Below are 57,671 nucleotides of genomic sequence, written 5' to 3' on the forward strand. Positions count from 1 at the left end.
TGGGAAAACAAGACCAAATTATCCAGAATTTGCCGTAACATATCTGCATCTTCCTTTATACTGTCCTGTGATTGTTGTTGCATCTGAGCAGCCATAGTCTGGGCCTGCCGTTTCATCATTTCGGCGGCCTTCTGTTGTTTTTTTTGGGCAGCGGGAATATCCTGATCATTTAACTGCTCACTGGCACCCTCTTGCTCCTCTTTAATTTGTTTACTGTCATCGGGATCAAATTCCAAATCCATAGGATCCTTCAAGCCTTCGTTTTCCTTTTCTAATTCTTTCAACTCTTTTTCCCATTCCTGGTACTCTTTGTTGAGCTTGTCCTGATCCTGGACCGAATTTTCTCCTTGCTGCTTCTTGGCTTGCTCCTCTTGACGTTCGGCGATCTCTGCCAGCTTCCTACCCAATTGCTCGTATTTCTGATTGACGTAATAACGTTTGGTCAACTCAAGTAACTGTTCCAGATTACGCTGCTGCTGCTTAGAATTCTTTTGGGATTCCTCCATTTTTTCCTTCAACTCTTCTGGATCCAGCTTATCCTGATATTCTTGTAGTTGTTTTAACAACTCCTCATTTCTTTTAATTTCCTCCGCACTTTTCTCCATACGATCTTCCAAGGCTTTCTTGTCAGGATCGTCTTGCTCACTGGACTTTTCAAAATTATCCTTCATGCGTTCCAACTCTTGGCGCATGCGTTGTTCCTGCTTTTGTTGCTTTTTTAAGGCTTGTTGTAATTTCCTTCTGTCATTAAAACTGCGTTCCTTCTTTTCCAACTGTTCTTGGGAAAGCTCCTCTAATTCTTTTTGCTGCATGTTCTGCTCCTTCAGCGCCTTTTCTAAATTTGAAACAGACTCTTTTTGCCGGGTCAACTGCTGATTTTCTTGCTCATCTTGAGAGGCTTTACGGAAACTAAATGATTGAGATTTGACAGATTTATAATTATTGACAGCATCATTATCAATAACTTCAAAATAAAAAGCATAACTTTTACCAGGTTCAAGCGGTAAATTCCCAGGGAAAGTGAACATAAATTCATCAAATGTTCCACGATTTCTACCTAAATCAACAGTTTGACGAGATGTTGGGTCTTCCGAAAGATAATATACCAATTGTACCGCTCTAATTCCGTAATCATCAGCCACTTGACCTTTAAAATACATGGTCTCAGGGTCCAAACTGTCCCGTTTCATCTGCACATCCAATTCTGGATATTCATCCTTGACAACATCCAATTTAAAATTTAATTCTTCATAGGCAGACACGCGGTCATTGGATGTAGTAATGCTATACCTCAAGGGATTCATGATCGCTTTCGCGAAAGCGAACCTATCTCCCTGTTTTGTAAAATCTTCCACCTTTTGATCAAAAGACAGCTGCAACTTTGTGGTAGCTTGTGTATCAATGTTCCAGGTTACCAAAGTGCCTTGAGGAACAACCGCGTTACCTGTACTAGTGATTACCTCGTCCGGTTTCCCTGTATGCTGTGGGTAATCCATGACCAATTCAAAGGCCTTGATCATCGGGATGTCGTCCACATTTAATCGATATGATTTACTGGTCACTTCATTGGCTGAGAGGAAAAAGTCTATTGAAGCATTGGGTTTTTGAAACACAAAACTGAATCTATCAGGAGCTTCTTGTGTCAAAAAATAAGTCTGATCATCAAAATGAATGCTTACAGATTCTGGCAAAACTCTCCCCTTTACCTCAAGATTCAATTTAAAATCTCTCCGTTGCAAAGTATTCAAATCAGCATTGAGTAAATGAAAAGAAAAAGGCGCTGGTGGGATGTATTCGTTATTGAAATCGGCGACGCGTTTGGCACTATCTGTAATTACGGCGTTATTTCCTGTGATGAACAACACTGCGATGATGGCGATAGGTATACCGAGATACGGTAAATATTTCTTGTTTTTTCGATAATCAATGGCCATTGAAAATGGTATCGGCTTTAGCGACTCGCTTTTTTGATTGATGCTGGCCCAGGTCAATTCATCATCTCCCCCATTGCGGTGTAATTGCAATACATTGACCAATTTATCAGATACTTCAGGGAAGTGAGTTCCTATCATTGCACTGGCATCTCTGAAATTGATTCCTGAAAATAATTTCAACAGACGAGCCAATGGAATACCAATGAATTTGATTAACAGAAAAAGTTCCATGACTATGAACAGAACAAAGAGAATGGTCCTACCAGTAGGATTAAGCCATAAAAAATGTTCAATGACTGCGGTAAACAATAGATACAACAATCCTAAGCCAATAAATAATATCACACCCTTCAACAACTGATTGCGATAATATTTACTGATAAATTTTTTGAGCTTAAGCTCTATAATCTCAAAGTTTGTCATGGCTCTAATAGTCGTCTATCTATGGTAAATATAACGGATTACCAATAGTTTATTTCAAATGCAGATTTTCCACCACTTTCATTTCCTTTCAATGACTGTTAAATGTGAATAACGATGGAAAATAAGAGCATTATGTTAAGATATTATTAACATTTACGACAACTATGTATATTTGACAATTACAAATCGCGTAAAGATGAATGACCTAAAATATTTAAGCGCCTATTTGGTACCGGTTTTATGTGTCATAGGCATTTCCAAGATGGACTATTGGCTGTATTTGACTCCAGTTGCCATCTTTATATTTGTCCCAATAGTAGAGCTTTGGATGCCTTCACTAACCAAAAATCTAAGTGAGGAAGAACGAGAGAGTAAAGTAAAAAATAAGTTTTTTGATGTCCTCCTGTGGCTTAACCTTCCTATAATCGCCGGAATACTGTACTATGGATTCTACACCTATTCAAACACGGCATTTGAAACTTATGAAACAATCGGCCTGATTGCCTCATTGGGTATTTTAGTGGGGAGCAACGGTATCAATGTAGCTCATGAACTAGGCCATCGGCAGGACAGCTGGGAGCGATTTCTAGGGAAAGCATTATTGCTGCCCAGTTTATACATGCATTTTTATATCGAGCATAACTACCACCACCATTTAAAAGCCGCTACTCCAGAGGATCCAGCAACGGCTAGATATAATGAGAACTTATATGCTTTTTGGTTCAGGTCTGTTTTCCAGCAGTACTGTAGTGCTTGGCGTATACAGATGAAGTTGAATAAGGCAGCCAATAGATCATTCTTTTCCGTCAACAATGATATGCTTTGGTTTACTGTAATCAAAATCACCTATTTAATGGTTATTGGTTTGGTATTCAATTGGTGGACGGCAGCGCTGGCAGTGGGGATCGCTGTACTCGGCTTCAGTTTGTTAGAAATCATCAACTATCTGGAACATTACGGTTTGCTCCGTGCGATGAAAAAATCTGGTAGGTATGAAGTGGTTCGGGAAAGGCACAGCTGGAATTCGAATCATGCGTTGGGACGTATTATGCTATATGAATTGACCCGACACAGTGATCACCACTATCGAGCGAGTAAAAAGTATCAAGTATTGGATTATCACGATATCTCACCACAATTACCTTACGGTTATCCTACCATGATGGTTATCGCCCTTGTGCCTCCTCTGTGGTTCAAGGTGGTGAACAAACATGTGCCTAAAGAGATGATAGAGTTGGCGTCTTCCTGAAATTCTTGATAAGGCTGCACAGCTTCCATGCTTTCAAGTGTGGGCATCTTGTTATCTTTGCCGCATCATTTTAAACCCAGAATTATGAGTGATCAGGTGCGCGTAAGATTTGCTCCCAGTCCTACAGGACCTCTACATATTGGTGGTGTGAGAACAGCGCTCTTCAATTATCTATTTGCCAAGCAACATCAGGGTACATTTATCTTACGGATTGAAGATACAGACCAGAATCGCTACGTACCTGGGGCTGAAGATTATATCATAGAAGCGCTCAATTGGTGTGGAATTCCCTATGATGAAGGACCTGGAAAAGAAGCTGAATGTGGACCATATCGCCAAAGTGAGCGTAAATCAATGTATAGAAAATATGCAGAGCAACTGATTGCCTCAGGTTCAGCTTACTATGCCTTTGATACCGCCGAAGAATTGGCCGAGGCCAGAGCAAAAGCAGAAGCCGACAAGCAAAACTTTATCTACAATCACCACAACCGCAAGGAATTTAAAAACTCGTTGAGCCTTACTGAAGAAGATGTTCAGCAAAGATTGGATAGCGGTGAGCCATATGTGGTAAGATTCAAACCTGAGCTGAAAAAGCTTTATATGTATGATGAAATCCGCGAAGGAATTGAGATCGACACCAGTTTGATGGACGACAAGGTACTGTTTAAAAGTGATGGGATGCCTACCTATCACCTGGCTAACGTGGTGGATGATCACGATATGCGCATTACCCATGTGATCCGAGGAGAAGAATGGTTACCCAGTATGGCGTTACATGTTTTGTTGTATGAAAGTTTTGGATGGCAGGCCCCAAAATTTGCCCACCTACCGCTGATTTTGAAACCCACTGGAAAGGGAAAATTAAGCAAGCGCGATGGAGACAAAATGGGCTTCTCTGTCTTCCCTCTGGAATGGAAGGATCCAAAAACAGGCGAAATTTCTCGAGGCTTCAGGGAAGATGGATTTCTTCCAGAAGCGATGGTTAATATCTTGGCTTTCTTGGGTTGGAATCCTGGTACAGAGCAGGAGATTTTCGGGTTGGATGAGCTGGTAAAAGCCTTTGGTTTGGATAAAGTTAATAGCTCTGGAGCTAAATATGATCCAGAAAAAGCAGAATGGTTCCAACAGCAATGGTTTGTTCAGCAGGATGATGCTGTTATAGGAGCCGCTTTCGCGAAAGCGATGCAAAAGAAAGGCATGGAGTACGGATCACAGGATTATGTGAATATGGTTGTAGGCATGGTCAAGGAACGTGCAGTCTTTGTGGAGGACTTGTTTGAATTGGCTGGATTTTTCTTTGTATCACCCAGCAGCTATGACGAGAAGAACGTACAAAAGGCCTGGAAACAGGATACCCCAGAGATCATGGGAAAAGTCGCAGAGATCATTGCGCAGACAGAAGATGAAAGCGCAGCAGGTCTCAGCAATGCGGTGAAAGGATGGATCAAGGAGCAGGAAATGGGATTTGGAAAGGTGATGATGCCCCTGCGATTAGCACTTGTAGGTAGCTTGATGGGACCGGATGTTTTTGAAATTGCGGCTATGATTGGGAAAAACGAATCCGTCCAACGTATCCAAAATGCCATCCATGAACTAAGCTAACAAAGCTGAAGGTTCTGATAAAAAAATGCGGCTGAGTAACTTCAGCCGCATTTTTTATCTGGTAATCATTGTTCAACAGAAAGTCAGGTTTTAAAAATAAAATCTTAAACCAGCACTGATGTAGCTGAAATTTCCTTCAAGATCCTCTCCCCCAACATTGGTACCAGTAAGGGCATTGAAAAATGCGTAATGATAATGTGCAGTGAGTCGGATGTTCCTGGTACCACCAGAAAATCCAATGACACCATTGAGATTTATCGGACTGGTATTCTGAAATTCTTCCATGGTGACTGGTTGTGCCGCCGTTCCTATCACCGCTTCATCATATCTATCTTCCTTGACTTTGAGTTCGCCATTAAGCATCAAAGCAGGTCCAGCCTCAATAGAAAAATAATCACTTTGGGCCACTTTCCAAGCGAGTAGAAATTTGATTTCTACCCCAAGCATATTCATATCAATTTGATCTCCTGTGGGTTGCTCCTGTACAGAGAATTGTTGATTAAAAATGCCCAGACTGTAAATCAAATCAAAATCATCCCTAAAATCTCCTCGGGTTTCAAAATTTAGTGACCAGCCTGTTTCACCCTGAACATCTACATCTGGACTACTGAATTGAAAAAAGGTGGCATCAGCGCCCAGCCCCAGACGGTTGTTATAAGTGGTTTTTCTGACAGGTACCGAATTACCAGCGTCTAGTGATGCGGTGAAAGGATGAGTAATATCCGTCACCAAAAATTCGTGATTGGATGGCCGCTCAATCGGAGCCTGCTCGCTAGATAAAATATGTTGAGCAATAGCTTGGGAGACACCTAGAATGGTCAAAATACAGATAAAATAAGTTTTCATAGGGATTGTAACAAAGAACACAAACATACTACTAATCCATTGTATCTTTAGATCAAAGATTTAAAACAAACACTAACCTTATAAAAATCAACAACATGGGACTAGGACCTTTTATATTACCTGTCTTACTCGTCATAGGTTTTTTCCTATTGCTGGGTGCCTTTTTTACAGTTAAACAACAAAGTGCGGCTATAATCGAGCGATTTGGGAAATTTACGAGCTTAAGACATTCAGGACTTCAAATGAAAATTCCTATTATCGACCGAGTGGCCGGAAGGGTCAATCTGAGGATTCAACAGCTGGATGTGATCGTTGAGACCAAAACAAAAGATGACGTATTTGTACGACTTAAAATATCCGTGCAATTTCAAGTCAGAAGAGAAAAGGTATATGATGCCTTTTATAAACTTGAAAATCCTCACGATCAGATTACTTCCTACGTGTTTGATGTAGTTCGCGCAGAGGTTCCAAAAATGAAACTGGATTATGTTTTTGAAAGAAAGGATGACATCGCTATCGCAGTAAAGTCAGAGTTAAATGATGCCATGATGGATTACGGATACGACATCATTAAGACCCTTGTAACAGACATTGACCCTGATATACAGGTTAAGGCTGCAATGAACCGAATTAATGCCTCAGAACGTGAAAAAACAGCTGCTGAGTATGAAGCTGAAGCCGAACGTATAAAAATCGTTGCCAAAGCACGTGCTGAAGCCGAATCAAAGCGTTTACAAGGACAAGGTATTGCAGACCAACGCAGGGAAATTGCAAGAGGTTTGGAAGAAAGTGTGGATGTATTGAACAACGTAGGTATCAATTCGCAAGAAGCGAGTGCACTCATCGTGGTCACCCAGCATTATGATACTTTACAGTCCATCGGTGAAGAAACCAATAGCAACTTGATCCTGCTGCCTAATTCACCACAAGCAGGAAGTGACATGCTCAACAACATGATCGCTAGTTTTACTGCTAGCGCGCATATAGGTGAACAAATGAAGAAAGCCAACGCTGGAAAAGATAAAGAAAATGAACAGAAAACTTCTAGACCTAGAAGGGGTAACAATTCAGATTCAGAACTGGAGCAGTAATTAATGTTTTAGAAAAGCAAAAGCCAGGCATGTTGATTACATGCCTGGCTTTTTTATAAATGATAAACTCTTATTTTCTTCCTTTCAATCCTACCAACTTATTCACCACTTTCAGCACAACAGCTTTCTTGGCGATCGAACTTACAACATTGGTTAAAATAGAAACAGCGGAAAAACTTTCCTTGACCTCATTGAGGTTAAGTTTCATAGTTTCCTGTTGAATTTGCTGTTGCAATTTCAAATACTTTAAGTCCCTATCAATTTGGTCAAAACTATTGTAAACTCTCATATTCTTCTATTGTAATATCTTCGTTGGCGTTGAAAAATTGCTTACTGGCTTTGGTAAGAAAATATTTTTCCAAAGATCCTTTTAAAAATAAGGTTAGGATAAACATGAGCACTAAATAAACCGCTCCCATGATTAAGTAACCAAGAGCTAGATCGTCCAATGCTTGTCCTAAATAGATGGCCGCAGCCACACTTAGAAAGAGTAAAGCAATCAATAAAAAGAAAGATAGTATCAGCTTATAACTTCCTGATACCACCCCTTTCATCGCCTTTTTAAAAAGATCGAGTTTGTGATAACTAATCGACGACTCAATGTACTCCTGAGTCGCCGTAGTAAATTCATTAAAATTTTCTGTGATTGATTTTCCCAAACCTCAGCTTATGCTTTTACAGTTGTCTTAGCGGCGGCTTTTTTAACTGCTCCATTCACCGTTTGAGGTTTCTGCAATTTCGCATTTTGGGTACGTAACTGCTCCAATTTATTTTCTAAAGCTACGATAGCATCATCTGCTTTATAGCTTGCACTGGATAATGCAGTTTCTATACGATCACCTACTGTTCCTCTTAACTCAGTAGCACGACTTGAAAGATTTGAAGTCAATTCGTTGGCCTTGGTAGATACCTGAGCATAAGTTTCCCTAGCTTTTTTATCAATATCTTTTTGGGCTTTCTTGGCCTGTTTTTTCAATTTTTTTCTGGTTATCTCTCCACTATCAGGAGCATATAACATTCCTGCGGCAACTCCAATAGCTGCTCCTGCAGCAAGAGCGATGAGTGCATTTGATGACTTAGACATAGTTGTAAATTTTTTATTGTTATTTTGCTTGATACAAATATATCTTGAAAGTCAAGGGATTGTAGTTAATAGGGCGTTAAGCTTACATTTTTCCTTATTAAAAATGTCATAATTACCGCTATTTCATCTTAAAATAAGTTAAAGTAAAAGATATTTACCAACGATTTATTAAAATAACAATCGATTTTTCCGTTTCGTAAATCGGTGTTTATCCTACTTTACCAGAGAATTATTGGTCTAGTTTGGCCCAGGTGTCTCGGAGTGTTACCGTACGATTGAACACCATTTTCTCCTCAGTTGAATCAGGATCCACACAGAAATATCCTTTACGTTGGAACTGAACGGTCTCCCCAACTGGAATTTGTCTCATCGCAGGTTCAGCCATTGCCGTAATAACCGATAGTGAATCTGGATTAATAAATTCCATAAAATCCTTTTCCTTATCCGTGTCCGGAGATGGAACAGAAAATAATCGATCGTACAATCTAACCTCCACTGGTAATGCGTGGACAGCACTCACCCAGTGTAAAGTGCCTTTCACCCTTCTCATACTTGCTTCAGTACCACTGCCACTTTTGGAATCAGGGTCATAGGTGGCATGAATTTCTGTAATATTTCCATCATCATCTTTAACACAAGAGGTTCCTTTGATTATGTAGGCATTTTTAAGGCGAACTTCCTTACCGATGGTTAATCGGAAATATTTTTTATTGGCCGACTCCTTAAAGTCTTCTCTTTCAATCCACAATTCCTTTGAAAATGGTACTTCTCTGTAACCCCTAGATTCATCCTCTTGGCTGTTTTCGGCCTGGAGCATTTCTTCCTGTCCATCAGGATAATTAGTAATGATTAATTTGATAGGATCTAACACACACATTACCCGGTTAGCTACCTTATTTAGATCATCGCGCAAATGAAATTCCAAGTGGTTCATGTCCACTAAATTATCCCGCTTTGCGATTCCGATGGAGTCAGCAAAATTCTTGATGGCGTTTGCTGTATAACCACGACGTCTTAATCCAGATATCGTCGTCATCCTAGGATCGTCCCATCCTGAAACAACCCCTTGATCAACCAATTTCTGTAATTTTCGTTTACTGGTGACGGTGTGAGAAACATTACGTCTCGCAAATTCACGTTGTTTAGGGCGAACTTTTTTATCCTCGACTACTTGATCGAGGAACCAATCGTAGAGTTCGCGGTGAGGTAAAAATTCCAGTGTACAAAAAGAATGAGATATCTGTTCGATATAATCACTCTCTCCGTGCGTCCAGTCGTACATCGGATATATTTTCCAGTCTGTGCCGGTACGGTGGTGGCTGCGATTCACTACCCTATACATGATGGGATCACGCATCAACATGTTATTAGATTGCATATCAATCTTGGCCCGTAATACATGCTCAGACTCACCATATTCACCATTCTTCATTCCTTCAAATAGTTGCAGGTTTTCTTCCACACTTCTATTCCTGTAAGGACCATCAACACCAGGTTCAGTAGGTGTTCCTTTTTGGGCGGCAATTTCCTCGCTAGATTGGGAATCTACATAAGCTTTTCCGTTCTTAATCAATTGAACTGCCCAATCGTACAGTTGTTGAAAATAATCTGAAGCAAAGCAAAGCTGATCCCATTCATAACCCAACCATTCCACATCTCGTTGGATCGCCTCAACATATTTGGCTTCCTCCTTGGCAGGATTGGTATCATCAAATCTCAAATTAACCGGCTTGTTATATTTTTCTCCGAGCCCAAAGTTTAAACAAATGGCACTGGCATGGCCGATGTGTAAGAAACCATTGGGTTCAGGTGGAAATCTAAACCTTAATAAGTCCTCTGACAGCCCCTGCTGCAAGTCTTCCTCGATGATATCTTCTATAAAATTGTTGGCGCGTTTTTCCTCACTCATTGCTATGCTTTTAACACCTACAAATCTAAGGTATATTTTACTCGCAAACATGAAGGCTCTATCTTTGTCCCATGCATCAAATACTACTTGAAAATGTACGTGTGGTCACCAACCACGGCTGCCTTAGGGAAGAAGAACTTATTGGCAGCGAATACCGTGTAGACCTAAGTGTTACTACAGATCTTACGAAAAGCGCACAAACTGATGAATTATCGGATACTGTAGATTATGTTTCCCTCAATCGCATCATTGTGGAGGAAATGGCTGTGCGTTCTAAGCTACTCGAACAAGTAGCACAACGAATTTTAGATCGGATATTTTCGGAAGAACCTATGGTTCAACGGGCACAGGTAAAAGTAGCCAAAATCAATCCTCCTATAGGCGGCGACGTTGAAAAGGTAATTGTCTTGATGGCTCAAGATCGTTGAGTCCATACATAGAGTTTTAGCTTAAATTCTTCCGGAAGAATAGGAAACGTAAGGAATTTTGTTATTTTTGCCCTCCCGATAGGGTACCATGGCCGAGTGGCTAGGCATGGGTCTGCAAAACCTAGTACAGCGGTTCGAATCCGCTTGGTACCTCTCAATCATCCCCAATCTGTATGGATTGGGGATTTTTTATGGGGTTTGGGGAATTTCCTTTGATCTATCTACCCCTTCTGTATCGGATTTCACCTTTTCGTTGAACTCTTCTAATCCTTCTAGATCTGGATCGATGGGTTCTACATTTTCAGGGATGATGTGCAATTGGTTTTCTAAATTTTCTGATGCGCTGGGAAAAGTACCCTTAAATACCAATACTATTCCACAAATACCAATGATGATAGCAATAATACGCTTGAGCCAAAATATCCTAAAAGGCGTGAGGTATCGATTCAAACTTTTGGCTGCAACGATTTTAATCAAATCAATCAGAAAATAAATTGCTAATACAGCAATGAAAAAATTACGTATACGAGCTGGATCGTTGTCCAAAGTAGGCCCAATACTGACGATCATTAGTAACCAAAACAATAATACACCTATATTGATGAAATTGAGAAAAAATCCTTTCATCAAAAGTTTGAGGTAATTGTTTTTTTGCGGAATAATTTCTGAGGTATTGATCTCTTTCAGGTAGGATTTCTTTGTTTTGATAAAGGAAATCACACCGTACAAACATAGAATTGCTCCACCAAAAATAAACAAGGCAGGGTCGTCTTTTAACTTATCCAATAAGGCGCTGGTAGCAAAATACCCAATGAGAATAAAGCAAAGATCTGCAATAATTACTCCCAAATCCAGCGATACAGCTGCCCTGAACCCTTTGATTACACTGGTTTCCAGAAGAGCAAAAAATACCGCTCCGGGCATAAATGCAAGTAAGAATCCAAGTGGGATAGCACTGATGATGTCGTCTAGCATGAACTACGTAGTTGTCGCTCAAAGGTAGCAAAACGGCATAGCTTATCAAATTGGAGAAAAACCACCTTCTTTATCGCCTATCCTGGCGTAGTTTACTAGGGATTTAACTAGTAAAGCATTTGAATAATTACCAAAAATTAGTTTGAAAATGAACAAAGAATAGAAACTTTCGCGTTGAGCGCTATTCTACTCGTGAATATGGATATCTCCACCCAGAATACTCTTTTTAGACACCTTTTTTGGGTGACCATATACATCCACTTCTCCACCAGCTCTAACATAAACATCTACTTCATCAGAGGCAAAGACTTCAACCTCTCCTCCAGCCTGTACCTTTACCTTGGTATAATCGGTTTTGAGATTTTGATTTTCCACAATACCGCCGGTGTTAGCAACAATTACCTGACTTTCTGATACACCCGATAGCTCTACTATCCCACCAGTAACCGCTCTGACCTGTAAATTTTTAACCGCCATTCCCGCTGTTACTCTGGCACCTTCCTGCACCCTAACTTCTAATCGATCCTGTTCAAAGAGTTCGTTAGATAGTATCACCGCACCCTCGTTGCCATCAATGGTTTTTAATGATTTGTAATACACGTGAACAAAAGTTTCTTCACCGTCAAAGATCTTATCGGATTTCATGCGGATTTTAAGCAATTCATTTTTCTGGACAAATTCTACATCTTCTGCATCCTGGCCCGTAATGACAATTTTGGATTCATCGGATTTAACCAGATTGACCGTAATTAGATCAAATACTTTGATGGTGTCGAAATCAGCTACATTAATTTCACGTGGATTTTGAGCAGGAAGTAATTGGAAAAAAGCCAAAAACACAAGAGAGAGAATAAGTTTCATAAGTATGGTTTAGGTAAGGATGCACTGAAATTTAAATTGTTACAGTTGAGTCAAAAAGCCATAGATCAAAATAGCCAACATGAGAAGCGCCCAAGTGTATGATACAACTTGGGCGCTCCTACTAACCAACCAAAAAACTTTATGAAAATTATTAAATAACCTTCACCTATGTAGTCATAGAGGTCCTTTCATCCTTACAAATCAGCTTCATACTTACCGGAATAACTTAGAGTTTTCAATAAGTTATAAAGTACTCTTCCTGTTGCATTGAATACTTAAAAATGAAATCAATAGAAAATCCCGGGTCGTCCAAAAGACTTCCCGGAATTTTCACTAACCAACCAAAAAACTTTATGAAAATTACTCTCATAACCTTCATTAATAATGTTTCAAATGCCGTGCCAAACTATTATGCATGCATAATAAAATAGAAGAATCCCGTCATCTAGGGAAAGACACGGGATTCTTACAAACCAACCAAAAAAACTCACTTTACTGCTTTTTCCATCCCGAAGAAAGCAATTACTTTATGAAAAATGTAATGAGTAGTACTACCCTTTTACAGCACAAATATCTTGCACTATCCGAACTACAGTAAAAAGGATTGGAAATATTTTAAATTTATCGGTAAACATCATATTAATTCGATGAATAACAATTTTTAAAGGTATTAAATGCTAATCTTCTCGAATAAAGTCAAATTCTAACCGGCTATCTGTATTAGAAATACTTGCCTTCAAGGTGTCACCAGATTTGAAATAATTAATATGAGTGGGGAACTCATTATCTAGATTCACAGCGGTAAATTCTTGATGACTACTTTCTATAATTTCAAAAACAGTAGGGGTTTCATTAACGCCCTTTACCTCCAGATACATCTGACCAGATTTGTAAGAATTGATCAACATTTCTTCGTAAAAAACGGTATCTCCATGATGGAGTGTCCATCCATAGCCTTGTAATTTTCCGTCTATTGTTGGATACCATCGCTCATACGTCTCCTGGTCAGGTTGATCCCCGACCCGCTGATACCTTCCCAACATCCAGGAATATGTATCTAAGGGTTCGGAAGATTCTTTACAGGACATACAACCGATCAACAGCAAAGTGATAAAAATTAACCGCATTTCAACGTCTTTTGAGCTTCCATGTATCAATATAATGAGCCGAGTTGGTATGGATTTCTAGCTGCAAAAATGGCATTCGGAGGTTTTCCGTGAAGAATTATTGTTTGTATTAACTTTCTACTTCTTCTCTACTCCCCACCATCCAGAAATCAAGGTGCTTTTTAACCAGATCAGCATTTTTTACCTTAACGTATACCTCGTCTCCCAGCGTATAGGTATTCTTGGTCCTGCGACCTACAACTGCAAATTCCTCTTCTACATACTCATAGCTATCGTCATCCAGATCGCCGAGCCTGACCATACCTTCACATTTATTGGATATGATTTCTACGTAAATACCCCAATCAGTTACGCCCGATATCACGCCCAGGAATTCCTCATCAGCATGATCCTTCATGTATTTGACTTGCATATACTTAATGGAATCCCTTTCGGCCTTTGTGGCCAAAATTTCCATATTGGTACTGTGAACGCATTTTTCTTCGTACAGCTTTTCATCCACACTTTTACCACCATCCAGGTAATGCTGTAACAAGCGATGCACCATCACGTCAGGATATCGCCTGATCGGACTGGTAAAGTGAGAGTAGTAGTCAAAGGCAAGGCCATAATGACCAATATTCTGTGTGGAATATTCTGCTTTGGACATGGTACGGATCGCCAGTGTATCTACCATATTTTGCTCTTTGGCTCCTTTTACCTTTTCCAAGAGCTTATTCAAGGAATGCGTGATGGTTTTACGATCCCGTAAATCTAGTTTGTGACCAAATTTAGTCACAATATTCGCTAATGCGCCAAGCTTTTCATCATTCGGCTCATCGTGAATCCTGTAAACAAAAGTTCGTTTAGGTTGTTTTTTACCGATAAAGGCAGCCACTTTACGATTGGCCAACAACATAAATTCCTCGATTAATTTATTGGCATCTTGTGAGGTTTTAAAATAGACTCCTGTGGGTTCTGCATTTTCATTTAAATGAAATTTGACCTCAGTTTTGTCAAAACTCAGCGCACCAGATTGCATGCGATTGGCACGCATCTTTTTGGCCAATCGGTCCAGGGTAAGGGTTGCCTCAACTATAGGTTCTTGTATTTGGGTTTGCTTTCGCGAAAGCGATATTTCAGCAGGGATGATTCCTTTTCCAGTTTCAATAATGTGTTGGGCTTCTTCATAGGCAAAACGCTGATCGGAATGGATGATGGTACGCCCAAACCATTCTTTGTGGATTTTACACTGTTCATCCATCTCAAAAATTGCTGAAAAACAGAGCTTGTCTTCATGCGGATTTAAGGAACATACACCATTGGATAGTACCTCGGGTAGCATAGGTACCACGCGATCCACTAAATAAACCGAGGTAGCACGGTCATACGCCTCGTGCTCTAACACACTGTCTGGCTTCACGTAGTGGGAAACATCAGCAATATGGATTCCTATTTCATACTTTCCATTGTCCAGCGGTTGGAAGGATAAGGCATCGTCAAAATCCTTAGCATCAGCTGGATCTATCGTATAAGTCAAGGTCTCCCGCATATCCCGACGTTTAGAAATTTCTTCTGCAGAGATGCTTGTATCCAGCTTTTGGGCATGGTTTTCTACATCTTCCGGAAATTCATAAGGTAGACCGTATTGCGCAAGAATAGCGTGAATTTCAGTATTGTGCTCGCCTGGATCGCCCAGGATATCTTTGACCCTCCCATTGGGAGAGTCCTGTTTTTCATTCCATGCCACAAACTCGACAAGCACCACTTGACCGTCCTTGGCTCCATTGATTTCACGTCCAGGAATAAAAAAATCAGTTTGAACTTTAGGATCAGTTACTTTGACAAAGGCAAATTTTTCATGTACCTCGATTTCCCCTACAAATTCGGTTTTCGATCTTTTAAGCACTCGGGTGATCTCACCTTCAGGCTGCTGTCCCCTGCGACGATGATACACGTAAACTTCTACCTCGTCACCATTGAGGGCTTGTCCTAACGATCTCCTAGGGATCATTATATCTTCTTCCAGTTCTTCTGTGATGACATAACCGGTTCCCCTAGAACTAACATCGATGATTCCAGTATAGTAATCGATGGCCTTAATGATTTTGAACTTGCCTCGATCGACTTCTTCAATTTTGCCTTTTGACTTGAGCTGGTGAAGTTTTTTTATGACTTGGTTGCGGCCGCTTGCATCGGTGATACTTAGTTTGGCGCAAATTTGCTTGTAATTATAACTATTATTCGGTTCTTGCTTTATGGCATTGAGTACCGACTGACTCAAATTCTGAAACTTTGTTTTTGAGTTTCTCTTTTTCTTTTTCTTCATATTGTGTACAAAGTTATGCTTTTAAAAGTTCATCCAATCAAAAGCCACTTAAAACCAATAAAATAACTTTCCAATAATCTTGAGTTAACATTATTTTAAGAAAGTTTATTATCTTTGTAACTGAGAATTACATCAAAGGTATTTCTCAAAAGAATGATGCGTTTTAAAAAGCCCTTACTTACTACCTATATATTTACTGGTATTCTTATCGCTGGACTGATCACGCTAATTATTCTGACTGCCAAGGCCCTGGATTCTGACGCCCATCGGTTACCCTATGAAACTTCCTCCAGCGCTACAACCATTTTCGGTCCTCAAACCCTTTAGTATTCTCTATTTTTCTAATTTTTTGCGGGTTCAATTTGTAAAAATTGCGTTCGTAGCCACTTTAGATGTTTTCAACATTTATATACAATAGATATTTTCTTTTTAAATTTTTAAATAAAAAATGATGATGATGATGTAGTGTGAATAGCGGTATAACTTTTCAGGTTTTTTTTTGCTTATGATTAACCTTTCAAGTTATCGCCACTTATTCACATGTTATAGAATTGTTAAGATATTGTTTTCTAGTTCGATGCAGATATAGGTCCATAGTTTTACACACCTGTTGACAATTCAATTGCTCAAATAAATGTCAATAAACAATAAAAATTCTGCTGTTGAATTCTGCAATAATTGGTCTGAAAACTCGCTAGAAAATCCTGTAGTTATATTTTGGATTTGACAATTAAAAATGGATATGGACTATTCCGTTCAATTTTGCAAACAAATTTTTTCCTTTGATATCAACAGGTTCTAAAATGTTTATGAATCGTGTAAAAGCGGGCTTGTTGATAACTGCTCAAGCGTATGTATTAGCTTAAATTTGTGGTATAAATATCTAGGTAATGAACATCTCTATAGGTAACGACCATGCAGGTCCAGATTATAAGAAAGCTATTGTCAAAATGCTGACGCAGCGCGGTCATCAAGTCACCAATCACGGTACGGATGATTTTGACAGTGTAGATTATCCTGATTTTGCTCATGCAGTAGGAAAAGATGTGGATCAAGCTAAAGCAGACCTTGGGGTATTGATTTGTGGAAGTGCACAAGGGGTTTCTATGACGGCCAACAAATATCAGAGTGTACGTGCTGCCGTATGTTGGACCAAGGAAATTGCTGGGTTATCTCGTGAACACAACAATGCCAATGTCATTTGTATTCCTGCCAGATTTACTTCCATACCTCAGGCAGTAGCACTGGTAGAAGCCTTTCTGGATACCGAATTTGCCGGTGGCCGCCACGATAGACGTGTCAACAAGATAGCCTGTTCCTAACAATTCCAGTGATGGATCTTTCCAAACGTCAGGCTTATTTTGATTTAGCCAAGGAATTGGTAGGTCGTTATCCACATTTAAAATTTGATGATCACTGTTATTGGCGTATTGCCTTGGACAACACCCTGAATAACAAATGGAAAAATGTGATTCCGCCTCCAGCCTATCGCAATTTGACCGAGGAACAACTGGATTACACCCTTCATTTGTTGCGTAGTTATCTTCAGGATGAGCAATTATTGCTGGAACACAATAAGAATTCATTAGCATACCGCCAGGACAATTGAATGTATCTTAGTGGCCAGAATGTGAAAGTAAAACCCACTAAAAGGGACGCTTTCACGAAAATAAATCCATGAAAAAAGAGGCCTCTATTATCATTCACCAACTGCGTACCGCCGTGCATCCACAGAAAAAACTCATGGAAATCTGGCGGGAATTGGAAGAATTTGAGGAAGATGAGCGAGAGGCCACACTCGATGCTTTGGATACCAGACGTCAGGAACTGATGGCCGAAGGTGATGAAGAATTTGGTGAAATGTTGGAAAAAATCATCACGGATATCAGGGTAGGTGTAAAACCGCCACGACCCAAAAATGTTCCCAAACGTTTCTAAGACTTTTCTAGACCAACAGCAAGGCTGCAGATGAACCATGGCTCTATCATTGAGTATCTATTTTAAATCCCTGAGTTAGCACTCACAACGTATGAAAATACAAACCAAAACCTTTGACGAATTAAGTACAGACCTGCTTTACGCGCTGTTGCGACTGCGGGCCGAAGTATTTGTGGTTGAACAGGATTGTGTTTATCAAGACATAGATAATAAGGACCAAAAAGCCATTCATATTTTAGGTTTCGAGGATTCGGATCTAGTAGCCTACACTAGATTTTTTGCACCAGGGATCTACTTTGAGCAGGCCAGTATTGGCAGAGTGGTGGTGAGAACGCAACATCGTGGTAAATCCTACGGGAAGGAAATAATGGAAGCCAGTATCGCTTTCGCGAAAGCGAATTCATACAACTCAATCAAGATTTCAGCCCAATGTTATTTGGACAACTTCTATAAAGAGCTTGGTTTTATAGACACTGGAGAGCGTTATCTGGAAGATGGTATTCCGCACCAGGCCATGACCATGGAGTTGACCTAATGACTCTGAAGATAGGTAGCGTTTTATTCTTTTTGAATTAAAGATTAGCACCTATTTACCAAGTACTTATCCAGTATGGAATTTCTGAAATCAAAAAACTACCACTTATACTGGTGATGAATGTTACCCAAAAGATTCTATGCGTTCGATAGATACGTCGGGCATGAACCCAGGGATAGAGAAAAATAAAAATGGGCAACACTAAAAGCATCCAACCATAGCTGTGCCATAATAATTGACTTAGTTTGCTAAGATCGGCCAAGATCAACGACGACCCCATTTTAAGTATAACAAAGGGAATCAATGCCAATACAAATAAGGCTTGATAATATACTTTCCATAATTCAAAACGCCTGATCTTGGCTGTGTGAAGTGTACCGGTCATCCAGCAAAGGAAACAAAAAACAAATCCGATGCTGGTGGAAAACAAGGCCATCAAAAATCTGCTTCTGAATTCTGAATTTAAACTAAAATCCTGGGTTGATCTGATGTAAAGAGGTTGAAGTTCATAAAACAATTCCAGCATTAACGGAACCGAGCACCTAATTAAAATAGTGAGCACAATACCTAAAAAAATACCCCACCAAAATCTGCCTGGCCCAATTTCATTGATGTTAAGTGTAGGCTTAGAAAAGAAAATAATGCGAGATTCTCTATTCATTCAGTTATTTTCTGTAACTCTGTTTCTGCGACCGAACAATCCTTATCCAAGGTTTCCATCTCCAGTGTAATGTGTTCAAATGCATATCCTTGAAGTATGTAAATAATCTTTTGCTTGATTTCTGCCAGCTCTGTCAGCGAACTTACACCTGTTACTCTGACATGGCTACTGAATACATGATGTTCACCATCTTGGGACCATAAATGCGTATGATGTAGGGAATCTACCTGAGCCAACGCGAGAATCTTGGTTTTGATGAGCTCTAGATCCACATCAGCAGGAACGCCTTGTAAAAACAAAAAACTCGTCTCGCGCAATCGCTTAAATACGTTATATAAAATGTATAATGTAATAACCAGGGAGAGGGCTGGATCCAAGTATAGATTGTCATAAAAATATAGGATAACAGCTACCACGAGTACGACGGCCCAACCCAACACATCTTCAATCAAGTGCCATGAGATGACCCGTTCATTCATGGATTTTCCCTTACTTAGTTTCCAAGCCGCAAATCCGTTGACGGCAACTCCCACGAGGGCAAAAAGAATCATTCCCTGGGCATCGCTGCTTTCTGGATGCAAGATTCTCATTATAGCCTCATAGATTACATAAGCCGAACCTAGTACCAGCACCAAACTATTAATCATCGCGCCCATCAGGGAAAAACGTCTGTACCCAAATGAATACCGCTTATCCGCCTGTTGTTGTGACTTGTGTTGTAAATACCAGCTCGTACCTAGAGAAAGGGAATCTCCCAGATCATGGACTGCATCAGAGATGATAGCAACGCTATTCACATAATACCCACCGATAAATTCCAATATGGTAAATCCCAAATTAAGAAAAAAAACCAGCTTTAAATTACTGGAGGCCTTGTGATGGTGATCGTGTGGCATGATAGAAAGGTAGGAAGATATCTCTATTTATTAAGCAAGGTGAACTTATTTTTTTCTTTCGCGAAAGCGGAATCAATAAGCGTGTTTTTGTCTGATAAAGCTTCAGGACTTGCTTTCCTGCCTGTTCTCAGTGCTTCAAAAACTGCTGCTTTTAATGATCATCATTGTGTCCATGGCCGTGATGACTAGTATTGCCAAAAGGTTTCCAGATAACATCTGCGCTTAGGATAAATCCATCTGAGGCGCATAGATCTCATCAAAAACCGGCGGTCTTGGCGTATCAATGTTCACCGTGAGAGAAAATACGCATGATCGCTTTTTTACTGTAAATATTTCCCGCCAACCTGTAAACCGTTTCTGTAGGAATGGCAACGACTCCTTCTTTGTTTAGGGTGTCAACTGCCTTTTCTATGTTTGTCCAAATGGGCGTCATAAGTGTAGACGAAATATGCTATAAATATTGCTTTCTAATAGGGAATCAACGATAGTATTTCTTCTTGAGCCAAAAAGACACTCTCACCAGTAATATCAAGGCAGGAACTTCCACTAATGGCCCTATAACCCCAGTAAATGCCTGACCTGAATTCAATCCAAACACGGCAATGGCTACCGCGATGGCCAGTTCAAAGTTATTTCCTGCTGCCGTAAAGGCGATGGCGGCATTTTCACTATAGGTTGCGCCTCGATATTTACTGATAAAAAACCCAATTAAAAACATTACTATAAAGTAGATCAACAGCGGTACGGCGTTCAACAGCACGTCATAAGGGATCTCTACGATCAGCTCCCCTTTAAGAGAAAACATCAACACAATCGTCAATAACAGCGCAATCAGCGTCAAGGGAGAAATGGAAGGAATAAATACCTGTTCATACCATTGCTTACTTTTAAGCCGCACTAAAATCAAACGACTGAGAATACCCAGTAAGAAAGGTATGCCTAAATAAATCGCGACACTCTCTGCGATGGTGGCAATGGAAATGTTCACGATGGCACCATCAATGCCAAAATAAGGCGGTAATATCGTAATGAACAGCCAGGCATAAAAGGAATAGGCAAAGACCTGAAAAACACTATTGAGTGCCACCAGTCCCGCGCCGTATTCTGGAGATCCGTCAGCAAGGTCATTCCATACTAGTACCATGGCGATACAGCGAGCAAGTCCTATTAAAATAAGCCCAACCATATACGCTGGGTGATCCTGTAAAAAGATCAATGCCAGAGCAAACATCAACACTGGACCGATGATCCAATTGAGCAGCAGGGAAATGCTCAGGATCTTGGTGTTTTTAAAGACTTTGGGCAATAGTTTATAGTCGGCCTTGGCCAAAGGCGGATACATCATTAAAATCAATCCAATGGCAATCGGGATATTAGTCGTTCCTGAATTCATGGTATTGATCACCTCAGAAATTGATGGATATACATATCCCAAAGCGACACCTATGGCCATGGCCAGAAATATCCAAAGGGTCAAATTACGGTCGAGGAAGCCGAGTTTCTTTTTCATTGGATTTGAGAAAAAACATAATAGAGTTCCGCAGCAATTTCCAGACTTCTAGAGAAATATACTTCCTCTTGCTCTGGGCTGCCATCCGAAGATTTAGGATCTTGGTAGGGTAGTGCAATCCGACGCAAAGCACCTGGAATAAACGGGCAATCATTATCGGCACTAGAACAGGTCAGTATTGCCGCAAAATCCTGGGTAGGATTGAACAGGTGATCATATTTTTTTGAAAACCCTATGATGGATGGGGAGGCCTGATCAAATCGTATGCTGTGGATAGGATTTTTCCCATTACTCAAAGTTTCCATTCTGAAGCCGGCAGCGACTAAAGCTTCTGCAGCAGCCGGGAAAAGCGCCGTGGCTTCGGTTCCACCAGAATAGCAAAATAGGTTGGACAGCTTAAAGTAAGCAGCCATTGTTTGCGCCCATACCTGGGACAAATGACTGCGTCTGGAATTATGCGTACAAATAAAGATCAAGTTGATTATTTGAGAATGATCTTTGCGATCCTGAACAAAATCACGCAATTGGTTGAGGTTTTGCTTTCGCGAAAGCGGTATTTCTACCTCCTTTAAATCTCTGATCGTGTTTTCAATGTGGTCAAACATGAGTATCGTCTTTTAGCAGCAGCCTGATCCCGGAGCGCAGGAATTTTCTTGGGACAGTTGGGACAGCCTGATTTTTGGTTTTTGCGGAGAGATCCCACAAGCTTCTTTGGCTAGACAATCTGTGGCTGTGCTTACCAAATGAAAATTCGTCCCATCATGTTCAAGCAGATATTTTCCGATGGTATGGGACTGATATTCTACTTCAATCTGTGCATTAGGTAGGCCTAAGGTTGTCTCTGCCATGCTGATAATTGATAGCAATTTTTGTGGAGATAGGCGATGGTCGGTATCATCATCTGTCCAGAGTTGGAAGTTGATCTTGGTTTCCAGGCGCTCAGTCCCTCCACAATCCACAAAGTGACGCAGTATCTTGCCTACTTCAGTCACATGAAAATGAGCGGGAACTTGTTGACCGTTTTCCAGTTGGAACTGCAACACGTCTGTCTTGGACAGCAAGTCTTTGAGGGTGGATAAATTCATGGCTTATATTGTAATATTACGATTATTGAAACTAAATTTTTTTAACAGCAGTCGTTTAAAATAGCAGCATCGAGGTTGAGGAAAGGGGAAAGCAAGTCTTTCATTACAGACCAATTTTTTTGGTCGATACAGTAACAAACACTTGTGCCCTCGACACTGCCTTTTATAAGTCCAGCAGATTTAAGTTCTTTTAAATGTTGTGAAATGGTAGGTTGCGCTAGCCCAACGACATCAACAATATCACCGCAGACGCAAGATCGGCGAGCAAATAAATACTGAATAATGGCGATGCGCGCAGGATGGGCCAAGGCTTTGGTCATTCTGGCCATATGGTTTTGTGCAGGGGTAAATATTTCTGACTTGGTCGCTCCCATCTTATTGATTGTGAAAATACAATGAAGTAATGAAAGCACCAAAAACTTTTATCCCTCTGGATCGATTTTTGTGATATACAACTCAACTCGTCGATCCAGTTTATCTATCCCTCCCAAGGGTTTGGTGCGCCCAAAACCTTTGTATTTCATGCGTTTGTACCACACGCCGCGTTTTCTCAGAATGTTGAATATAGCTTTGGCGCGATCATGGGACAGGTTTGATTTACGGGTGTCTCGATTGTAGGCATCTTTGTAAACCGGATTGATACAACACACATGACCATGGATTTCAAAATGGATATCCTCTCGGGCGACCAGGATTTCGGCAACCCTTTCCAGTAAAGGTTGGGATTCTTCCAGAACAGTAGAGCGCCCTTTGTAGAAAAGGATGTTTTCCAAACGTATTATTTCGCCTTTTTTCAAGTTCTTTTTAAGCAAACTTTTAAAGGGTTCCTGCGTGTTGTCAAAGGGTGGATCTAGATTGGTGGGTATATCTAGGTATTCTTCTTCTATTTCCTCTTCTACTGGGTTTATTTTTTCTTCTTCCATCGAAGTAGACGTCGGGATTGCCTCCTGAGATTCGGACTGTTGAATAACGGTTTCAATCACCTTTTTTTCATAGGTCTTGATTTCCTCTTGTTCTTTTTCGGTGAGTTCATTTTTGCTGAGCTTGGCGATCTCAATGCGGTCGGCGATATTCTTTTTGAGAGAGAACACAATATCCACCCTGCGATTTTGGGCTCGCTCATCTTCTACGGTTAGTTCTTCCGAACCTTCCTCCAAAGCGATTTCCCCTTTTCCTTCGATAGTTTTTTTGATGTGGTCGGTGGTGATGCGATGTTCTTGGAGCCATTCGGAAACAGTTTCCACCCTGCGATTGGACAGATCCATATTATACTCATAGGAGCCTCTATCGTCACAATAACCATAAATCTGCACGTCCAACAGAGGTTTATACAACAGATCATCAAAAAATGCATTGAGCTGCTTGCCCTCGCTAAAAGAAAATTGATCCTTGTCCAGATCAAAATACACCGTGTGCGATTCAGTGAGTTGCGCCTGGCAGAGACAGCCGAAAAATAATATGACCAGTAGGAGTTTGTGCATTATTTCAATATACGTTGGTACTGGCTTTCATCTTCCAAAACTTCAATTGCTGCCTTGATTTCTGGATTGTTTTTAATCTGATAGTTATAGAGACCTTCCCGGTAAAAATACCTTTTGACAATCTCATCGGTAAGCAGGCTTTTTATTTCTGGCTTTTTATCCATAATTTCCTTTCTCTTGGCCTGCTGGATAATTTTGATCATGGCGTCATAAGAAGTTTTGATATCGTCATCCAATTCCTCATTGCGTGCGGTTTGGTATGCTTTCGCGAAAGCGGACTCTGTTACAGTTTCAAACTGGAAACCTCTTGCTTCTACCCAATTCACGAAGTCTTGGAAATCTTCATCGGTAAACTGGATTTTATATAAATCTTCATACTGATGCTTGTAATAGTATTCGGTCGCATAGTCAAAAATCGAATTCTCTTTGAGTAGGGCTGTGGTAATAGGGGAGTAGGCAGCAGTTTCAATATTGATGTCTGGTTCAATACCACCACCATCATAGACTGTACGACCGCTGTTCACTGTTTTATAGGCTTTATAATCTTCTTGTTTGGTTCTCACTGCATCACCATTTTCATCCCGATTCCAATAGTCCAGCGCCTGAATACATCGGCCTGCAGGCGTGTAATATCTAGAGATGGTGATTTTTACCTGGGTACCATAAGAAAGCGGTTTGGGTCTTTGCACCAAACCTTTACCAAAACTTCTTGCACCTACAATCACGCCCCTGTCATAATCTTGAATACTACCGCTCACAATCTCACTGGCACTAGCACTGCGCCCGTTGATCAAAATTGCAAGAGGCATTCCCTCAAATTCTTCATTGCGTTTAGTCAGGTAGGTTTTGTTATACTTATCGATATGGGATTGGGTGCTGGTAATCAATTTACCCCTGGGAACGAATAGGTTGGACACATTGACTGCCTCGCTTAATAAACCACCTGGATTCCCACGCAAGTCTAGGATGATTTTTTTGGCACCCTTTTCCTTTAGATCTTCAATTGCCGCTTTGGTTTCCTTGGATGCCTTTTCATTAAATTTTGAAAGGACCACATAACCTATTTCTGGTGTGGCCATTTCGTAAAATGGAACTGCCTGTACATCTACACCTGCTCTTTTAAGTGTGGCAGAATTGGTTTTACCCTGTCGTTTGTAAACCACCGTCAATTCTGAACCTTCAGAACCTTTGAGCAAATCTCCTGCATTGTCATCATAATCAGAGATCATGACATTGTCGATTTGTATAATTTCATCCCCAGCTTTAAGACCAGCTTTATCTGCCGGGTAATCCTTCCATGGTTCAACGATGATAATTTTGTCATCCCGAGAACTTACTTGCGCACCAATTCCAGTATAAGAGCCTCGACGGTTAATTTTTGATTCTTCTACCTCCTGTTCAGTCCAGTAGACTGTATATGGATCCAATTCCTCCAGCATACCCTCAATGGCTTTATCCATCAAATCGGCTGGATTAGTGTCATCCACATAATTCATATTGATTTGTTTATACATTTCTGTAAAAATCTCGATCTGTTTGGCGATCTCAAAAAAATCATTTTGAAAACTGGCCGTAGATAAGAGCAAACCTGCGGCAATAATGGGCAACAAAATCTGCCTTTTGATATTTATACTGGAATGTTTTGAACTCATTTGTGTAAAAATCTGGGAATTAAATATAGACTAAAACGATGTAAGCGCCATATTCTTGTCTTAGAAGCTGTTTTTCAAGTGTTTTGAATAAATCTTTAATAGGTTTTATGTAGAAGGATATCTTTTATTGAGCTCCTTGATCAACCCAGCTACCAAACTTATACAATGCTTAAAATCTGGTATTTTACCGGACTGATAAATGAATAAAAACTCTAAAGGTGTTTCAGTTTGGAGCTGGTGTTGTTGTAGGCGATAACTCTCCCTGAGTAGGCGTTTGACACGATTGCGGTCTGTGGCCTTTTTAAAATAACGCTTAGAAACACTCACACCCATTTGATGGGAATTGCACCTTTCCCCCATGTGGAAAACACAACGTACGGCTCCCTTACGTATGGATTGGCCGTCCGTAAAGAGACGTTCAATAGCTTTTCTACTCTTGAGTTTCTTGTTTTTCCCCAATGAAAATTTCATGGGTGCAAAGATAGGGAAGCCATATATGGTAAAGTAAAAAACCGATAGCGGAAAGTCATCGTTTTTGGGTGTAGTGACTGCTTTTCAATCCTTGGAACATGTAGATCGGACCAGTCCAACAGGCACCTGGATTTTATGTCCAGTGATATCGCTGGCTCTCCTCGATAAATAACTTTGTCTTTTTGATTGAAAGTAATCATGCTTAACCAGTTCGTTGAATAGGCTTTTATAGCTTTATTTATGTCTAAAGTAATTCTCTTGTGGGGGTAGCGATGCTGCAGGTGCCATTCTATTTGTTTTGAAAACCTCTGTATGCTTCGTTGAAGTATTTGATTTTCATTATAAATAACTGATTTAGTTAGGAAAATAATGATAAGGCTTGAGACCTGTTGAAACAGCGATTTAAACAGGCATTGGATATAGTTGACAAATACAATCTCCAGTTATAGAGTTTCCAGAAGTTCAGCATCAGACTCAATTCACCCTGAGCGACCTATAGTTTACAGTTGTAATTCGCCTTCCGACCACCATCAAAAATCTTACAAGGATAAAGGTTGGCCACGGGCGATAATATTCTTGCTAATGAGTATTGACGGAAGATATTGATGCTCTTAGCATCTTGGTCATTCAAATCAAGCCTATTTATTTTAACTTCTGCAATTATCTGGATGGCGGTATATTTGTCCTATGACGAGAGACGAAAAGCTCAAGGAACGATGGGCACGAACCGTGGCCTTTTTTCAGGACAGATTTGCTGATGGAGATGAGATGGACTTGGATGGGATACTTTTTGTGATCGGAGTCCAAGAATTAGGTCAGCTGCATAGAAAATTTAAGAAGGATGAAAAGCTGCAGCTCATGCATATCGCAATTTGTAGGGTGTTGGAACCTTACGGGTACTATGAATTCTCGCATTTCGACGACGACAAGTGGCCACACTATATTATGAAAGAGAAACTACCGGCACTTAAAGCTGGAGAGCAGAGTTTACTGATGAAGGAGGCCATAGTGAATTATATGCTGGTTGGCGAACTTATCGAGTAGACTGCTTTCTTTTTTCACTGGTGACCAGAATGACCGCAAAAATAATTACTGCCGTGGCCAGGCCTTGCCATAAATTGAAGCGTTCACCATCCATAATTCCCCATGTCAAACCTATGATGGGCATTAGGTAGGTCACAGAGCTGGCAAAAACAGGGGAGGTAATCTGTACCAATTTATTAAACATAATTTTTGCTGCGACTGTACCGAATAAGCAGAGGATCAAGATATATCCTAAACTGGTCAAAACATCTTCATCCTGATAATCCAAGGAGGCTCCATCTGAAGCAAAGAAAACAATCAAGGCTAGCGGTAAGATGAATACAAAATTTCCGGTAGCAATGGCCAGGGGCTTGACCTCTTGCAGGTATTTTTTGATGATATTGACATTGGTGGCATAACAGCTACAAGCTATAAACACAAGGCCAGCAAAAAGATAATTTTGATCTGGATTATTTTCCATGCCTGCAAACACTAATCCTATGGCTCCGGCCAATCCGATAATAACACCCAAGAGCTGCTTTCGGGAAAATGATATCCCAAATACCAAGGCTCCCAGAATTAAAGTAATCAACGGGACAGTCGAATTGAGAATCGCACTGATCGCACTATCAATCTCGGTTTGTGCATAAGCAAATAAAAACGCTGGAAATAATGTACCTAGCAAACCCGATATGAATAACCACAACCAGTCCTTTTTGGAGGTTTTGGCAAAAGATCTCCAGCCGATACTTATGAGGATCAAGGAGGACAAAATTGTGCGTAATGCTCCAACTTGTAAAGGCTGTAAAGTAAAGGTGTCGCCTTCTTCCCCCAAGGCTTTTTTGATCAGAATGAATGAAGTACCCCAGATAACACTAAGGCTGAACAAATAAACATATTTTAATCGGGATGGATTCATTGGCAAATTAGAGCTGCAAAGGTCAGCTATTTTTATCCAAAGTTTATCCAAAAGAAAAACCCGATTTGAAATCTTATTTCAAATCGGGTTTAAACTATTATTATTTAAAATCAACTATTAAATGCTCTTAATACTCCAGAATAGGTTCCTGTAGCAACTCCGTCGGGTGTAACAATGGAAAATGTGAGTGTGTACCGATTTCCATCACGACTTATACTTAATGTTCCATCCTCTCCTTCTGCTTCAGTGGCGCACATTTCAGTTTGAGAATTACAATCCAAACCGTAACTTAACACGGTGATGGCAAAGTCTTCAGTTGAATTACTGAAACTATAAGTTCCTTCCTTTAAACCAGAAGATTGATCAGTCCATAATTCAAAATATATAACATCACCCATCCCAGAGGCTTCTCCAGCTTCATCAAGGTTAACGCCGTTTGAGAAAAGGGAAATATCAAAATTATAGATTCCGGTAGGTCCCTCTCCGTAATTCAAAACGACACCCTTATTCAGCGAATAGGAGCTTCCGTCAACGCTAAAGCTACCCGTTGCGCTGCTCGATGAACCGCCATCATCGTCACTACTACATGATATCAATGAAACGACAACAAATGCTGTCAACAAAAAAGATTTAAAAATTTTCATATGGTTGGATTTAATTTAGGGCAATAATAGGTAAAATCCAGTCAATTCCAATTTTCTTTCCTTGTAGCGTAAATTTTAATTCTGCCACCGCAGCGATTCCAACATTTTGATCATGTCCTTTTTTACATAGTCTGCGGCAGGTAATATGGAATCGTAGTTGGGTTGCGAATAAAAGTAGAGCGAAGCCGTTAAAAAGTGATTCAAACTATCGGTGACGTAGAATTGAGCATTAGAAGCCGCATTTCCTTCAATTTCATACATCATACCATAGGTGCGATCCAATTCATTGGCAAAAGGAAAGTCCTTAATCACATCGGCTTTTTGATTGTGATCATAGGAAAGCTTTTGCCCATCGATAAGTAATTCTCTTAAATTGTCTTTTACAGGTCTATAAGTCAGATAAAGGGTGGCTTCCATTTGTGGATACTCAATCTTCATAGAACAATCACGTTTAGATAATACGCGGGCAAATTCGTTCACTTGAAAACTGAACGGGCAGTCCTTTGTATCCAATTGGACGTAATTTGCTTCTGGGTAGTCCAAAGCCAATTGTCCGCTGGGTTTTGGCAAGACATTATCATTGCCACATTTTGCCAACATCAGGCAAAGGCCGATAATAAAAAGAAGTTTTAGGCTATCGTACATTTCAGTTGTTTGATACGTTTTTTATCCATCACTTCCACCAAGAACGTCATGTTGCCAAAATTTATTTGATCCAGCTTACGCGGAAAGGAACCGGTCTGTTCCAATAAAAATCCTGCGATGGTTTCAGATTCCCCCTTGGCATCTTCAAAAGCGCTGATCTGTTCCTCATCCAAATCCAATACCCTATAAAAATCTTTGAGTTGGGTTTTACCTTCAAATACATAGTTGTGGTCGTCAAGCTTTGAATATACCACATCCTCTTCATCAAATTCATCACTGATGTCACCTACAATTTCTTCAATAATATCTTCCAAAGAAATGAGTCCGCTGGTCCCCCCATACTCATCTACCACGATGGCGATGTGCTTCTTTTTTTCCTGGAATTCCTTCAATAGGTCATCTAGTTTTTTATTTTCTGGAACAAAATAAGCCTCTCTAAGAAGCTTCGTCCATTCAAAATTCTTCCGATCAATATATGGCAGTAAATCCTTGACATAAAGCACCCCTGTGATTTGATCTACACTTTCTTTGTAGCAAGGGATGCGGGAATACCCATTCTCAATTACCTGGGGAATAATTTCTCTAAAGGGTAAGCTCTCGTCCAGTGCAAAAACATCCGTACGATTGCGCATGACATTTTTGGTCTGAGTATTTCCAAAACTCACGATACCTTGCAGTAGTTGTTGTTCCTCATCGGTGGTATCGTTTTCATCGGTAAGTTCCAAGGCCTGGGAAAGCTGTGAAACTGTGATGTTAGACTTCTTGCTGCCCAGTCTGTCCTGAATTTTCAGCGTGACATACCTCATCGGCAGGCTCAGAAAGCTAAACAGCTTATCCAGCACGTTTAACGGGATGGCCATAAAACTAGAAAAACCTTTTGGATTGCGGTTGGCATAAACTTTTGGGAAAATCTCGCCAAAAAGCAAGATCAAAAAGGTCACTACCACCACCTCGATAAAAAACCTAATATCCAATTCAAAACTGATAAAGGAGTCGATTTGGATGGGTTGGATACTAGCAAACCACACTTCGGATAATAACCCAAATATCAAGACTGAGGTGATATTAATCGCATTATTGGCAATGAGAATAGTAGCCAATAGTTTTTTAGGTCGTTCCAATAACTTGTTGACGATGCTGCGTCTAGGAAAATCTTCGGCTTCGTCCTCCAGTTCAGTATTTGACAGACTGAAAAACGCGACTTCAGCACCGCTGATCAGGGCACTACAAATCAGTAAAAGAACAAATACGACCACGTATAAAAACTGGCTCGTATCCAAAAGAGTTGTATTGATAAGTAAAAGCGCGGGCTCTGGATCCAATGACGTTGGTTTAATTCAACTATTTAGAATGGCAAGTCGTCGTCTTCTTCGGCGACCCTGTTCTGCTGTGGTGAAGCATATGGATTGGAAGAAGCCGGCTGTTGTTGTACGGCGGGTTGTTGGGCATTACTAGGCTGTGGTGCAGGAGAATTAGCGCTGGTATTAGCCTCATTCTTTGGCGTCAAAAATGTAAATTCCTGCACTTGGATTTCGGTCGTGTAACGCTGCTGTCCATCTTCACCTGTCCATTGCCGACTCTTGATGCGTCCTTCTATATATACCTTATCTCCTTTATGTAGGTATTTTTCACAGACTTCGGCAGCTTTGTTGCGTACCACACAGTTGTGCCACTCTGTATTGGAAACCCTTTCGCCTGTAGTTCGGTTGACATATTCCTCATTGGTGGCCAAAGGAAATCTACCGATACAGTTACCACCGTCAAAATATTTCATTTTTACTTCGTCGCCGGTATGGCCTATCAAAATAACTTTATTTACTGTACCTGCCATGATATTGGTTTGTGTGGATGATAATTATATAAGTCTAAAAGATCGCCAAAGATATAAAATCAGGATCTCTTACTGGAACTACCAATTTACAAAATTCTCTCTTCAAAAGCACAAATTTGCAGGGCATTTGATCAACGCTCCACAGTTGTCTTAAAAACCCAGCTGATAGGTGGAAAGCCCATAGGTTTCATCCTTCAGCTCTGTAATGGTGAACCTAACTCTTCCTGTGAATAATAATCATTCATGAATTTATACATTAAAATATGGAGAGGTAGGGCATACGCCTGATCAACGGAAATAGCTTTAGGCAATTCGGATTCGGTCTGGATGATCCAGAAATAGGCATGGATTTTTCGGTGGGTGAGTTGGTGTATGATAGGTTCTTGGTTATAGGCGCTTTCGCGAAAGCGAACCCTGGAAAAAAAATGCTTAAAAACCTCGTGATCCTTTAATTCGCTCGACAACAATGGACCATTGGCTTCTATATAAGGAAATTCATGAAGCCCAGCCCATATGGATCTGGTATCACGTTGTTGCAAAAGTGTCTTACCGCTCGGAGTTTTTGCGACCAGATAGTGGTGATAGAGGTTTTTGACTTTGGTTTTTTTAAGCTTAACTGGCAATTCTTGTACGATCTCCTTTTCATAGGCTACACAAGAACCCTGGAAAGGGCAGCTCTGGCACTGCGGGTTTTTAGGAACGCATTGTATGGCACCGAATTCCATAATTGCCTGGTTGTGTGTAGCAGGCTCGTTTTTGTTCAGGAGTTTTTGGGCTAGCGATTTGAACTCCTTTGCTCCTTGTGTACTGTTGATAGGTGTATGTATTCCATAAATCCTTGCCAATACGCGATAAACGTTTCCATCGACCACAGGCACAGCTTCTTCATAGGCAAAACTTGCAATTGCCGCTGCGGTGTAGTCACCCACACCTTTTAATTCTAACAAATCTTTGTAGGTAGATGGAAATTTACCCTCATTTTCCACCACCTGTTGAGCGGCCTTATGTAGATTTCTGGCCCTGGAGTAATATCCTAATCCCTGCCAGGTTTTCAATACTTCTTGTTCGCTCGCGTTGGCCAGTGCATATACATTTGGATACTGGGAAACAAACCTGTTGTAATAGGGTAAGCCTTGATTGACACGGGTTTGCTGTAGGATAACCTCGCTGAGCCAGATATGGTAAGGATCAGTGGTTTGCCTCCAGGGCAGGTCGCGTTTGTTCAATTGATACCAGTCAATAAGTACCCGTGAAAAGTCCATAAAAAGCGTTAAAATGCGGGTCGAAAGATATATCTAATTAAATTTTAATCAATTAGGGATTTCATATTATTCTTTTTACAGTATCTTTGCGCCCTGTTTAATAAACCCTAAATAAAAATTTAAACGCAAGATGACTAAAGCAGATATCGTATCTAAAATTTCAGATAAACTGGGAATGGAGAAGACGGATGTACAGGCAACTGTAGAGTCGTTCATGAATGAGGTAAAAGATTCTTTAGAGACTGGAGAGAATGTATATTTACGTGGTTTCGGTAGTTTTATCGTAAAGACAAGAGCCGAAAAGACTGGACGTAACATTTCCAAAAACACCACGATCAAGATTCCAGCACACAATATACCTGCCTTCAAACCGGCTAAAGTGTTTGTAGAAGGAGTGAAATCAAACGTAAAAGTAAAGTAAAATATAAGAGATATGCCAAGCGGTAAAAAGAGAAAAAGACATAAGGTAGCCACGCACAAGCGTAAGAAACGTCGTCGTGCTAACCGTCACAAGAAGAAAAAGTAGTGCCACACTACTTTTTCTTTTTTTAGGTTCTTTGACATAGGGCTGCAAGTACAGTCCGTTTAACGTGCAAGCTATGAAGTGCCTGCACACCCAAAAAATCAACATACTAGGGTCATCAGCCATTGCTGAGCGCCCAGTGTAAAACATTAGGAATTATGGATAAAGAGATTATTATCCGTTCCGGTGCTACAAAAATCGATTATGCCCTTACCAAAAATGGTAGGCTGGTCGAGCTACACAAAGATGAAGATGAAAATAAGTTTGCGGTAAGCGACATTTTTATCGCAAAGGCTCGCAAGGTCTTATCCGGCCTCAATGCGTCCTTTGTGGATGTCGGTTATGAAAAGGATGGTTTCCTGCATTATCACGATCTAGGACCCAGATACCTTACCCAACTTAAATTTACCAAACAAGTCTTGAGCGGTAGACGTAAAAATTTTTCGCTTAAGGATATCAAGCTCGAAAAGGAACTGGATAAAAACGGCGCTATTGATAAAGCCGTTTCTTCACAGCAACCGATTCTTGTTCAAGTAGTTAAGGAACCTATCTCCACCAAGGGACCGCGCCTGAGCGCAGAGCTTTCCCTACCTGGAAGATATGTGGTCCTCGTACCTTTTTCTGATCGCATTTCTATCTCACAGAAGATTGAAGACCGTGATGAAAAGAGTCGTCTAAAAAGACTTGTAAAAAGCATTAGGCCCGAAGGATTCGGCGTGATCGTACGTACGGTCGCCAAGGGCAAACTCGTAGCAGAACTGGATCAGGATTTACAGAACCTCGTTAACCGATGGGAAAATATGTGTGCCAAATTGCACAAAGCCAAATTTCCCACTAAGGTGATGACCGAGGTAAGTCGAACAAATTCCCTCATGAGAGATGTGTTTAATGATACTTACACCTCTATAGTCGTAGATGACGAAGAGCTGTGTGAGGATATCAAAGAATATCTCAAGACCATCGCTCCACACAAGGAGTCTATTGTCAAATATCACAATCCGCGTGTGCCTATTTTTGAAAAATATGGTATTGAGCGACAGATCAAAACGTCATTCGGTCGTACCGTATCCATGGCCAAAGGTGCTTACCTGGTTATCGAGCATACGGAAGCCATGCACGTGATTGATGTGAACTCAGGTAATAGATCCAACAAAGCCGACAGCCAGGAAGAAACCGCGCTGGAAACCAATCTCATCTCTGCCTCAGAGATAGCGAGACAACTGCGTCTTAGGGATATGGGAGGTATTATTGTGGTCGATTTCATCGATATGCGTCGTTCAGAAAATCGCAAGAAACTCTATGAGCACATGCGCAACGAAATGTCGGAAGATCGTGCCAAACACAAGATACTGCCACCCAGTAAATTTGGTTTGGTTCAAATCACCAGGCAACGTGTGAGACAAGAGGTCAATATTAAAACCCGTGAGGAAAACCCAGATGGAAATGGAAATGAGATACAAGCACCCATACTTGTCATCCAAAAAATTAACGAAGATCTGGAACGACACCTTAAGGCCGGCAAGAAAAAGATAACGCTAAACGCGCATCCTTTTGTAGCTGCCTTTATCACCAAAGGCTACCCTTCAGTGCGATCAAAATGGTTCATGAAACACAAAAAATGGATCAAAGTTATGCCCAGGGACGCTTATACTTACCTTGAGTACAAATTCAAGGATAAGGATGGTAACGAGCTCCATTAACACAAAAACCCGCAAGTTTTTAAGCTTGCGGGTTTTTTTTGGCCTCTGAGGAGCCATTTTATCGGATTCTCTCAATCTTTTCTAAAAACTATACTGACCACTGGTTCCAGCCCCTACCTTTGCAAAAATTTTGGATTCATGGAAACAAAGACCCCAAGAGAATCATTTACCACTGTTACGGATATGGTATTACCTAGTGAAACCAATCCGCTGAATAACCTGTTTGGTGGCGAACTTCTCGCACGAATGGACCGTGCTGCCAGTATAGCTGCGAGAAGACATAGTCGCAGAATAGTGGTGACCGCTTCTGTCAATAATGTTTCCTTTAATCGTATGGTTCCGTTGGGAAGTGTGGTTACAATTGAAGCTCAGGTAACCAGAGCTTTCAGAACATCAATGGAAGTTCATATGGATGTTTGGGTGGAAGATCGGGAGAGTGGTCAGCGCACCAAGGCCAATGAAGCCATCTATTCCTTTGTGGCAGTTGACGATACAGGTAGGCCTGTCGAGGTTCCTTCTATTGTTCCAGAAAGCAAGGAAGAAAAAACACGATATGATGCAGCCTTAAGACGCAAGCAACTCAGCCTTGTGCTGGCCGGCAAAATGAAAGCCAGTGAGGCAACTGAGCTTAAGGCGTTATTTGAGTAAAAGAGAATCACGGCGACCCATCTTCATTGACGGACAACGTACAGACAATCTAACTTACCCTCAAAATATAAGTACTGTCACAGCTATTTCTCATTAGCATCGGCAGGGATTTGGGGTACCTCAAAATTAAGTCCCCAATGTACCACATACTCTGATAAGGGACCCATGCCCATTATTTGACGACGTGCATCAACACCTTCTGGGTTTTTTAGGTCGTAAAGCTCATATTCACCGTCTTCATTCATGGTGATTTGGCTGCCGTACAGTTGGGGTTGGCCATCATCCATCAGCATCCTGTCCTGCATGAGTGCTATATCTTGTCTTTCTAGATCTCCTTTTTTCGAGGCTTCCAAAAGCATGGGGAAGTACTGCTTGCGTTTTTCGGCACTGGCATGTTGAATAACCAGCCAGATGGCACTCATTCCTTTATCTCCTGCGGTCTGTATGCTAGGCATCCCACATTTTTCCAATATTTGTTCTACGGCCGCCAGATTGGCCAGGTCTAATTGCTCATCCATGAGATTGTCGCTGCGGTTGTCCTGATCACGATCATAAATACGCTCTAGAATACGGTTCAGATTCTGGCAATCTACCCTGTTGATATCCTTGATCACGGGTTCTTTTTTCATGGCTATTCGCGCTATTTCAGGATCGCGATACTCTACTTTTCTCAACACATTGTCCGCATTGATATACCAAAGTGCATATGGCGCATCTTCAGATAAGGCATCGGCCTCATCCTGCGTTAACAGGCGTCCCTCTTTATTATAACGCTCGACATCCATAGGAACATGCAGCTTGTTTTCGACCATCAGATCCACCATTTCATGATAATTTAAGGCCGTGAGCTTTTCTTCAGGTTTTCCGCATGAAAAAAGGATAAACAAACAGAGAAAGGGAATAATTTTCTTCATATGACGGGTTTTGGTTGACCGCGCCTGCTCAGCGAGTCGTCAATTTTCTGGATTCAAATTAAGCATAAACAATTCGCTAGCAATACCATCGCTTAAGAATTTACCTTTACGTGTCACCAGAAGCCTGTCCCCATCCAGGTAGAGGTAATGATCCCTAAGGAAACCCTCTGATTGTTCCAAAAGGTAGCTTTTAAAGCTACCCCCAAAGTCTTTTTCGACTTTATCCAATGAGACCCCATAAATAGTGCGCAAGCCGGTCATTACGTATTCATTATATCGGTCCACGGTGGTTAATACCTCTGTTTCCATAGGTAATTGCCCAGATTGAATGGCCTTGATGTATTTGATGTTGTTATTGATATTCCACCCGCGGCGTTGGCCATCAAAACTATGTGCGCTAGGACCAATACCCATATAAGATTTCCCGGTCCAATAAGCGGTATTGTTTTGGGAGAAAAAGCCGGGTTTGCCAAAATTGGAGAATTCATAATTCTGGTAACCATGCAACTGCATTAGATCCAGAAGTATCTGAAAATGTTTTTGGGCTAGTTCATCGTCTACCTCCTGGATGAGCCCCTTTTTGATCAAAGATTCCAAAGCTGTATTTTCCTCTACAGTAAGGGCATAACTCGAGATATGGGGCACACCGAGGTCGATGGCCATATAAAGATTTTCCCTCCATTGCTCTTCACCCATACCAGGTATTCCATAGATAAGGTCAATAGAAATATTGGGGAAATGGCCGATGGCATTTTTGATACAAGCTTTGGCTTCCTGTGCATTGTGCGCCCTATTCATCAGTTGAAGGTCTGCTTCAAAAAAACTCTGTACACCTATAGAGAGCCTGTTGATCCGCGTACTGGCTAGAGTAGCAATTTTTTTGTCGCTCAGATCGTCTGGATTGGCCTCCAACGTGATTTCAGGTGTACTAGAAAGTTGGTAGCACTGGTCGATTGTTTGTAAAATTTGCTGGATTTCACCCGTTTCTAGTATACTGGGTGTCCCTCCTCCAAAATAAATGGTTTGGACTTCTTTATTCTTGTATTCGCTTTCGCGAAAGCGTAATTCTTCACATATGGCGTCAATCAAGTCTTTCTTGTGCTTAAAATTAGTGCTAAAATGAAAGTCACAGTAATGGCAGGCCTGCTTGCAAAAAGGGATGTGAATATAAATGCCGCTCATACAACAAATATAGTCTTGAGGCGTTAGTAATATCAATTACATCCGACATAATGTCAAATAATATAGATAAAAAGTGTTAAATTCTGATTTTTAGCATGTTAAACTCGGATAGATAATTATATTCGGCATTGTTTATGTAACCCTTAACATAACTTCTAAAACCCTAATTAATTTTATGTTGAACAAATTAGTATTATTTCTTACCATTTTATCAGTCAGTTGGGCTGTTGCTAGCGACAATACTCTTACACCTGACAATGAAGCCACAGAATTACCCCATGCTGAGGTGGTTAATTATCAAGACGCAGGACTTCAATTGGCTTTGCAGGATCAGATCAACGCTAATCCGCATTGGAATCGCTTGATACGTCAAAAACGCATGTCTATAAGTTTGGTGGATATGAGTGAAGTTGGTGCTACCAAATATGCCAACATCAATGGTGATCATATGATGTACGCAGCTAGTATGCCTAAAATTGCTGTTTTATACGCAGCTATGGATGCCATTGAAGAAGGAGATTTGAGATTAACCAAAGAAATCGAAAAGGATATGTGGTTGATGATTTCAAAATCTAACAACGCAGCTTCCACTCGAATGATAGATCGTGTAGGTTTTCAACGCATTGAGGACTTAATGTGTAATCCAGAAAACCCTTTTTACGATAAAAATGGAATAGGTGGACTTTGGGTTGGTAAGCGGTACGCTGCTGGTGGAAAACGTAATCCTGAACCCATACGTGGGCTAAGCCATGCTGCCACTACTGATGCGGTTGCCAAATTCTATTATCAGCTGGCTACTGGTCAATTGATTAATGAAAAACGCAGCAAACAAATGTTGCGATATATGAAAAATCCAGGCTTACACCACAAGTTTGTAAATACCTTAGATAAAATTGCTCCTAATGCCACGCTTTTCAGAAAAAGCGGGTCTTGGAAAAACTGGCATTGTGACTCTATAATGGTATGGGATGAAAAGCGCGGCAAAAACTATATCCTGGTAGCCATGGTAGAAGATCCTGATGGTGAAAACATTATCAGAAATTTAGTAAAGCCGGCTGAGCTTGCACTGGATCAAAGGGCTACCTTAGTACCTGAGATCAACGAAGATGAAATCCTTATTACGGCAGATTCATAATTTCTTTGACATTAGGGACGGAGAGGAATCCGTTTCCCTGATGATGCAGTTATATATATTTTTAATCATTTGCGCATTGCTGATAGTTAAACCTACAGTCAATGCGCTTTTTTTGTCTGAATTAGGGGCAGAAAACCTATCGGTGGCCTTTATTATCATTGCGGTAGTTGCAGTAGTTACATCTTATGCTTACAATAAGTCACTGGAGAAATTTCCGTTGAGATTTATCATCCGCACTACACTTATCCTTTTTTCAGCTGGTTTTATGGCCATGGGGGTGATTGTGGCCGCAGGTCTTATCAGTCCTTTTTTTGCGTACTTATTCTACACTATGGTCGCGATGTTTGCCTTACTGGCCACGTCTCAATTCTGGGTATTGGCCAATGTGGTGTTCAATGTTCGGGAGGCCAAACGTCTTTTTGGGTTCATTGGTGCAGGAGGTATTGCAGGAGGTATTGTGGGAGGTTATCTGACCTCAGTGTTGGCTGGCTTTTTAGGGAATGGACTACTTATGGTTACCGCAGGTCTTATGATCGCCAGCTGCACGCTGGTTTTCAAAAATATTTGGAAGACGAGAGTACAAGGTTTGAGTCGCTTTAAAAGAAAAGAAAGAGCCACCGTTTCCACAGAATCTTCTTTAAAACTTATCTGGAAATCCAGGCATTTGACTTATCTCGCAGCAGTCATCGGATTTGGTGTTTTAGTGGCCAAATTAGTGGATTACCAGTTCAGTGCCATCGCCGCGGCCAAGATACCCGATGCACAGGAATTGGCCTCATTTTTCGGATTTTGGTTTTCAACCTTTAATATTGTTTCCCTCGCTATACAACTGTTTGTCACAAAACGGGTGTTGGAAAATACAGATATCAGTGTAAGTCTTATAGCCTTGCCAGTTGGCGTCGTACTCATGTGCTTGTTATTATTATTCTTCCCAGAGCTTTGGATCGTGATCATTATTAAAGGTTTGGATGGAAGCTTAAAACAATCCCTTCACAAAAGCGCAGTAGAACTCTTGGCGCTACCGATTCCGTCCAATATAAAAAACAAAACAAAGACCTTTATTGACGTGGTTGTAGACAGTCTGGCTACTGGAGTGGCTGGTTTCCTTCTCATTTTTGTCATCAAAGGCTTGGAGTTATCTGCCACCTACATCACCGCCATCACGATTTTGATGGTGATAGGGTGGATATATACCGTTTTTAAGGTAAGGGACGCTTATTTGGGCACTTTTAAGGAAAACATCATGATGCGGGAAAATTTGGGAGATACCAAAAAGTCCAGTGCACGTATCCGTAAAAACATGCGTATCATTTTTGAATCGGGTTCAGAAAAGGATATTTTATTCATGCTGGGTCGCTTGCGCGAAACTGCACACCCGTCCATCAAAAAAGATGTGCTGGCACTGCTGGATCACGAAAGTCATAAAGTAAAGGCGGCGGTGGTAGAAAACCTTCAATATGTTACCAAAAAGCCCCAACCTAAAGTCCAAGATTTCATCTATATAGAAGATGATGACTTAATTGTGGCGACCATGAATTATCTATTGTCTCAAGAAAAACTTTCTCACCAGTTTTTTGAGCAGTATTTGAATTACGAGAACGAATTTATCTCTACGGCTGCTTTAATGTGTCTGGCGCGGGAGTCGCAGGATAATCCCAAATTGGCTTCCAAATATAATCTTAATCTAAGGGTGAGGGTTTTTATTGACGAGCTGGAAAAAGGACATAGTGACTTGCGTATTCCTGAAATTACCCGACTGATTGAAACCTTGGGATTCATCAACAGGCCGAAATATCACCATATCATCGTACGTTATCTCAAGCACAAAAATCCTATTTTGAAAAACGCGGCAATTATGGCTGCTGGAGAGACCTCAAGAGAAGAATTTTTACCCATACTGTTTGAAGAATTGGAGGATATCGCTTTTCGCGAAAGCGCCATTTCTGCTATTGCGTCCTACGGAAATGGCATTATTCCCACCTTGTATAAGAAATATTTAGATCCCAATTTATCATTGGTGCAAAAGGCACAAATACCTGCGATTACTTACGAAATTCATTCTGCCAGAGCGTATCAAGCCCTTTTCAAAATGAGTCAGCGAGGATCTTTTAAACTGCGTACTAAATCGGCAGATTTGCTTTACGATTGGCGTAAGAGTGGAGGTGAGTACAACATCAACCATCGCACCCTCAGAAATATGATCAGCGGTGAGTGTAAATTATACCGCGAACTCCTGGGTTGTTATTTTTCGCTACGTATCATTGATAGGTCTAAATTGCATCCAGAAAAAATAGTGTCACTACCAGAAAAAGCGGAGCGCTCCAAACTTATTCAGCAATTAAAAAATGCTATGGAAAAAAACCTGCAACGTGTTTTCAATCTTTTGGCATTGTACTATAAACCAGAAGATGTTTATGTGGCTTATAGCGGTTTGCGCAGTGAGACCAAAGAGTCCCAACTACACGCGATGGAATACCTGGAAGGTTTGTTAAGCCGTAATTTGAAAGGTATGCTACTTCCCATCTTGGAAAATGGACTGAGTGTCCCAAATCAAGAATTGAGTGATTACCACAAACATGTCAGCCTGTACAATCAGGAAGATTGTTTAAAAATATTACTGCAGCAAGAGGATCACACATTGCTGTTACAAACGATTAAGTTGATTCAATACACTCCAGACGAGTACACTTATAAGCTTTTAATTGAGGCTTCTGATCTGGAAAATGATGCGGTCAGTGATGCAGCGCTTGATGCCTTGAGATTTAAGCAGGGATCCCAGCAAACAGCTTGATCATCCTATAATGGCTACTAATGACACAAGAATGACGCAAATAATGCGCAAACTTTTATTCCAGTATGATCAAATAGAATGATATTTTTACCTCCAACGCTTTAATCATGAATTACGGAAAAAAATCATCCAAGCCAGAGAAAGAAAAGGTTGGACTCAAAAAGAATTAGCAGAACGCGCTCAACTCAGCCTGAGAACTGTCCAAAGATTGGAAGGAAATGACACTGCACCTCGATACTCAACACTTCAATTAATTACTGAAGCTTTAGGGTTGAAACTCGATGACAACAAAGTTGCTCACAGAAATGATAGCGTTCATCACAGATCTATACTTGCAAAAACCGTAGACGTATTTTTTCTATGTCTATTCAATTTTCTAGTAATGGCGCTGGTGGGTTTCCTTGTTATAGACTCCAACGCCAACTTAAATAGTAGAATAGGGGCAACGGTTGTTTGTATTGCTCTGCCTTTTATAATTGTGCTTCTGGACCTCAAAAGAACTGCTGTGTCCAGGTTATTGGCATTTGGTAGTGGAATGTTTTGTTATTCAATGCTGTTGTTAATTTCAGCCAATTCTTTAGTTAGCGTTTTGGTGATCGGTATCCAAAGCGGACTGTTCCTGAACAGTATTTTATTCTTAAGTATCCTATATTTTGGAGATAGATGTCTTCCTATGTTAGGTTCTAAAAACGACCTTAGCTTGTAAGAACAACATTTGATAAGACCAAAAGGCATCAAGAGAGTTCAAGGCTCAATTTTACATTGATGGTGCGGGCAAAGTAAGTTGTACTAGCTCTTTTGATTCTCCTCAACCTCTGGAGTCTCGTAAGCTTTTCTAATTTGTCGGTCGATAGCACTGGCTAGATACATATGTGCTCCTGCACTGTTCTTACTCAATACGTTGCTTTCCAGACATACAATATAATTGATGCCATTGGGATGTTCTACAATACAGACACTATTCATGTAATTATAGACATTGCCTCTATATTCTCCGTATGGAGTTCCTAGTGAAGGATTATTACTGTACAAACTACCTGATTTGAAATAGATGGCGGCATCGTGCAATTCTGGGCTGGCTCCATATCTTATCCTCCTATCGGTCATGTACAATAGACGTTTGATTTCAAGACTGGAAGCCTCATCAATCACGCAACCTTGCTCCAATTTTATAAAATATTTCATCAGGCCTTTGGGAGTTCCGATACTCCCTCCTTTGCTACTCACATATTGATTGGGACCATTGGTAAAAAAACTTCCTAATCGCCATTCATTATGTTTGATCCCGAGATCGCGTAAGGGGTCATTGACCAGGTTAATCGCAATATCTGTTATTTCACCACGGTCTGCAGTCTCAAAATAGGCATCTGCCTCTTCTTGGGTCAGACCGAAATAATCATCTCCAAAAATGCGCATCAAAAGTGCTTCACGCCACACGATGCTGGCCGCTCCATTATTGCTTACGCTCACCATGTGGTCCACCCATTCATAAAGGGTGAATTCGTCGCTGGCGATTACGGTGCGTTTTACGTAGGTATCCTTTTCAATGTTGTAAATAGGGATGGTATGATGGTCGTAAAGTCCCCAGGCACCTGATCTTACTACTTTGTTTTTCATCAAGCGTTCCCTTACGTTATAATCATCGGGGCAAAGGTTCCTGAGCTCGGTAAAAAAAGCAGTGGCCACAGCAATTTTACCAACGCTTCCAGGTTGGAACCCGCTGTTCTCATTCATTTCTGCATATCGGGTGTTTTCTGGATCAGTGATGTCCAAGACTGTGATACCATATCCCGAACGACTGGGAAATAAACGCAACATTTCTTTTTGGAACGCTGGATCGACCTGCATTAAACTGTCTGTGGGGTAAGTCTTCTCACAAAGCCATAAATTAATCTCGTCGTGTTTCTTAAAGGATCCAGGGCGTAAATAGTATTCGGTGATGGTACTGTCCAGTGTTTTTTCAAGGCGTTTGAGTCTTGCTATACCGGTTTTCTCATACCCGTCAATAGGGTAGTAGGCCATTAAGGCTAAGGCGGCTAGCAAAACAAGTAAACTATTTCCAATTTTTTTCAAAGTGCAATTTCTTTATGTAATAATAATTTGGTGTTCACATCAACGTCAGCGTCAATGGAATTGAGGTATTCAGAATTCTGGGCCTGGCTGTTTTCTACAAATGGCCTGATCTGGAAGAGATATAACTGACCGTCTTTAAAACCCAGCTCAATATCCCAAGCACCAGTATAACTTCCATCTTTGCTGCCGGGCATGGTCTCATGTACTTGAACAGCAAATTCGCGGATTGTTTTAAGGTTCTCAGCATTTAAAATGGGTTGGTCAAAATCAACTTGTTCCATCACAGACCCGCCAGTAATCGGTAGTTTACGCTGCTGGTTTTCTCGGGCTGGAGATATTAATTGTCCTTCCCCCTCCTTGTTGATCAAATAGGTTTCAGCACTCTGACCATCCACCGCTCCACCAGCTCCTCGGCTCATCGCCAGGGTAATCTTGTTGTCATCATTATTGATGAAATCTTTGGTGATCAGTACACCACTATAATCCACGTCTACCGTAGGGATGATCAATATTGAAGGATAAACGTTTTCTGGATTATCCAGATAAGCTTGCCTCCACTTAAAGCTACGTTCAGTGTAAGGGCTGGCCCAGACATCCCGGATGCCATTCATCACTTTTTTCCGAGCTACCGCATTGAAAACAGTAAGGTTCAGTCCGGCTCCAGTAAATTCTTCCAAGTCCTCCATGTTGGTGTCGCTGCGCAGGAAAACAGGCACATTACCCAAACGATCTCCTAGTACAGTATTGAAGTCAGCTTCCAGCGCATCCACAAAGTTTTTCTTAAACGGCATTGTTGCAATGGCTTCTCTGAGCTGTGACAATTGTTTCAATTGGAAATCGACAACTTCCTGTTCAGCCGTTCCCTGGCTTCTCATTTGTTTCGCTTTCGCGAAAGCGGACATCAAAAAATCCCAGTAACTGCCGGAGGTTTCTGGCATGGGTTGGTTCATGTGATCCTTAAATACACCAAATGGTATGACGATTCCATTAACGACATTATTGGGAAACATTTGTTTGAGTTGACCCAGGTTGGCTGCCTTTGGACCACAGAGAATACCGCTGTCTTTACTGCCTACCTCGGCCATATTCAGCGGTAAAGTGCCATCCAGTTTGAGCTTGTCTTCAGGAATATGTATTGTCTTTTTTTCTTTTTTCTTGGTTTGGGAGAAAAGAGACTGTTCCAAATCGCTCATTTCATCACTAGGTTTAAGGACAACGGTACCACGATTGCTCACGGCATAAAAGATCTCTTCGCCATCCAAGGCTTTCAAATCTGCGAGATTATCAGTGGAAATAGCGGCATTGGGAATACCCAGATTACGAGCCAATAGTTGGACGTGAGAAACCAGGTTCCCTTCTGCTACCGTCGCAATTCCAGCCACCGGTTTTAAATCACTAGGCGGATGATCGAAAATGTAAATATGGTTGGGATTCACATTCATTCCTTCGGCATTTCCTTCCACGACCACAAGTTTTCCCTTGGTATAACCTGGATTTAAACCCCTTACCGTACTTACATTGTCCACGCCAGAAATCTCGCTGGTCAGCCCTATTTGTCTGGAAACCAATCCACCTAAACTCCCGACAGCATCACCCAACGGAAGAAGAAGCGAACTGCGGATGCGGTCGTCATAGAAACCGTAGGCCAAAGGTTCAAAGCCCATGTATTCGTTGACCACATCACCATAGATGGCATTGACCATTCCAGTTCCCCATTCTACCTGACTACGTCCAGTATTGATAAAGTCCAGCAACTGATGTGCTTCAATAGTGCGACCCTCGGCCAGGTATAGTTGATCCTCAACAGCATCCCACTCCCAGAGTTCGGTGTATCCCGCACTGGCAAGCGCCTCACTTAAAGCATAGATCTTATCCAGATGTTCCTGTAGATCCACAGGCTCCCACTGGCTGGCTTGTTGAAAAATCAATTCTTCCAGGCGTAAACTCAGTTCCAAGGCGTTTGTACGTCGGGTTCCACGAAGATCTTCTTTGAGGTTTACACGTATATCACACATGAGATTCGCTGCAGCCGGAACCAGAATGGAAGGATTTTTTTCATCTTTATAAAAATTAGAAAACCATTCTGCCTGGGAACGGATATAAGTGTCCTCTGGCCAGTCGGCTACCATTTTTTCCAATTCGCTTACGGCTACTGGCTCAAAGAAGTCCTGCATATCTGATAAGAGCTGGTTAAAATCCTTTTTGGAGGATTCGCTCAGGTCTGATTCATTCTTGTCTAGCCATTCTTTCACGGCATTGATGTCTTGGGCTTGCGGATTCCCATGGATTTTGATACGCAGATCCATGAATTTGGGATGTTTTTGTGCCAGGACTTTGCTCAAGCTGCGTATTTCTTGTGCCAGATTGGTATCACCATCGTGCGGAAGATCCCTTAAGCTTTCGCGGATCAGGAAAAAGTCTCGTTCTACCAAATCGTTGTCCGACAGTATGGTATAATAGAATTTTCTACCCCACTCTTCTTCATCCTCAATTTGCTTGGCGCCGCGATAAAATCTGGATTTTTCCTGGATCCAACCATTGTCTACCGCCTCGAGATATTTATTGAGTTGGTATTGCTTGACCCTACTGTGGTTGTTGTTTCCATCCCAAAAACCCCACACCTTATTGGACGCGAGAATTTCTGAAAAATAAAGGTGCCGAGTTTCTGCCAGTGCTTTAATTTCAGGTTTATAGCTGGCGTGTTGGATGCCTTCACCTATCGCGTCCGGACATGGATCACGGGCCTCTCTGACACTACCATCTGGGCAAAACCAATTGATACTTTTATATGGCCCTCGGTCCAATTGTCTAAATTGAGCAATCATTTCTTTGACACGGGCGTCATCAAATTGCTGTGCTAGACCAATCGTACTAAAGAAAATCGGAATCAATAATAAAAATCTCTTCATATTGCCAAAAATATAGGGAATTAACAAACCTAGCGACCAACTTAAGAGCAGTTTAACTAGCGCTGGACATCCTTAATAGCTGGAGATACTAGGACCAAGGTCATGAGAAGCTATGTTCGTGCTGATTGAATGATTTTGCGATGTCAATCGTTGAATAGCTTTTTTGTAGTTTTCATCCATCAATGGAGTCATGAAGTTATCCAGGTCTGTATTTATTATTTTCCTTCTCAGCGTGGTTTTGGCTAAAGGTCAAGGCATGGATAGGCCAGGAGAGGTGAGCTGTACCGATTTCGGGTGCCTGGGAAAATATAGTGGTCCAGAGTTTGTCAATGGCAGTGATATAGCCCACCAACTCTCCAACACCATAAGCAAGGAAGTGGGTCAACAGCTGAAAGCGCTGTTCCATCAGGGAAAATATCGCAAAGTCGATTTTTCTTCCATTCAAATGTCAACGCAAGGGATGGGCTCTGGGACCGTGGTCTATCAATTGAAAATACCCTTTGTGGCCGTTCCAACGGCTTGTGATGCTTTTACCTCCTTTGACCATGTGGGCGGATGGAATCATACCCCTGCATTGAATCAAAGAAAACAACAATTGAATGATGTCACCCTACCAGGAGAACAATTGTACGTCAGCAAACTCAAACGAACACCAGAGGGCCTGCAGGAATACTGGATCCAATGGCGCAATTCGCAGGTGCAAAATAAATGTGCATCCATCCGAGATTAAAATATTACCCTTTCATTAACAACATACGAGTCTGAGGTAGAGTAATTTTCTCTTTCAAACTTTTCATATGTCCATATTTTCAAAAATTAAAGGTACCATCGACTTGATGAAAAAAGTCGATTTGGACCAACTCGCAGCGATCAATAAGAAGATTGACTTGGCCAAGGTAATGGATACGGTCGGACAGTTGGATGACCGGCAGCTGGCTGGATTGATGAAGATGCTATCCACCAAAAAGAAAAAAGGTCAGCACAAACTACCACCTATCGATGGAGACTTTTATAACCTAAGCTTGAAACTCAATGAAAAGCAGCGGGAGATCCAGATAAAAGTCCGCAACTTTATGGAGGATGAGGTTCAACCTATCGCCAATGATTATTGGAACCGAGCTGAATTTCCACATGATTTGATTCCAAAAATGGCCGAATTAAACATTGCCGGTATTGCTTATGAAGGCTACGGTTGTCCAGCCATGGATTTTGTTACGGAAGGAATCATTGCTGAAGAAATTGCCAGGGTAGACGTGTCTATCTCTACATTTTTTGGCGTCCATAGTGGTCTTGCTATGGGTTCTATTTACTTATGTGGTAGTGAGGAACAGAAGCAAGAATGGTTGCCTGCCATGGCCAAGATGGAAAAAATAGGAGCTTTTGGACTAACTGAACCTGAAACTGGAAGCGGTATTGCTGGTGGAATGGATACCACCTGTAGGAAGGAAGGGGACCAATGGATACTTAATGGCCAAAAGAAATGGATTGGCAACGCCACCTTTGCCGATGTAGTGGTTATTTGGGCAAGAGATGTAGATAGTGGTCAGGTCAAAGGCTTTTTGGTACGCAAGGGAAACCCCAATTTTAAAGCTGAAAAAATGCCAGACAAAATGGCCCTACGTACGGTTCAAAATGCCATCATAACCCTTACCAATTGTAGTGTACCTGAAAGCGATCGCCTTCAGGAAGCCCATACTTTTAAAGACACCGCCAAGGTATTGCGTATGACCCGTGCTGGCGTAGCCTGGCAGGCGGTAGGTTGTGCGAGGGGAGCCTATGAAAATGCATTGAAATACACCAAAAAACGCGAACAATTTGGTCGTCCGATCGCTAGTTTCCAATTGGTACAAAATCATTTGGTGGAAATGATTTCCAATCTCACCAGTATGCAAACACTTTGTTTTCGCTTGAGCGAAATGCAAGATGAAGGTATTCTTAAAGACGAGCACGCGTCTCTAGCCAAAGTCATATGTTCCATGCGCACCAGAGATATTGTTTCCAGGGCACGAGAAGTGATGGGTGGAAACGGTATTTTATTGGAACACAACGTGGCCAGATTTGTGGCCGATGCAGAAGCTATTTATAGCTATGAAGGTACCAAGGAAATCAATAGCCTGATTGTGGGAAGAGCGATTACCGGTTATAGTGCATTTGTGAGTTAAATAAAAAAGCAGCCCGAAAGCTGCTTTTGTAAGGTGGTGATCAAGGTTCGCTTTCGCGAAAGCAAACTTATTATTGGATTTTCTCAACCATCTTAAAGCTTATCAAGCCTTTACAAATCATACATGATCTGTAGATAGACATATCTGGGCTGCACGGTATAAAAACTTGTACTGGTGGCGATTTGTCCAAAACTGTTCCGGTTCAATGCTTCAGTGTTGAGAATATTGGTGGCGGCCAATTTAAACTCCCAGCTGGATTCTGGTTTTTGATAGTAAAGAGCGGCTTCCAAAAAATCAAAATTATTGTCCACACCTGCATTGGTCTCAAACAAATTCAAGTCGTATTCTGCTTTAAGGAACCAGGCCTTGTTGATCTGCCAGTCTGCGTCCACACTAATGGTTTGGGTAGTGGCATTATTGGTTCTTCCACCGTTGTCAGAATTGTTAAAGCCAATGTTATATCCCAGGTCAAAATTAACACCGTCTTTATAATTTGAACGGGCACTAATGCCGTATCCATGATTGATGTTTTCAGATTCTTGGGTAACACCGTTGATGATGTTGTTGAAGGTACTCCAGCTCAAATTGGCATTGACGGAAGCTCTGATTTTACCAAACTCACGCGAATAACGTCCAAAACCTGTAGCGCTTTCATTGGCAAATGGCGAATTGATCACTGAACTTATTTGATTGATCCCGTCGATCAAGGTCGTGCTTTGAATCGCATCTCGCTGCCGGGTATAAGTGATTCCTGCACTGATGTTGGTATAATTAAACATATTAAAATTAAAATAGTTCAATGATACGCGATCGTTCTCTGATCCACTTAATTGATTGTTCCCAGAGTTTAAGAAGTTGTAATTGCCGAAAATGGTACCCAGGGCATAATTTTCTACATCGGTAAAGGTCACGGTCCTGCGGTAGTCAAGATTTATGTTCTCACTGGATCGCAGTGAAAAACGAAGATTAAAATCAGGGAGAAGTTTTTCAAACTCCAATTTGTTCTCGGTTCCTAATTGCTCATCTCTAGTGGTGAATCGGTGCGCGGTTACCCCAGGGGTTATAGTAAATTTACCTGTGATGAATTTATAGTGCAAGGCCGCAAATAAATCCGTAAACCTATAATTGACATCGTTGTTGAACTGATCTTCTTCCAGATCATCACGGGAGCCGTCATCCAGAATTTGGAAGATCCCTGTGTTGTAATCTTGATCGATAAAACTCGAACCTAGGCTAAAATTGATGTTACTCTTTTTATTGAGAATACGCCAATAATCTACTTTAGCATCCAGCTTAAAACTTTCTACCAATTCTTGTTGGTTGATATTATAAGGGTCTGCTGGGGTCAACCCCAATGCTCCATTGAAAGGTTCTGGATCGGCAGTGTTTCTTTGGTCTCTGATCGCATTATAGAAAGGGTCTTCCTCTGCATCGATCAACCTGCCTTCAAAAGCAAAAATATTCTTCTCACTTTGCGTCCAATATGCATTAAGGGACTGGTCAAAAGTCACAGGTTTTTGGGATTCTCTTTGATCAATATCTTCTACGATACCTTGCCTGGAAGATGTGAAGTCGTTGAACTGACTCACGTCACTCAGGTTGAGTTGACCGTTGTATTCCAACGAAAAGTCATTATTTGGCTTATAATCTCCACCTAGTTTGAACAAACCTATCTGATTGCGTTGAAATGAGCGATCGGTTGTATTCTCTACAACTCCTGTATCGATAAATGTTCTGGAGGCAATGGTTTCCTGATCAGTATCTACGCTAGAGAAAATGGCAAAGGCATCAATACTGAGCTTTTTGTTCACTGTCCAGGCGCCGTTGAATGCACCAAACTTACTTTCGATTTCCTTGGCTCGGTTAGCTTGCAAATTTAATAAACCTCCTGCACCCGCACCTATGTCGATGGAGGAACCGCTCGCTCTGGTATTGCCTCTTCTGAACCCTGTAAACCTTATGTAGTCTCTGAATGTAAAGGACTGAATACCCAAATTATTAAAGTCGGTCAGTATGTTAATAGAAACATTGGGACTGTAATAAAAGGCCTTGGGTTTGGCTTGGTAACGTATGTCTTCATCTCCTTGACCCAGGGCACCAGTAATTTCTCCAAACCAGAAGTTCTTTTTACCTTCCTTTAAGCGTATGTTGATGGCGATGCGGTCCTCATCATTTCCCAGCCCTTTAAGTTGGCTGACATTGTTGTAGTTTTTGAGCACTTCGACCTTACCTACCGCATCGGCCGGAATGTTCTTGGTTGCCAGACGGGAATCTCCCTCAAAAAAATCTTTTCCGTCCACCATGACCTTCTCAACTGTTTTTCCCTCTACCTGAATGTCTCCGTCTTCATTGACCTCCATCCCTGGTAATTTGTTCAATACATCTCCCAGTTTGCGCTCTGTACCGTTGGTAAAACTGTCACTGTTGTAGACGATGGTATCACCCTTGATTGAAACAGGCATATCGTACACGATATTGACGGCATCCAACTCGTCTGGACCATCCACCATTACGTAATTTTTGACCAGATCCTGCTGAATATTTTTAATCGTATCTTCTACGGGTTTGAGCCCTAAAAAAGAAACTTTGATGACATAAGTACTGTCTTTCTTCAGGTTTTGTAATTGATATTTTCCGTTGACATTGGTGATCCCAAATGCTCCTAGATTATTGTCTTTTTGATAGGCGATCACATTAGCCATTTGTAGCGGCATACCAGTGCTGTCCACGACAACGCCAGTAATCTTGACGGATTGAGCTTGACCCAATGACAAGCAAAAGCAAGCCGTCAAAAGAAGTAGTAAATTTCTTTTCATGTAGTTTTTTGGTAAATAAATAGAGGCCGGGAGTCAGCTTCTATAAGCATTTCAGGTTTTAGCCTCTTCTGTTCGAGCGTCTGCCTCTCCATCGTTCGGACATTTCCTGCATTTTCTTTTTGAACAATTCGTTGTATTTCTCTTCAGTAGTAACCTCTCCTTTTGTGGCTGGCTCCAATTCTTGTCGATCCTCAGGATTCACGACAATTTTGCTGCAGAGTAGGGTTGTATTTCCAGCACTCACTTCAAGAATAAGCCCAGGGAGACCGGCATATTCTGCTGGACCGTGTTGCACGGGTATCTGTGGTGTAAACCAGGCAACAACCTGAATTTCTTCGGCCTGCTCAAAAACCTCGTCCACTTTGCCTTCGGCCAAGGCAAGGCTGTCCTTTTTCTTGTCTTCTTCAGAATCCCCTCTTCTGCGTCTAAAACTGCTCCAATCCAATTCATTAGGCTTTTTAGAGGCAGTAGCCTTGATGGCTTGATATTGACCGATCTGCTTAGTTTCGCCAGTGATTTTCCAGTTCATTTGTGGGATGTCTTCCTTGATCAAAAATGTTTTTCCCATCATGTCGCGTTGCTCCACCCACTGTCCTTGTTCCAGATTTTTATATTTTTCTCCTCCCATGGCGGTTCCCATAAAATTCCCCCAGCCTCTTCCTTGACCTGGAGCCTCAAGCTCCTTTTCTTCTTTATAGGTGGATTCGTTGCGATTGAATTTCAACACATACGTTTTCTCGCCAAATTTTTTCATGCGCTCTTCTATGCGTTGCCTTTGTTGAGGAGACATTTCCCGTCCTTCAGGGAGCCAACTCATGTCCATCTTTGTCTTTGAGATATAAGTGGCTTCCCCATAGAAGTCTTGGGCCAAACCAGTTGAAAGTGCTAGAAAACTAGCTAGTATAGTGCATATAAATTTCATAAGCGTATTTTAAAGCCGTTGTATTATGGCTGAAGTTTAGACAATCGAAAAAGCCAATAGTTTCAATTTAAGAATTAATTAAATCAAGTTTTTTTAGAAACCAAATCAGCCTTTCATGAAAATTACGCCGTCTCCAGATCTTTTATTTTGAAAGCGTTCTTGCATTTCTTTTTGCTTTTTGGCCTGCAAGTCATTAAAATCTTCCAATCCGATTTTCTTTCCTTTTTTAGGTTTTTCCAATTCAAAATCAGCCGGGTTCATCTCAATACGATCACAAAGTATGACTGTATTTCCATCCCTTAATTCCAAAATAAGTCCAGGTAATCCCTGGTAATTTCCTGGTCCATTGCTGATCGGGATGTCCATTGTAAACCAAGCAGTAATGACTCGTTCATCGCTCCCTGCCATCTCCAACAGTGATGTTTCAACTTCCTGCTCGTCTTTTTCCTCTTTTGGAAAAGTGTAGGTGGCTTTCATGGCCGTATAATTTCCTATCTTTTTAGATTCTCCGGTCAATTTCCAATCCAGTGGCTTGATCTGGTCAACGATCAAAAATTCTTTGCCCTGAATCTGGTCTTCGCGTATAAAAGTCTGGTCCACCAAGTTTTTATAGGTGGTCCCGTAAGTATCACCTCCTCCAGAGATTTCAATTGAAATACTCATTCCGGATTGTGGTTTGGGCTTGGCTAATTCTTGCACCTTTTCATACAAAGATTCAGTACGTGAAAATTTTAAAGTGAATTCTGCTTTTCCAGCATTTTCCAACGCGGAAGCAATCATTTTTTGCATTTCTGGATCCAGTTTCTGCATTTTTTTCTGAAGGCTGTCATCTGATTTTTCCATTATCATTTTACTTTTGTAATGGGCTATTCCAGTGATTTCCTGTTGGGCGTAGGATAGTTCCGCTTTCGCGAAAGCGATCACCAACAACAAACAAATAGTACGGGTAAATTTTTTCATGAGACCTTGAATTTTGTGTTTCAAATATCAACTATTTTTATAGTTAAAGAACTTTCTTCTCGTTAATATATGTTAAGCAGCTTTTCGCTAAGGGTTTAAAGGTAGACCTTTGGTATTATGAACGATAGAAAATATCATTTTCTTTTTGTCCTGATCAGTGTGGTCATCGCAGCCGTTCTGGCCATGCAGATTTATTGGAATTACAAGAATTTCCAAGAGTCTGAGAAACAACTATTGTCTGAATTGCAAGTGAGCCTGGATCAGAGTGTGGAGGAATATTATACCGAATTTCTCGAGACTGAGCAGTACGGTATCATTGTAGAAGAGACCACCAACCGCATGGGCGAACTCAGTACTTTTTTTAAACGTCTGGACAGTATTAACAAAAGAGCTGGATATAGGGGCTTTGACCTCAATAATGTGAATGTCAGCGATATTTCTGAAATACGTATTTTCAGAGGAGCTGATATGAGTGACCTCAATGAGGTCGAACCTATGGAGGGTTTATGGAATTTACCTAACTATGATATCAGCCAGCCAGAACCTACCCCCAACTTTACTGGAATCAAATCCCAAACTTTTTTCTCAGATAGTCAGAATCTGAATGAAACTATTCGCGAACTGACCTCAAAGGTGATTTTCAGCATTCAGGAACCCATGAACCTGGAACAATTGGATAGCATTTTTTCCAGAAAGTTAGAAAACAGGGATATCAAATTGGATTATAGCCTCCAACTTATCGAAAAGGATATTGAAAACCCGATGAATATGGGGCGCAATAAACGCATTAAAGCACAAAGCGAATTGGTAGGAAAGGGAAAGCAGCTGAGCCTTGATTATAATAGCTTGTCGCGCAGTATCTTTGATAGAAATCTAACAGGCGTCATATTGAGTGGCCTGCTGATTGCGAGTGTAGTGCTGTGTCTGTTCTACCTATTACAGATCATCAGAAAACAAAAAGCACTGGGGGAGATGAAAAATGATTTGATTTCCAACATCACCCATGAATTTAAAACGCCTATTGCTACCGCCAGTGTCGCGCTGGAAGGTGTGCAGAGTTTTACCGACAGCGGAGATTTGGATAAAACCTCCCGCTATTTAAGCATGGGAAGGGAACAGCTCAGTAAACTCAATGGCATGGTAGAGCGTATTCTAGAGACCGCTACACTGGATAGTCGCGAACTCATGCTGCAAAAAAGCGAGGTAGCATTGGTGGACTTGGTCGAGGCCATTATTACCCGGTCGCAAAGCCAAACCAAAAAAGAGATTCAATGGACAACCAGCCATCCCGAAATCATTATCAACGCAGATGCCTTCCATCTTGAAAATGCCATCAATAATTTACTGGACAATGCCATTAAGTACGGTGGTGAGCTCATTCATGTAAGTGTAAATAAATTGAGTCACCAGACCTCCATTGAAGTCACAGACAATGGAGCAGGATTAAGCGCCAAGGATGCCCGACTTATTTTTGATAAGTTCTATCGGGTAGGTAAAGGGAACAGGCATGATGTGAAAGGTTTTGGTATAGGGTTGTTCTATACCAAATCCATCATCGAAAAACACAACGGTACAATTTCTGTAGCCGTACAACCAAAAACCACTTTTAAAATCACTCTGCCCAATGAATAAAGATACAATTGATATTATCCTCGCAGAAGATGAACCTGCATTAGGTATGATCGTTAAGGAAAGCCTGGAGACCCGCGGATTCAAAGTAAGACATCGGGAAAACGGCGCAGAGGCCCTGGATGCCTTTCACGAACAGCAACCAGATATTTTGGTGCTGGACGTAATGATGCCACAAATGGATGGTTTTGAAGTCGCCAAAAAAGTACGCTTGGAAAATGAAGAAGTGCCGATCATATTCTTGACAGCCAAATCCCAAACTGAAGATGTATTGGAAGGTTTTCACGTGGGAGGAAACGACTACCTCAAAAAACCGTTTTCTATGGAGGAGTTGATTGTGCGCATTGAAAATCTTTTGAGCCGACAAACTGTGCAAAAAACGGCTGCTGTCTATGAATTGGGTGACTTTAAATTCAATTTCCCCAAACAACAATTGATCTACAAGGATGACGAGGTGACAAAACTGACCCATAGAGAAGCTCATCTTCTTTACCATCTGGTGCTAAAAAAGAATAAAGTACTTGATCGTACTTTTATCCTCAAAAAGCTGTGGGGCAATGATGATTTCTTTTCGGGAAGGAGCATGGATGTCTTTATCACCAAACTCAGGAAGAAACTCGCCAGGGAAGAACGCCTTGAAATTGTCAATGTACGCGGTTACGGCTATAAGTTGATCATGCCCTGACCAAATTCTAGAGCACCCGCTGATTTCTTTTTGCTTAATTTACTCCCATGAAAAAATATCTGTTGCTTTTTGGGTTGTGCTGCTGTGTTTGGGGAATTGCCCAGAAACCGTCGGTAGAACTAAGAGCTGACGCATTTTATGGTGTAGATGATTTTGATGCCTTATACTATGGCAAGGACAATGTATTTTATAAAAAGCAGGCAGATCAACGCTTACAATTCTATGATGTCCAGTTGGGTGATCTTACCGAAGTGGACTTAATCAATCCGCTGAAAATACTGTTGTTCTATAAGGATACGCAAACCGTCGTACTTGTAGATAACCGTTTGAATGAAACCCAGCGTATCATTCTCAACGAACTAGAACCTTACCGATTTTTTGAACATGCCCGACTGGCAGGGGAGCGCCGACTATGGCTACACGACTTGGACCAAAACCGTATTCAACTCTATGATTATATCCAGGAACGCGTGGTGGTCAATACGCCGGTACTTAAAAATGATGTCCAAAATTTGTTGACTGATTATAACTTTTGTCATGTTTGGAGTGATGGATACCTGCAAACTTTTAATACTTATGGGAGCGAGACCGCCAGCCTGGAACTCGACCAGCCTAAACATCTTGGCTATGATTTTGGTACGTTGGTCGGTAAAAATAACGACGGATTCCATCTTTGGAAACTCAACGAGGATTATCGCTTTGATTCAATGGCGCTAGGACCTGCGTTGAACAGCCTGGGCAATTCAGATTTAAATTCTGCAAATCAAGCCGATCAAGACCTACAAAACCCCATCAAAAGCCTTTACCTAAAGGGTGGAAAACTTTATCTTTGGCGCGGTAAACGCGTGCTCGTTTACGATCTGAACCTGAATAAAAAGTAAACATGCATATAGCCGTTGCTGGAAACATAGGCGCTGGTAAAACCACGCTCACAAAACTGCTGGCCAAACACTATCGCTGGACTCCGCAATTTGAAGACGTATTAGAAAATCCTTATCTGGAGGATTTCTATACAGATATGGAGCGTTGGTCCTTTAATCTTCAGGTTTATTTCCTCAACAGCAGATTCAGACAAGTATTGGAAATCAGAGAAAGTGGCAAGAAAATAATTCAGGACCGCACCATTTATGAGGATGCTAATATTTTTGCTCCCAACCTGCATGCCATGGGATTGTTGTCCCAACGCGATTTTGATAATTATAGTTCGCTTTTTGACCTGATGGAAAAATTGGTTGCGGCACCGGATTTGTTGATCTACCTACGCAGTTCCATTCCCAATCTCGTCAAGCAAATCCATAAAAGAGGGCGTGATTATGAAAACAGTATCTCTATCGACTACCTGAGCAGGCTCAATGAGCGTTACGAGGCTTGGATCCATGGGTATGACAAGGGTAATCTTTTGATCATCGATGTGGATGAGATTGATTTTGTCAATGACCCTGAGGATTTGGGGAATATTATTAACCGTATCGACGCTGAATTAACCGGTCTCTTTGCTTGACCTGAGGCATTCATATTTAGTGGTTTTTACAGATTATCCAACTGGTTGTCGTTACCTCCTATAGTCCAGAAAAATCCAACAAAAATAAAACGATCTGCAGCCTGGCCAATAGCCCTACGGTCAAACTGCCCGTTGACATCTGGGGTATTACTATACTGGTAATTAAATATATTGTCTCTTCCCAACACATTGGTCACCGATAGGAAAAGTATTTTTTGATCGTCAATTAAATACGCCCAATTCAGGTTCAGGCTCTGAAAAGACTTGGTTTTGTCATTCAGGAAGCCAGCTTTATTGGCGTTGGTATAATTTCTCCCACTGGTGTAGTTAAAGGTAATGCCCAGCTGAGATTTCCAGTCTTCCATCCAATATTTCCCAACCAGGCTTAAGTTGTGCTGGGCCGCAAAGTTAGGCGTGGCCTCTATTGGAAAATTACGGAATTTCCTCTGGGTGTCTAGATAGGAATAGCTCACCCAGTAATCTAAGTTTTTTACAGATTGCTCGTCCCTCCAAAAAAGGTCCAGACCAGCGGCATAACCCTCACCAGAATTATCAAATTCGCTCAGGAATCCTGGGCGCGCGGTGTCATAGGTCAATAAGTTCTCATAATTTTTATAAAAAGCCTCGGCACGCAGCATGCGGTTGCTTTTCTTGTACATAAAATTAGCGATATAATGTTGCGCATTTTCTGTTTCCAAATCCTGGGCATACTGTTGGATATTGTTTTGGGC

At 41.2% G+C, this 57,671-nt stretch carries 57 protein-coding genes and 1 tRNA gene (2 of these 58 cut by a window edge); 24 read left to right on the forward strand and 34 right to left on the reverse strand.

Features of this window, described 5'->3' with window-relative positions:
* Positions 1 to 2,357, reverse strand: the 5' portion of a protein-coding gene (locus EGM47_RS02170; RefSeq protein WP_124979122.1) for a DUF4175 family protein. 1,156 nt of this gene lie to the left of the window's left edge; only the first 2,357 of its 3,513 coding nucleotides appear in the window; its start codon is at positions 2,355 to 2,357; the stop codon falls past the left edge of the window.
* A 196-nt stretch (positions 2,358 to 2,553) separates the two neighbouring features.
* Here EGM47_RS02170 and EGM47_RS02175 point away from each other — a divergent pair, with 196 nt between their 5' ends.
* Both EGM47_RS02175 and gltX read left to right on the forward strand, forming a co-directional pair.
* On the forward strand, positions 2,554 to 3,606 hold the full coding sequence (locus EGM47_RS02175) for an alkane 1-monooxygenase (RefSeq protein WP_124979123.1): 1,053 nt from the start codon (positions 2,554 to 2,556) through the stop codon (positions 3,604 to 3,606).
* 84 nt (positions 3,607 to 3,690) lie between these two features.
* Entirely contained in the window at positions 3,691 to 5,208 is a 1,518-nt protein-coding gene (gene gltX / locus EGM47_RS02180) for a glutamate--tRNA ligase (RefSeq protein WP_124979124.1), read from the forward strand.
* A 90-nt stretch (positions 5,209 to 5,298) separates the two neighbouring features.
* Here gltX and EGM47_RS02185 read toward each other — a convergent pair whose 3' ends face one another.
* Entirely contained in the window at positions 5,299 to 6,054 is a 756-nt protein-coding gene (locus tag EGM47_RS02185; protein ID WP_206052094.1) for a hypothetical protein, read from the reverse strand.
* 95 nt (positions 6,055 to 6,149) lie between these two features.
* On the opposite strand from EGM47_RS02185, the gene EGM47_RS02190 reads away from it, so the two are divergent.
* Positions 6,150 to 7,145 carry an SPFH domain-containing protein gene (locus tag EGM47_RS02190; RefSeq protein ID WP_124979125.1) on the forward strand — a complete coding sequence of 332 codons (996 nt, stop codon included), beginning with the start codon at positions 6,150 to 6,152 and terminating at the stop codon, positions 7,143 to 7,145.
* Positions 7,146 to 7,215: 70 nt separating this feature from the next.
* Here EGM47_RS02190 and EGM47_RS02195 read toward each other — a convergent pair whose 3' ends face one another.
* From EGM47_RS02195 to EGM47_RS02210, 4 genes are all read right to left on the reverse strand, one after another.
* Entirely contained in the window at positions 7,216 to 7,434 is a 219-nt protein-coding gene (locus EGM47_RS02195; RefSeq protein ID WP_124979126.1) for a DUF6327 family protein, read from the reverse strand.
* Complete coding sequence (locus tag EGM47_RS02200) at positions 7,418 to 7,804, reverse strand: phage holin family protein (protein ID WP_124979127.1); 387 nt, start codon at positions 7,802 to 7,804, stop codon at positions 7,418 to 7,420. Before EGM47_RS02200 ends, EGM47_RS02195 begins: the two co-directional genes overlap by 17 nt.
* Before the next feature lie 8 nt (positions 7,805 to 7,812).
* Positions 7,813 to 8,229 (reverse strand): YtxH domain-containing protein, encoded by a 417-nt coding sequence (locus tag EGM47_RS02205; RefSeq protein ID WP_124979128.1) that lies wholly within the window; start codon positions 8,227 to 8,229, stop codon positions 7,813 to 7,815.
* A gap of 229 nt (positions 8,230 to 8,458) precedes the next feature.
* Positions 8,459 to 10,138 carry a glutamine--tRNA ligase/YqeY domain fusion protein gene (locus tag EGM47_RS02210; RefSeq protein WP_124979129.1) on the reverse strand — a complete coding sequence of 560 codons (1,680 nt, stop codon included), beginning with the start codon at positions 10,136 to 10,138 and terminating at the stop codon, positions 8,459 to 8,461.
* Positions 10,139 to 10,209: 71 nt separating this feature from the next.
* On the opposite strand from EGM47_RS02210, the gene folB reads away from it, so the two are divergent.
* Both folB and EGM47_RS02220 read left to right on the forward strand, forming a co-directional pair.
* Positions 10,210 to 10,566: a dihydroneopterin aldolase gene (gene folB / locus EGM47_RS02215; protein WP_124979130.1), complete on the forward strand. Its 357-nt coding sequence runs from the start codon at positions 10,210 to 10,212 to the stop codon at positions 10,564 to 10,566.
* 82 nt (positions 10,567 to 10,648) lie between these two features.
* A tRNA-Cys gene (locus EGM47_RS02220) sits at positions 10,649 to 10,719 on the forward strand.
* 36 nt (positions 10,720 to 10,755) lie between these two features.
* Here the strand turns inward: EGM47_RS02220 and EGM47_RS02225 are convergent.
* Together EGM47_RS02225 and EGM47_RS02230 are read right to left on the reverse strand one after the other, a co-directional pair.
* Positions 10,756 to 11,541 (reverse strand): LysE family translocator, encoded by a 786-nt coding sequence (locus EGM47_RS02225; RefSeq protein WP_124979131.1) that lies wholly within the window; start codon positions 11,539 to 11,541, stop codon positions 10,756 to 10,758.
* 186 nt (positions 11,542 to 11,727) lie between these two features.
* Complete coding sequence (locus EGM47_RS02230) at positions 11,728 to 12,402, reverse strand: head GIN domain-containing protein (protein WP_124979132.1); 675 nt, start codon at positions 12,400 to 12,402, stop codon at positions 11,728 to 11,730.
* A 415-nt stretch (positions 12,403 to 12,817) separates the two neighbouring features.
* Between EGM47_RS02230 and EGM47_RS02235 the strand changes: the two genes are divergently transcribed.
* Positions 12,818 to 13,000, forward strand: a complete 183-nt coding sequence (locus tag EGM47_RS02235) for a hypothetical protein (protein ID WP_124979133.1) — start codon at positions 12,818 to 12,820, stop codon at positions 12,998 to 13,000.
* A gap of 79 nt (positions 13,001 to 13,079) precedes the next feature.
* On the opposite strand, the gene EGM47_RS02240 is transcribed toward EGM47_RS02235, so the two are convergent.
* Positions 13,080 to 13,529 (reverse strand): DUF6265 family protein, encoded by a 450-nt coding sequence (locus tag EGM47_RS02240; RefSeq protein WP_124979134.1) that lies wholly within the window; start codon positions 13,527 to 13,529, stop codon positions 13,080 to 13,082.
* A 109-nt stretch (positions 13,530 to 13,638) separates the two neighbouring features.
* Positions 13,639 to 15,837 (reverse strand): ribonuclease R, encoded by a 2,199-nt coding sequence (gene rnr, locus EGM47_RS02245; RefSeq protein ID WP_124979135.1) that lies wholly within the window; start codon positions 15,835 to 15,837, stop codon positions 13,639 to 13,641.
* Positions 15,838 to 15,990: 153 nt separating this feature from the next.
* Here rnr and EGM47_RS16255 point away from each other — a divergent pair, with 153 nt between their 5' ends.
* The 5 genes from EGM47_RS16255 (at position 15,991) to EGM47_RS02265 (ending at position 18,310) form a co-directional block, all read left to right on the forward strand.
* Positions 15,991 to 16,164: a hypothetical protein gene (locus tag EGM47_RS16255; protein WP_164510806.1), complete on the forward strand. Its 174-nt coding sequence runs from the start codon at positions 15,991 to 15,993 to the stop codon at positions 16,162 to 16,164.
* A 563-nt stretch (positions 16,165 to 16,727) separates the two neighbouring features.
* Positions 16,728 to 17,159, forward strand: coding sequence for a ribose 5-phosphate isomerase B (gene rpiB / locus EGM47_RS02250; RefSeq protein WP_124979136.1), 432 nt, complete (start codon positions 16,728 to 16,730; stop codon positions 17,157 to 17,159).
* 11 nt (positions 17,160 to 17,170) lie between these two features.
* Positions 17,171 to 17,446 (forward strand): acetyltransferase, encoded by a 276-nt coding sequence (locus EGM47_RS02255; protein ID WP_124979137.1) that lies wholly within the window; start codon positions 17,171 to 17,173, stop codon positions 17,444 to 17,446.
* Positions 17,447 to 17,514: 68 nt separating this feature from the next.
* Positions 17,515 to 17,775 (forward strand): hypothetical protein, encoded by a 261-nt coding sequence (locus EGM47_RS02260; RefSeq protein WP_124979138.1) that lies wholly within the window; start codon positions 17,515 to 17,517, stop codon positions 17,773 to 17,775.
* A 91-nt stretch (positions 17,776 to 17,866) separates the two neighbouring features.
* Complete coding sequence (locus EGM47_RS02265; protein ID WP_124979139.1) at positions 17,867 to 18,310, forward strand: GNAT family N-acetyltransferase; 444 nt, start codon at positions 17,867 to 17,869, stop codon at positions 18,308 to 18,310.
* A gap of 55 nt (positions 18,311 to 18,365) precedes the next feature.
* Here EGM47_RS02265 and EGM47_RS02270 read toward each other — a convergent pair whose 3' ends face one another.
* The 10 genes from EGM47_RS02270 to rnpA form a co-directional block, all read right to left on the reverse strand.
* A complete protein-coding gene (locus EGM47_RS02270) occupies positions 18,366 to 18,971 on the reverse strand; it encodes a hypothetical protein (protein WP_124979140.1) in 606 nt (201 codons plus the stop codon).
* Complete coding sequence (locus EGM47_RS02275) at positions 18,968 to 19,867, reverse strand: cation diffusion facilitator family transporter (protein WP_124979141.1); 900 nt, start codon at positions 19,865 to 19,867, stop codon at positions 18,968 to 18,970. The genes EGM47_RS02270 and EGM47_RS02275 overlap by 4 nt, the downstream gene beginning before the upstream one ends.
* 280 nt (positions 19,868 to 20,147) lie before the next feature.
* On the reverse strand, positions 20,148 to 20,300 hold the full coding sequence (locus EGM47_RS02280; RefSeq protein ID WP_124979142.1) for a Sua5/YciO/YrdC/YwlC family protein: 153 nt from the start codon (positions 20,298 to 20,300) through the stop codon (positions 20,148 to 20,150).
* Positions 20,301 to 20,345: 45 nt separating this feature from the next.
* A complete protein-coding gene (gene arsB, locus EGM47_RS02285; RefSeq protein WP_124979143.1) occupies positions 20,346 to 21,377 on the reverse strand; it encodes an ACR3 family arsenite efflux transporter in 1,032 nt (343 codons plus the stop codon).
* The gene (locus tag EGM47_RS02290; RefSeq protein WP_124979144.1) at positions 21,374 to 21,982 is read right to left on the reverse strand and encodes an arsenate-mycothiol transferase ArsC; all 609 of its coding nucleotides are present in this window, start codon (positions 21,980 to 21,982) and stop codon (positions 21,374 to 21,376) included. The genes arsB and EGM47_RS02290 overlap by 4 nt, the downstream gene beginning before the upstream one ends.
* Positions 21,983 to 21,994: 12 nt before the next feature.
* A complete protein-coding gene (locus tag EGM47_RS02295) occupies positions 21,995 to 22,462 on the reverse strand; it encodes a DUF6428 family protein (protein ID WP_124979145.1) in 468 nt (155 codons plus the stop codon).
* Between the two features lie 41 nt (positions 22,463 to 22,503).
* A complete protein-coding gene (locus tag EGM47_RS02300) occupies positions 22,504 to 22,836 on the reverse strand; it encodes an ArsR/SmtB family transcription factor (RefSeq protein WP_124979146.1) in 333 nt (110 codons plus the stop codon).
* 48 nt (positions 22,837 to 22,884) lie between these two features.
* The gene (locus EGM47_RS02305; protein ID WP_124979147.1) at positions 22,885 to 23,943 is read right to left on the reverse strand and encodes an OmpA family protein; all 1,059 of its coding nucleotides are present in this window, start codon (positions 23,941 to 23,943) and stop codon (positions 22,885 to 22,887) included.
* Positions 23,943 to 25,595, reverse strand: coding sequence for a S41 family peptidase (locus EGM47_RS02310; protein WP_124979148.1), 1,653 nt, complete (start codon positions 25,593 to 25,595; stop codon positions 23,943 to 23,945). Before EGM47_RS02310 ends, EGM47_RS02305 begins: the two co-directional genes overlap by 1 nt.
* 105 nt (positions 25,596 to 25,700) lie before the next feature.
* Positions 25,701 to 26,066 carry a ribonuclease P protein component gene (rnpA, locus tag EGM47_RS02315; RefSeq protein ID WP_124979149.1) on the reverse strand — a complete coding sequence of 122 codons (366 nt, stop codon included), beginning with the start codon at positions 26,064 to 26,066 and terminating at the stop codon, positions 25,701 to 25,703.
* A gap of 687 nt (positions 26,067 to 26,753) precedes the next feature.
* Between rnpA and EGM47_RS02320 the strand changes: the two genes are divergently transcribed.
* Entirely contained in the window at positions 26,754 to 27,110 is a 357-nt protein-coding gene (locus tag EGM47_RS02320) for a hypothetical protein (protein WP_124979150.1), read from the forward strand.
* Here EGM47_RS02320 and EGM47_RS02325 read toward each other — a convergent pair.
* From EGM47_RS02325 to mutY, 6 genes are all read right to left on the reverse strand, one after another.
* Positions 27,100 to 27,978 carry a DMT family transporter gene (locus EGM47_RS02325; protein ID WP_317126853.1) on the reverse strand — a complete coding sequence of 293 codons (879 nt, stop codon included), beginning with the start codon at positions 27,976 to 27,978 and terminating at the stop codon, positions 27,100 to 27,102. The genes EGM47_RS02320 and EGM47_RS02325 overlap by 11 nt on opposite strands.
* Before the next feature lie 140 nt (positions 27,979 to 28,118).
* Positions 28,119 to 28,652 (reverse strand): hypothetical protein, encoded by a 534-nt coding sequence (locus EGM47_RS02330; RefSeq protein WP_124979152.1) that lies wholly within the window; start codon positions 28,650 to 28,652, stop codon positions 28,119 to 28,121.
* Positions 28,653 to 28,727: 75 nt separating this feature from the next.
* Positions 28,728 to 29,297 (reverse strand): gliding motility lipoprotein GldD, encoded by a 570-nt coding sequence (gene gldD, locus EGM47_RS02335; protein WP_124979153.1) that lies wholly within the window; start codon positions 29,295 to 29,297, stop codon positions 28,728 to 28,730.
* Positions 29,282 to 30,619, reverse strand: coding sequence for a gliding motility-associated protein GldE (locus tag EGM47_RS02340; RefSeq protein WP_124979154.1), 1,338 nt, complete (start codon positions 30,617 to 30,619; stop codon positions 29,282 to 29,284). Before EGM47_RS02340 ends, gldD begins: the two co-directional genes overlap by 16 nt.
* 23 nt (positions 30,620 to 30,642) lie before the next feature.
* Positions 30,643 to 31,128, reverse strand: a complete 486-nt coding sequence (locus EGM47_RS02345; RefSeq protein WP_124979155.1) for a single-stranded DNA-binding protein — start codon at positions 31,126 to 31,128, stop codon at positions 30,643 to 30,645.
* 194 nt (positions 31,129 to 31,322) lie between these two features.
* Positions 31,323 to 32,390, reverse strand: a complete 1,068-nt coding sequence (gene mutY, locus EGM47_RS02350) for an A/G-specific adenine glycosylase (protein WP_124979156.1) — start codon at positions 32,388 to 32,390, stop codon at positions 31,323 to 31,325.
* A 130-nt stretch (positions 32,391 to 32,520) separates the two neighbouring features.
* On the opposite strand from mutY, the gene EGM47_RS02355 reads away from it, so the two are divergent.
* The 3 genes from EGM47_RS02355 to EGM47_RS02365 all read left to right on the forward strand — a co-directional run bounded on the left by EGM47_RS02355 (position 32,521) and on the right by EGM47_RS02365 (position 35,261).
* Positions 32,521 to 32,811, forward strand: coding sequence for an HU family DNA-binding protein (locus EGM47_RS02355; RefSeq protein WP_124979157.1), 291 nt, complete (start codon positions 32,521 to 32,523; stop codon positions 32,809 to 32,811).
* A 260-nt stretch (positions 32,812 to 33,071) separates the two neighbouring features.
* Positions 33,072 to 34,613 carry an Rne/Rng family ribonuclease gene (locus EGM47_RS02360; RefSeq protein ID WP_124979158.1) on the forward strand — a complete coding sequence of 514 codons (1,542 nt, stop codon included), beginning with the start codon at positions 33,072 to 33,074 and terminating at the stop codon, positions 34,611 to 34,613.
* 138 nt (positions 34,614 to 34,751) lie between these two features.
* Positions 34,752 to 35,261, forward strand: coding sequence for an acyl-CoA thioesterase (locus EGM47_RS02365; protein ID WP_124979159.1), 510 nt, complete (start codon positions 34,752 to 34,754; stop codon positions 35,259 to 35,261).
* 83 nt (positions 35,262 to 35,344) lie between these two features.
* Here the strand turns inward: EGM47_RS02365 and EGM47_RS02370 are convergent, their stop codons facing one another.
* Together EGM47_RS02370 and hemW are read right to left on the reverse strand one after the other, a co-directional pair.
* Complete coding sequence (locus EGM47_RS02370) at positions 35,345 to 36,175, reverse strand: DUF6624 domain-containing protein (RefSeq protein ID WP_240642115.1); 831 nt, start codon at positions 36,173 to 36,175, stop codon at positions 35,345 to 35,347.
* Between the two features lie 39 nt (positions 36,176 to 36,214).
* Entirely contained in the window at positions 36,215 to 37,357 is a 1,143-nt protein-coding gene (gene hemW / locus EGM47_RS02375) for a radical SAM family heme chaperone HemW (RefSeq protein ID WP_124979160.1), read from the reverse strand.
* A gap of 175 nt (positions 37,358 to 37,532) precedes the next feature.
* Between hemW and EGM47_RS02380 the strand changes: the two genes are divergently transcribed.
* From EGM47_RS02380 to EGM47_RS16620, 3 genes are all read left to right on the forward strand, one after another.
* A complete protein-coding gene (locus EGM47_RS02380; protein WP_124979161.1) occupies positions 37,533 to 38,492 on the forward strand; it encodes a serine hydrolase in 960 nt (319 codons plus the stop codon).
* Positions 38,464 to 41,283, forward strand: coding sequence for an Npt1/Npt2 family nucleotide transporter (locus EGM47_RS02385; protein WP_124979162.1), 2,820 nt, complete (start codon positions 38,464 to 38,466; stop codon positions 41,281 to 41,283). The genes EGM47_RS02380 and EGM47_RS02385 overlap by 29 nt, the downstream gene beginning before the upstream one ends.
* 127 nt (positions 41,284 to 41,410) lie before the next feature.
* Positions 41,411 to 41,989, forward strand: a complete 579-nt coding sequence (locus EGM47_RS16620) for a helix-turn-helix domain-containing protein (protein WP_394341779.1) — start codon at positions 41,411 to 41,413, stop codon at positions 41,987 to 41,989.
* An 83-nt stretch (positions 41,990 to 42,072) separates the two neighbouring features.
* On the opposite strand, the gene EGM47_RS02395 is transcribed toward EGM47_RS16620, so the two are convergent.
* Both EGM47_RS02395 and EGM47_RS02400 read right to left on the reverse strand, forming a co-directional pair.
* The gene (locus EGM47_RS02395; protein ID WP_240642117.1) at positions 42,073 to 43,356 is read right to left on the reverse strand and encodes a serine hydrolase; all 1,284 of its coding nucleotides are present in this window, start codon (positions 43,354 to 43,356) and stop codon (positions 42,073 to 42,075) included.
* Positions 43,353 to 46,265, reverse strand: coding sequence for a PEP/pyruvate-binding domain-containing protein (locus EGM47_RS02400; protein WP_124979163.1), 2,913 nt, complete (start codon positions 46,263 to 46,265; stop codon positions 43,353 to 43,355). The genes EGM47_RS02395 and EGM47_RS02400 overlap by 4 nt, the downstream gene beginning before the upstream one ends.
* Before the next feature lie 190 nt (positions 46,266 to 46,455).
* On the opposite strand from EGM47_RS02400, the gene EGM47_RS02405 reads away from it, so the two are divergent.
* Positions 46,456 to 46,995 (forward strand): hypothetical protein, encoded by a 540-nt coding sequence (locus EGM47_RS02405; protein WP_124979164.1) that lies wholly within the window; start codon positions 46,456 to 46,458, stop codon positions 46,993 to 46,995.
* 67 nt (positions 46,996 to 47,062) lie between these two features.
* Positions 47,063 to 48,427: an acyl-CoA dehydrogenase family protein gene (locus tag EGM47_RS02410; RefSeq protein ID WP_124979165.1), complete on the forward strand. Its 1,365-nt coding sequence runs from the start codon at positions 47,063 to 47,065 to the stop codon at positions 48,425 to 48,427.
* 110 nt (positions 48,428 to 48,537) lie between these two features.
* On the opposite strand, the gene EGM47_RS02415 is transcribed toward EGM47_RS02410, so the two are convergent.
* From EGM47_RS02415 to EGM47_RS02425, 3 genes are all read right to left on the reverse strand, one after another.
* Positions 48,538 to 51,243 (reverse strand): carboxypeptidase regulatory-like domain-containing protein, encoded by a 2,706-nt coding sequence (locus EGM47_RS02415; RefSeq protein WP_124979166.1) that lies wholly within the window; start codon positions 51,241 to 51,243, stop codon positions 48,538 to 48,540.
* A 58-nt stretch (positions 51,244 to 51,301) separates the two neighbouring features.
* Positions 51,302 to 52,165: a GLPGLI family protein gene (locus EGM47_RS02420; protein WP_124979167.1), complete on the reverse strand. Its 864-nt coding sequence runs from the start codon at positions 52,163 to 52,165 to the stop codon at positions 51,302 to 51,304.
* 105 nt (positions 52,166 to 52,270) lie between these two features.
* A complete protein-coding gene (locus EGM47_RS02425; protein WP_124979168.1) occupies positions 52,271 to 53,125 on the reverse strand; it encodes a GLPGLI family protein in 855 nt (284 codons plus the stop codon).
* Positions 53,126 to 53,242: 117 nt separating this feature from the next.
* On the opposite strand from EGM47_RS02425, the gene EGM47_RS02430 reads away from it, so the two are divergent.
* The 4 genes from EGM47_RS02430 to EGM47_RS02445 are packed head-to-tail and all read left to right on the forward strand — an operon-like array spanning position 53,243 to position 56,940.
* A complete protein-coding gene (locus EGM47_RS02430; protein WP_124979169.1) occupies positions 53,243 to 54,757 on the forward strand; it encodes a sensor histidine kinase in 1,515 nt (504 codons plus the stop codon).
* On the forward strand, positions 54,750 to 55,439 hold the full coding sequence (locus EGM47_RS02435; protein WP_124979170.1) for a response regulator transcription factor: 690 nt from the start codon (positions 54,750 to 54,752) through the stop codon (positions 55,437 to 55,439). The genes EGM47_RS02430 and EGM47_RS02435 overlap by 8 nt, the downstream gene beginning before the upstream one ends.
* A 47-nt stretch (positions 55,440 to 55,486) precedes the next feature.
* On the forward strand, positions 55,487 to 56,320 hold the full coding sequence (locus EGM47_RS02440) for a hypothetical protein (protein ID WP_124979171.1): 834 nt from the start codon (positions 55,487 to 55,489) through the stop codon (positions 56,318 to 56,320).
* A 2-nt stretch (positions 56,321 to 56,322) separates the two neighbouring features.
* The gene (locus tag EGM47_RS02445; RefSeq protein ID WP_124979172.1) at positions 56,323 to 56,940 is read left to right on the forward strand and encodes a deoxynucleoside kinase; all 618 of its coding nucleotides are present in this window, start codon (positions 56,323 to 56,325) and stop codon (positions 56,938 to 56,940) included.
* Positions 56,941 to 56,966: 26 nt separating this feature from the next.
* Here EGM47_RS02445 and EGM47_RS02450 read toward each other — a convergent pair whose 3' ends face one another.
* On the reverse strand, positions 56,967 to 57,671 hold the end of the coding sequence (locus EGM47_RS02450; RefSeq protein ID WP_124979173.1) for a TonB-dependent receptor. 1,440 nt of this gene lie beyond the right edge of the window; only the last 705 of its 2,145 coding nucleotides appear in the window; its start codon lies off the right edge, out of view — the gene reads right to left on this strand; the stop codon is at positions 56,967 to 56,969.

This window comes from Nonlabens xiamenensis (genome assembly GCF_003865345.1).
GTDB lineage: Bacteria > Bacteroidota > Bacteroidia > Flavobacteriales > Flavobacteriaceae > Nonlabens > Nonlabens xiamenensis.

What these genes read in the sequence shown, in the direction of transcription:
- EGM47_RS02175 (WP_124979123.1), top strand. Translation starts at nt 2,554, where the DNA reads ATGAATGACCTAAAATATTTAAGCGCCTATTTGGTACCGGTTTTATGT.
- gltX (WP_124979124.1), top strand. Translation starts at nt 3,691, where the DNA reads ATGAGTGATCAGGTGCGCGTAAGATTTGCTCCCAGTCCTACAGGACCT.
- EGM47_RS02185 (WP_206052094.1), bottom strand. Translation starts at nt 6,054, where the DNA reads ATGAAAACTTATTTTATCTGTATTTTGACCATTCTAGGTGTCTCCCAA.
- EGM47_RS02190 (WP_124979125.1), top strand. Translation starts at nt 6,150, where the DNA reads ATGGGACTAGGACCTTTTATATTACCTGTCTTACTCGTCATAGGTTTT.
- EGM47_RS02195 (WP_124979126.1), bottom strand. Translation starts at nt 7,434, where the DNA reads ATGAGAGTTTACAATAGTTTTGACCAAATTGATAGGGACTTAAAGTAT.
- EGM47_RS02205 (WP_124979128.1), bottom strand. Translation starts at nt 8,229, where the DNA reads ATGTCTAAGTCATCAAATGCACTCATCGCTCTTGCTGCAGGAGCAGCT.
- EGM47_RS02210 (WP_124979129.1), bottom strand. Translation starts at nt 10,138, where the DNA reads ATGAGTGAGGAAAAACGCGCCAACAATTTTATAGAAGATATCATCGAG.
- folB (WP_124979130.1), top strand. Translation starts at nt 10,210, where the DNA reads ATGCATCAAATACTACTTGAAAATGTACGTGTGGTCACCAACCACGGC.
- EGM47_RS02225 (WP_124979131.1), bottom strand. Translation starts at nt 11,541, where the DNA reads ATGCTAGACGACATCATCAGTGCTATCCCACTTGGATTCTTACTTGCA.
- EGM47_RS02230 (WP_124979132.1), bottom strand. Translation starts at nt 12,402, where the DNA reads ATGAAACTTATTCTCTCTCTTGTGTTTTTGGCTTTTTTCCAATTACTT.
- EGM47_RS02235 (WP_124979133.1), top strand. Translation starts at nt 12,818, where the DNA reads ATGCATAATAAAATAGAAGAATCCCGTCATCTAGGGAAAGACACGGGA.
- EGM47_RS02240 (WP_124979134.1), bottom strand. Translation starts at nt 13,529, where the DNA reads ATGCGGTTAATTTTTATCACTTTGCTGTTGATCGGTTGTATGTCCTGT.
- rnr (WP_124979135.1), bottom strand. Translation starts at nt 15,837, where the DNA reads ATGAAGAAAAAGAAAAAGAGAAACTCAAAAACAAAGTTTCAGAATTTG.
- EGM47_RS16255 (WP_164510806.1), top strand. Translation starts at nt 15,991, where the DNA reads ATGATGCGTTTTAAAAAGCCCTTACTTACTACCTATATATTTACTGGT.
- rpiB (WP_124979136.1), top strand. Translation starts at nt 16,728, where the DNA reads ATGAACATCTCTATAGGTAACGACCATGCAGGTCCAGATTATAAGAAA.
- EGM47_RS02255 (WP_124979137.1), top strand. Translation starts at nt 17,171, where the DNA reads ATGGATCTTTCCAAACGTCAGGCTTATTTTGATTTAGCCAAGGAATTG.
- EGM47_RS02260 (WP_124979138.1), top strand. Translation starts at nt 17,515, where the DNA reads ATGAAAAAAGAGGCCTCTATTATCATTCACCAACTGCGTACCGCCGTG.
- EGM47_RS02265 (WP_124979139.1), top strand. Translation starts at nt 17,867, where the DNA reads ATGAAAATACAAACCAAAACCTTTGACGAATTAAGTACAGACCTGCTT.
- EGM47_RS02270 (WP_124979140.1), bottom strand. Translation starts at nt 18,971, where the DNA reads ATGAATAGAGAATCTCGCATTATTTTCTTTTCTAAGCCTACACTTAAC.
- EGM47_RS02275 (WP_124979141.1), bottom strand. Translation starts at nt 19,867, where the DNA reads ATGCCACACGATCACCATCACAAGGCCTCCAGTAATTTAAAGCTGGTT.
- EGM47_RS02280 (WP_124979142.1), bottom strand. Translation starts at nt 20,300, where the DNA reads ATGACGCCCATTTGGACAAACATAGAAAAGGCAGTTGACACCCTAAAC.
- arsB (WP_124979143.1), bottom strand. Translation starts at nt 21,377, where the DNA reads ATGAAAAAGAAACTCGGCTTCCTCGACCGTAATTTGACCCTTTGGATA.
- EGM47_RS02290 (WP_124979144.1), bottom strand. Translation starts at nt 21,982, where the DNA reads ATGTTTGACCACATTGAAAACACGATCAGAGATTTAAAGGAGGTAGAA.
- EGM47_RS02295 (WP_124979145.1), bottom strand. Translation starts at nt 22,462, where the DNA reads ATGAATTTATCCACCCTCAAAGACTTGCTGTCCAAGACAGACGTGTTG.
- EGM47_RS02300 (WP_124979146.1), bottom strand. Translation starts at nt 22,836, where the DNA reads ATGGGAGCGACCAAGTCAGAAATATTTACCCCTGCACAAAACCATATG.
- EGM47_RS02305 (WP_124979147.1), bottom strand. Translation starts at nt 23,943, where the DNA reads ATGCACAAACTCCTACTGGTCATATTATTTTTCGGCTGTCTCTGCCAG.
- EGM47_RS02310 (WP_124979148.1), bottom strand. Translation starts at nt 25,595, where the DNA reads ATGAGTTCAAAACATTCCAGTATAAATATCAAAAGGCAGATTTTGTTG.
- rnpA (WP_124979149.1), bottom strand. Translation starts at nt 26,066, where the DNA reads ATGAAATTTTCATTGGGGAAAAACAAGAAACTCAAGAGTAGAAAAGCT.
- EGM47_RS02320 (WP_124979150.1), top strand. Translation starts at nt 26,754, where the DNA reads ATGACGAGAGACGAAAAGCTCAAGGAACGATGGGCACGAACCGTGGCC.
- EGM47_RS02330 (WP_124979152.1), bottom strand. Translation starts at nt 28,652, where the DNA reads ATGAAAATTTTTAAATCTTTTTTGTTGACAGCATTTGTTGTCGTTTCA.
- gldD (WP_124979153.1), bottom strand. Translation starts at nt 29,297, where the DNA reads ATGTACGATAGCCTAAAACTTCTTTTTATTATCGGCCTTTGCCTGATG.
- EGM47_RS02345 (WP_124979155.1), bottom strand. Translation starts at nt 31,128, where the DNA reads ATGGCAGGTACAGTAAATAAAGTTATTTTGATAGGCCATACCGGCGAC.
- mutY (WP_124979156.1), bottom strand. Translation starts at nt 32,390, where the DNA reads ATGGACTTTTCACGGGTACTTATTGACTGGTATCAATTGAACAAACGC.
- EGM47_RS02355 (WP_124979157.1), top strand. Translation starts at nt 32,521, where the DNA reads ATGACTAAAGCAGATATCGTATCTAAAATTTCAGATAAACTGGGAATG.
- EGM47_RS02360 (WP_124979158.1), top strand. Translation starts at nt 33,072, where the DNA reads ATGGATAAAGAGATTATTATCCGTTCCGGTGCTACAAAAATCGATTAT.
- EGM47_RS02365 (WP_124979159.1), top strand. Translation starts at nt 34,752, where the DNA reads ATGGAAACAAAGACCCCAAGAGAATCATTTACCACTGTTACGGATATG.
- EGM47_RS02370 (WP_240642115.1), bottom strand. Translation starts at nt 36,175, where the DNA reads ATGAAGAAAATTATTCCCTTTCTCTGTTTGTTTATCCTTTTTTCATGC.
- hemW (WP_124979160.1), bottom strand. Translation starts at nt 37,357, where the DNA reads ATGAGCGGCATTTATATTCACATCCCTTTTTGCAAGCAGGCCTGCCAT.
- EGM47_RS02380 (WP_124979161.1), top strand. Translation starts at nt 37,533, where the DNA reads ATGTTGAACAAATTAGTATTATTTCTTACCATTTTATCAGTCAGTTGG.
- EGM47_RS02385 (WP_124979162.1), top strand. Translation starts at nt 38,464, where the DNA reads ATGAAATCCTTATTACGGCAGATTCATAATTTCTTTGACATTAGGGAC.
- EGM47_RS02400 (WP_124979163.1), bottom strand. Translation starts at nt 46,265, where the DNA reads ATGAAGAGATTTTTATTATTGATTCCGATTTTCTTTAGTACGATTGGT.
- EGM47_RS02405 (WP_124979164.1), top strand. Translation starts at nt 46,456, where the DNA reads ATGAAGTTATCCAGGTCTGTATTTATTATTTTCCTTCTCAGCGTGGTT.
- EGM47_RS02410 (WP_124979165.1), top strand. Translation starts at nt 47,063, where the DNA reads ATGTCCATATTTTCAAAAATTAAAGGTACCATCGACTTGATGAAAAAA.
- EGM47_RS02415 (WP_124979166.1), bottom strand. Translation starts at nt 51,243, where the DNA reads ATGAAAAGAAATTTACTACTTCTTTTGACGGCTTGCTTTTGCTTGTCA.
- EGM47_RS02420 (WP_124979167.1), bottom strand. Translation starts at nt 52,165, where the DNA reads ATGAAATTTATATGCACTATACTAGCTAGTTTTCTAGCACTTTCAACT.
- EGM47_RS02425 (WP_124979168.1), bottom strand. Translation starts at nt 53,125, where the DNA reads ATGAAAAAATTTACCCGTACTATTTGTTTGTTGTTGGTGATCGCTTTC.
- EGM47_RS02430 (WP_124979169.1), top strand. Translation starts at nt 53,243, where the DNA reads ATGAACGATAGAAAATATCATTTTCTTTTTGTCCTGATCAGTGTGGTC.
- EGM47_RS02435 (WP_124979170.1), top strand. Translation starts at nt 54,750, where the DNA reads ATGAATAAAGATACAATTGATATTATCCTCGCAGAAGATGAACCTGCA.
- EGM47_RS02440 (WP_124979171.1), top strand. Translation starts at nt 55,487, where the DNA reads ATGAAAAAATATCTGTTGCTTTTTGGGTTGTGCTGCTGTGTTTGGGGA.
- EGM47_RS02445 (WP_124979172.1), top strand. Translation starts at nt 56,323, where the DNA reads ATGCATATAGCCGTTGCTGGAAACATAGGCGCTGGTAAAACCACGCTC.